At 54.6% G+C, this 57,671-nt stretch carries 45 protein-coding genes and 2 tRNA genes; 12 read left to right on the forward strand and 35 right to left on the reverse strand.

Features of this window, described 5'->3' with window-relative positions; genetic code table 11:
- Positions 1-697: 697 nt before the first annotated feature.
- The 8 genes from HPY71_08955 (at position 698) to HPY71_08990 (ending at position 16,946) form a co-directional block, all read left to right on the forward strand.
- Positions 698-2,290: a DUF262 domain-containing protein gene (locus tag HPY71_08955; protein ID NPV53640.1), complete on the forward strand. Its 1,593-nt coding sequence runs from the start codon at positions 698-700 to the stop codon at positions 2,288-2,290.
- A 66-nt stretch (positions 2,291-2,356) separates the two neighbouring features.
- On the forward strand, positions 2,357-3,289 hold the full coding sequence (locus HPY71_08960) for an ADP-ribosylglycohydrolase family protein (protein NPV53641.1): 933 nt from the start codon (positions 2,357-2,359) through the stop codon (positions 3,287-3,289).
- Positions 3,290-3,318: 29 nt separating this feature from the next.
- Complete coding sequence (locus HPY71_08965; protein NPV53642.1) at positions 3,319-6,657, forward strand: DUF3883 domain-containing protein; 3,339 nt, start codon at positions 3,319-3,321, stop codon at positions 6,655-6,657.
- Positions 6,658-9,345 carry a DUF1156 domain-containing protein gene (locus HPY71_08970; protein NPV53643.1) on the forward strand — a complete coding sequence of 896 codons (2,688 nt, stop codon included), beginning with the start codon at positions 6,658-6,660 and terminating at the stop codon, positions 9,343-9,345.
- Between the two features lie 27 nt (positions 9,346-9,372).
- Positions 9,373-12,066 carry an ATP-binding protein gene (locus HPY71_08975; protein ID NPV53644.1) on the forward strand — a complete coding sequence of 898 codons (2,694 nt, stop codon included), beginning with the start codon at positions 9,373-9,375 and terminating at the stop codon, positions 12,064-12,066.
- A 1,180-nt stretch (positions 12,067-13,246) separates the two neighbouring features.
- Positions 13,247-15,361, forward strand: coding sequence for a GNAT family N-acetyltransferase (locus HPY71_08980; GenBank protein NPV53645.1), 2,115 nt, complete (start codon positions 13,247-13,249; stop codon positions 15,359-15,361).
- 5 nt (positions 15,362-15,366) lie between these two features.
- On the forward strand, positions 15,367-15,840 hold the full coding sequence (locus HPY71_08985) for an ASCH domain-containing protein (protein ID NPV53646.1): 474 nt from the start codon (positions 15,367-15,369) through the stop codon (positions 15,838-15,840).
- A gap of 206 nt (positions 15,841-16,046) precedes the next feature.
- Positions 16,047-16,946, forward strand: a complete 900-nt coding sequence (locus HPY71_08990; protein NPV53647.1) for a hypothetical protein — start codon at positions 16,047-16,049, stop codon at positions 16,944-16,946.
- Between the two features lie 298 nt (positions 16,947-17,244).
- Here HPY71_08990 and HPY71_08995 read toward each other — a convergent pair whose 3' ends face one another.
- From HPY71_08995 to HPY71_09010, 4 genes are all read right to left on the reverse strand, one after another.
- Positions 17,245-17,529, reverse strand: coding sequence for a hypothetical protein (locus HPY71_08995; protein ID NPV53648.1), 285 nt, complete (start codon positions 17,527-17,529; stop codon positions 17,245-17,247).
- Between the two features lie 299 nt (positions 17,530-17,828).
- Positions 17,829-18,818 (reverse strand): site-specific integrase, encoded by a 990-nt coding sequence (locus HPY71_09000; GenBank protein ID NPV53649.1) that lies wholly within the window; start codon positions 18,816-18,818, stop codon positions 17,829-17,831.
- 244 nt (positions 18,819-19,062) lie between these two features.
- Positions 19,063-19,139 (reverse strand) — tRNA-Met (locus HPY71_09005).
- 5 nt (positions 19,140-19,144) lie between these two features.
- Positions 19,145-19,220 (reverse strand) — tRNA-Met (locus HPY71_09010).
- Positions 19,221-19,608: 388 nt separating this feature from the next.
- Here HPY71_09010 and HPY71_09015 point away from each other — a divergent pair.
- The 3 genes from HPY71_09015 to HPY71_09025 all read left to right on the forward strand — a co-directional run bounded on the left by HPY71_09015 (position 19,609) and on the right by HPY71_09025 (position 20,986).
- A complete protein-coding gene (locus tag HPY71_09015; protein ID NPV53650.1) occupies positions 19,609-19,800 on the forward strand; it encodes a hypothetical protein in 192 nt (63 codons plus the stop codon).
- 465 nt (positions 19,801-20,265) lie between these two features.
- Positions 20,266-20,565 (forward strand): hypothetical protein, encoded by a 300-nt coding sequence (locus HPY71_09020; GenBank protein ID NPV53651.1) that lies wholly within the window; start codon positions 20,266-20,268, stop codon positions 20,563-20,565.
- A 112-nt stretch (positions 20,566-20,677) separates the two neighbouring features.
- Complete coding sequence (locus HPY71_09025) at positions 20,678-20,986, forward strand: glycosyltransferase family 4 protein (GenBank protein NPV53652.1); 309 nt, start codon at positions 20,678-20,680, stop codon at positions 20,984-20,986.
- 350 nt (positions 20,987-21,336) lie between these two features.
- On the opposite strand, the gene pckA is transcribed toward HPY71_09025, so the two are convergent.
- A complete protein-coding gene (pckA, locus tag HPY71_09030) occupies positions 21,337-22,920 on the reverse strand; it encodes a phosphoenolpyruvate carboxykinase (ATP) (GenBank protein NPV53653.1) in 1,584 nt (527 codons plus the stop codon).
- A gap of 409 nt (positions 22,921-23,329) precedes the next feature.
- On the opposite strand from pckA, the gene HPY71_09035 reads away from it, so the two are divergent.
- Positions 23,330-24,235, forward strand: a complete 906-nt coding sequence (locus tag HPY71_09035) for a DUF89 family protein (protein ID NPV53654.1) — start codon at positions 23,330-23,332, stop codon at positions 24,233-24,235.
- A 188-nt stretch (positions 24,236-24,423) separates the two neighbouring features.
- Here HPY71_09035 and HPY71_09040 read toward each other — a convergent pair whose 3' ends face one another.
- The 30 genes from HPY71_09040 to fliM all read right to left on the reverse strand — a co-directional run bounded on the left by HPY71_09040 (position 24,424) and on the right by fliM (position 57,645).
- The gene (locus tag HPY71_09040; GenBank protein NPV53655.1) at positions 24,424-24,873 is read right to left on the reverse strand and encodes a DMT family transporter; all 450 of its coding nucleotides are present in this window, start codon (positions 24,871-24,873) and stop codon (positions 24,424-24,426) included.
- Positions 24,874-25,254: 381 nt separating this feature from the next.
- The gene (locus tag HPY71_09045; GenBank protein ID NPV53656.1) at positions 25,255-26,187 is read right to left on the reverse strand and encodes a biotin--[acetyl-CoA-carboxylase] ligase; all 933 of its coding nucleotides are present in this window, start codon (positions 26,185-26,187) and stop codon (positions 25,255-25,257) included.
- A complete protein-coding gene (gene folK, locus HPY71_09050) occupies positions 26,178-26,744 on the reverse strand; it encodes a 2-amino-4-hydroxy-6-hydroxymethyldihydropteridine diphosphokinase (GenBank protein ID NPV53657.1) in 567 nt (188 codons plus the stop codon). The genes HPY71_09045 and folK overlap by 10 nt, the downstream gene beginning before the upstream one ends.
- Positions 26,731-27,108, reverse strand: a complete 378-nt coding sequence (folB, locus tag HPY71_09055; protein ID NPV53658.1) for a dihydroneopterin aldolase — start codon at positions 27,106-27,108, stop codon at positions 26,731-26,733. The genes folK and folB overlap by 14 nt, the downstream gene beginning before the upstream one ends.
- Positions 27,098-28,387, reverse strand: a complete 1,290-nt coding sequence (folP, locus tag HPY71_09060) for a dihydropteroate synthase (protein ID NPV53659.1) — start codon at positions 28,385-28,387, stop codon at positions 27,098-27,100. The genes folB and folP overlap by 11 nt, the downstream gene beginning before the upstream one ends.
- Before the next feature lie 159 nt (positions 28,388-28,546).
- Complete coding sequence (locus tag HPY71_09065) at positions 28,547-29,047, reverse strand: ECF transporter S component (protein NPV53660.1); 501 nt, start codon at positions 29,045-29,047, stop codon at positions 28,547-28,549.
- 129 nt (positions 29,048-29,176) lie between these two features.
- Positions 29,177-30,109, reverse strand: a complete 933-nt coding sequence (gene ftcD / locus HPY71_09070; protein ID NPV53661.1) for a glutamate formimidoyltransferase — start codon at positions 30,107-30,109, stop codon at positions 29,177-29,179.
- A gap of 128 nt (positions 30,110-30,237) precedes the next feature.
- The gene (locus tag HPY71_09075) at positions 30,238-30,771 is read right to left on the reverse strand and encodes a transcription repressor NadR (protein ID NPV53662.1); all 534 of its coding nucleotides are present in this window, start codon (positions 30,769-30,771) and stop codon (positions 30,238-30,240) included.
- Positions 30,772-30,796: 25 nt separating this feature from the next.
- A complete protein-coding gene (locus tag HPY71_09080; protein ID NPV53663.1) occupies positions 30,797-33,064 on the reverse strand; it encodes an ATP-dependent metallopeptidase FtsH/Yme1/Tma family protein in 2,268 nt (755 codons plus the stop codon).
- Between the two features lie 9 nt (positions 33,065-33,073).
- Positions 33,074-34,549, reverse strand: coding sequence for a tRNA lysidine(34) synthetase TilS (gene tilS, locus HPY71_09085; GenBank protein NPV53664.1), 1,476 nt, complete (start codon positions 34,547-34,549; stop codon positions 33,074-33,076).
- 142 nt (positions 34,550-34,691) lie between these two features.
- On the reverse strand, positions 34,692-37,082 hold the full coding sequence (gene spoIIE / locus HPY71_09090) for a stage II sporulation protein E (GenBank protein ID NPV53665.1): 2,391 nt from the start codon (positions 37,080-37,082) through the stop codon (positions 34,692-34,694).
- 151 nt (positions 37,083-37,233) lie between these two features.
- Positions 37,234-38,436, reverse strand: a complete 1,203-nt coding sequence (locus tag HPY71_09095) for an FtsX-like permease family protein (protein NPV53666.1) — start codon at positions 38,434-38,436, stop codon at positions 37,234-37,236.
- A gap of 76 nt (positions 38,437-38,512) precedes the next feature.
- Positions 38,513-39,982 carry an efflux RND transporter periplasmic adaptor subunit gene (locus HPY71_09100; protein NPV53667.1) on the reverse strand — a complete coding sequence of 490 codons (1,470 nt, stop codon included), beginning with the start codon at positions 39,980-39,982 and terminating at the stop codon, positions 38,513-38,515.
- 208 nt (positions 39,983-40,190) lie between these two features.
- A complete protein-coding gene (locus HPY71_09105) occupies positions 40,191-41,774 on the reverse strand; it encodes a DUF3794 domain-containing protein (GenBank protein ID NPV53668.1) in 1,584 nt (527 codons plus the stop codon).
- A 159-nt stretch (positions 41,775-41,933) separates the two neighbouring features.
- Complete coding sequence (locus tag HPY71_09110; GenBank protein NPV53669.1) at positions 41,934-43,358, reverse strand: DUF3794 domain-containing protein; 1,425 nt, start codon at positions 43,356-43,358, stop codon at positions 41,934-41,936.
- 156 nt (positions 43,359-43,514) lie between these two features.
- Positions 43,515-45,107: a DUF3794 domain-containing protein gene (locus tag HPY71_09115; protein NPV53670.1), complete on the reverse strand. Its 1,593-nt coding sequence runs from the start codon at positions 45,105-45,107 to the stop codon at positions 43,515-43,517.
- Between the two features lie 91 nt (positions 45,108-45,198).
- Positions 45,199-46,278, reverse strand: coding sequence for an NDP-sugar synthase (locus HPY71_09120; protein ID NPV53671.1), 1,080 nt, complete (start codon positions 46,276-46,278; stop codon positions 45,199-45,201).
- A gap of 233 nt (positions 46,279-46,511) precedes the next feature.
- Complete coding sequence (locus tag HPY71_09125) at positions 46,512-46,901, reverse strand: hypothetical protein (protein NPV53672.1); 390 nt, start codon at positions 46,899-46,901, stop codon at positions 46,512-46,514.
- Between the two features lie 17 nt (positions 46,902-46,918).
- Positions 46,919-47,725, reverse strand: a complete 807-nt coding sequence (locus HPY71_09130; GenBank protein ID NPV53673.1) for a FliA/WhiG family RNA polymerase sigma factor — start codon at positions 47,723-47,725, stop codon at positions 46,919-46,921.
- 113 nt (positions 47,726-47,838) lie between these two features.
- Positions 47,839-48,519: a flagellar brake protein gene (locus HPY71_09135; protein ID NPV53674.1), complete on the reverse strand. Its 681-nt coding sequence runs from the start codon at positions 48,517-48,519 to the stop codon at positions 47,839-47,841.
- Positions 48,467-49,600: a MinD/ParA family protein gene (locus HPY71_09140; GenBank protein NPV53675.1), complete on the reverse strand. Its 1,134-nt coding sequence runs from the start codon at positions 49,598-49,600 to the stop codon at positions 48,467-48,469. The genes HPY71_09135 and HPY71_09140 overlap by 53 nt, the downstream gene beginning before the upstream one ends.
- Positions 49,597-50,805 carry a flagellar biosynthesis protein FlhF gene (gene flhF, locus HPY71_09145; GenBank protein ID NPV53676.1) on the reverse strand — a complete coding sequence of 403 codons (1,209 nt, stop codon included), beginning with the start codon at positions 50,803-50,805 and terminating at the stop codon, positions 49,597-49,599. The genes HPY71_09140 and flhF overlap by 4 nt, the downstream gene beginning before the upstream one ends.
- A complete protein-coding gene (gene flhA, locus HPY71_09150) occupies positions 50,795-52,894 on the reverse strand; it encodes a flagellar biosynthesis protein FlhA (GenBank protein NPV53677.1) in 2,100 nt (699 codons plus the stop codon). The genes flhF and flhA overlap by 11 nt, the downstream gene beginning before the upstream one ends.
- A gap of 38 nt (positions 52,895-52,932) precedes the next feature.
- On the reverse strand, positions 52,933-54,006 hold the full coding sequence (flhB, locus tag HPY71_09155; protein NPV53678.1) for a flagellar biosynthesis protein FlhB: 1,074 nt from the start codon (positions 54,004-54,006) through the stop codon (positions 52,933-52,935).
- Positions 54,007-54,022: 16 nt separating this feature from the next.
- Positions 54,023-54,856, reverse strand: coding sequence for a flagellar type III secretion system protein FliR (gene fliR / locus HPY71_09160; GenBank protein NPV53679.1), 834 nt, complete (start codon positions 54,854-54,856; stop codon positions 54,023-54,025).
- A gap of 69 nt (positions 54,857-54,925) precedes the next feature.
- Positions 54,926-55,195, reverse strand: a complete 270-nt coding sequence (gene fliQ, locus HPY71_09165; protein ID NPV53680.1) for a flagellar biosynthesis protein FliQ — start codon at positions 55,193-55,195, stop codon at positions 54,926-54,928.
- A gap of 44 nt (positions 55,196-55,239) precedes the next feature.
- The gene (gene fliP, locus HPY71_09170; protein NPV53681.1) at positions 55,240-55,923 is read right to left on the reverse strand and encodes a flagellar type III secretion system pore protein FliP; all 684 of its coding nucleotides are present in this window, start codon (positions 55,921-55,923) and stop codon (positions 55,240-55,242) included.
- Entirely contained in the window at positions 55,898-56,200 is a 303-nt protein-coding gene (locus tag HPY71_09175; protein ID NPV53682.1) for a FliO/MopB family protein, read from the reverse strand. The genes fliP and HPY71_09175 overlap by 26 nt, the downstream gene beginning before the upstream one ends.
- Positions 56,190-56,636: a flagellar motor switch protein FliN gene (gene fliN, locus HPY71_09180; GenBank protein NPV53683.1), complete on the reverse strand. Its 447-nt coding sequence runs from the start codon at positions 56,634-56,636 to the stop codon at positions 56,190-56,192. The genes HPY71_09175 and fliN overlap by 11 nt, the downstream gene beginning before the upstream one ends.
- Positions 56,527-57,645 (reverse strand): flagellar motor switch protein FliM, encoded by a 1,119-nt coding sequence (fliM, locus tag HPY71_09185; GenBank protein ID NPV53684.1) that lies wholly within the window; start codon positions 57,643-57,645, stop codon positions 56,527-56,529. Before fliM ends, fliN begins: the two co-directional genes overlap by 110 nt.
- Between the last annotated feature and the right edge of the window lie 26 nt (positions 57,646-57,671).

A 57,671-nucleotide genomic window follows, 5' to 3' on the forward strand; every position in this document is an offset into this window, starting at 1 on the left:
GCTATGCCTCAGGGGGTGGCCAGACCTGCCCCTGCCAACCTAAGGCCATTGTCTCAGGAAAGCCCCAAAACTTCAAGTCCTGGGCTGTGGATATGGCGCATCTGTGGACTTATGGATAACCCCTTCGAGGTTACCCACAGGGTCCACAGATGCTTGGACAACGCTACGCGTTGACCACATATCCACAGCCCCGGCGACGACTATTTATTCACAGGTATATTTCTTGGAGTCTATTGTGATCTCAGCTAAAGTATACGAGGGGGTATTACCCTCGCAAAATTTCCTCAGTTTCTGTTCTGCTGTTACTTTCCAATACTTTACATAGATAACTACAAAGGCTAAGTTGTGAAGGGACGAAGATGGAAAATCTTCTTGAAGTTTGAGGGATAGGCACCCGAAATCTATCGTCGTAACACTCAAGAAGTTAAGGTTTTGGCGAGATAATAGCATGGTTTTCCAAAATTTCATTTCCACTATGCAGGAAATCAACGAAATGAATCGAAAAAACACATTGGCATGAGCACTGATCATATTTCGTAGACTTTCTGCCGCCTGGTGGCTGGTAGAGCCAGCTAGAAAGGTGGAGAAGGCCCAATATGGTTCCTAATTCCATATTTGGTATCATATCTTTTGCGGGTCCTATTTACAAAACGCATCTGCCTGGCTCATGCACTCCATAGAATTGGAGGGTATCATAATGGCAAGGTTGGAGCGGACACAGAAACCCACCAGTCTATTAGTAGAAGAACTAAAGCAGGGGGGATTGGGGTTCCCCGAGATCCAGAGGGGTTATGTTTGGAATAGGTCTCAAGCCAGAGACCTGATAGATTCCCTTTACCGTGAATACCCGTCAGGTCTCATCCTCCTTTGGAGGCCTGAGGAACTGCCAGAATTACGAGAAGGTCCTGGGGGCTCGACGTTCCAGAGGAGACCAGATTACCTGATTATAGATGGGCAGCAACGTTTAACTTCCCTAAGCCGGGTGTTCGATGGCACAATCAATGTCTATTTCAATGTGGAAGACGAGGTTTTCCAGGTCTATAGCACAAAACTTAAATCCAATCCCTTTTGGGTATCTGTCAAAGATGTGCTCAACGGGGGAGCGATTACGGCCTTACTTAATCTACAGCGAAACTCTAACTTGGATGCGGAAAAACAGACTATCTACGGCCAAAGGTTAGAACGGCTTGCAAAAATCAAAGACTACCTCTATCCTGTGATGATAATTCACACCGATGATTATGAGGAAGTCGCAGAATCCTTCATAAGAATCAATTCAAGGGGAACACGTCTACGAGAGGCCGAATTGGCAATGGCCCGCCTCGCCTTTCACTGGCCGGGATCAATTGTAAGGGAATTTGAGAAGGCATTGGATGAATACGAACAAGCAAATTATGATTTTGAAGCTCGTTTCTTGATGCGGTGCTACGTTGCGGTAGCCACAAACCAAAGTAGGTTCCGTCATCTCGGTGCACTCTGGCAGAAAAGCCAGGGGGAACTAGAAGATATATGGAAAAGGACGAAAAAGGCAATTGATCACACAATCAATTTCCTGAAGAACAACGCGGGTATTGAATCACTGGACTGGATCCCGTCTATCAATGCCCTCGTGCCGCTCGTCGGGTGGTTTTCGAAGAAGGATCTACTTTCAGAAGCGGAAGCAAGGGGCCTTCTTTTCTGGTTCTTTGAAGCCACGATACATGGAAGGTTTACGGGGAGCCCTGAGGCAAGGATTGACCAGGATCTACGAGCTATAGATAGTACCACTCCTCTCGAGAACATGATATTAAATCTCAGGCGTGAAATCGGAAGCTTTGAGGTTACCTCGGAGATGCTAGAGGGCAAACATCAAAGGCATCCTTTTGTTCCCTTACTATTTGTCATTTTTCGCAAGAATGGGGCCACCGACTGGTTTACTGGGACAATATTGAGTTCGACAAATGTAGGGGCCCCGCACCAGCTGGAACTCCATCATGTCTTCCCCAAGGCGATACTAAAACAATCAGGCCTATATGATTCTGACAAGATCGATGACCTGGCCAATATTGTATTTCTGTCCCAACAAGCAAACCGAGCGATCCTCCAATCCTCGCCAGAAAAATACCTACCGGAAATTGAAAAGGAAAAGCTCCAATCACAGCTCGTTCCATTAGACGAACGTCTCTGGAGAGTTGAGAGGTTTACTGAGTTTCTGAAAGAAAGAAGAGATCTATTGGCGAAGGCCATTAATACCTATTTGGGTGAGCTTGGGAGAGACCATCTTTCTAGCGGGAGGACTGTCTCTAGTTGACTGTTCCAGATTAGGTATATCCTCGGAGACCCACATTTTAACTAGATTTGAAGGACGGGGCGGATAATGGAGCCGATTGAGCGTTATCGCGGGTGCCTTCTGGGCCTTGCAGTAGGCGATGCCCTCGGAACCACGTTAGAATTCAGTCAGCCAGGTTCATTTGAGCCAATCAATGACATGATTGGCGGTGGGCCTTTTGATCTCCCGCCTGGCCAGTGGACAGATGATACCTCCATGGCGTTGTGCCTGGCTGACAGTCTGATTGCCTGCGAAGGTTTCAATCCGGTGGATCAATTGGAAAAGTATTTGCGGTGGTATCACGAGGGCTATCTCAGCAGTACGGGCTATTGTTTCGACATCGGTAATACTGTCTATAAGGCACTCATGCGATTTGAAAGGACCCATGAGCCTTATTGCGGTTCCATTGATCCTTATACCGCCGGCAATGGTTCTATTATGCGTCTTGCCCCCGTGCCTATGTTCTATGCCCTAAGCCCTCTGGAGGCAATTGAGAAGGCCGGTGAGAGTTCGCGAACAACTCACCAGGCTCCCGCGGCAATTGACGCCTGTCGATATTTTGGAGGTCTGCTTGTGGGCGCACTTAATGGGGAATCCAAGGATAGGCTGCTTTCAGGACGCTATTCTCCTATCCCTGGGCTTTGGGAAGATAAGCCGCTTGTGCCTGAGGTCGATGAGATTGCTTCGGGATCTTTCAAGCACCGAAATCCTCCCAAGATACGCGGTACAGGTTATGTTGTGGAATCGCTCGAAGCGGCCCTTTGGGCCTTCTACAATAGCGATTCTTTCGAGGAAGGGTGCCTTCTAGCGGTCAACCTCGGTAACGACGCAGACACCACAGGTGCGGTCTATGGGCAACTCGCTGGGGCGTTTTATGGAGAACAAAACATTCCAGAATCATGGCGCATGAAGATCGCCCATCGGGATTTAATTGTTAACATGGCTGAGCAGCTTTTCGCCCTATCCAGAAAAGGACGATAAAATATGTCTGTCCCATGGAGTGAACGCAGATGCAGGAATGTAGTATAGAAGCGGGAATGGTGATAATGGGCCCGATGTTCCCTGAGCCGGTAAGGGTCCTTGCTGCCAGGTATATCGGCTCAAGCAGGGTCAAGATCGAGGCTGTCGGAGTCAATTCAAAGAAGTATTACGATCCAATTCTTGGCCTTGATGAACTATCTCGACTGACGACATCCCAAGGGGATACCCTCAACTTCACTGGTGACGGTGAACGGCTTTTTCTTTTCCTTGAGGCACACCGTATTCGCAATGCCTTTCAGTTTGACCCTTATTATGGTGTGAGCGTTTCCCAGGTAGATGCTCTGCCGCACCAGATCGAGGCGGTATATCACTATATTCTCAAGAACCCGAATATCCGGTTTCTATTGGCTGACGACCCAGGAGCGGGAAAGACCATTATGGCCGGGCTTGTTCTCAAGGAATTGAAATACCGGGGGCTGGTGAACCGCACGCTCATCATTGTTCCGGGGCATCTGAAAGGTCAGTGGCTCAGGGAAATGAGAGAACGATTTCAAGAGAACTTCATCATTGTTGACCGCGGTGTTATGAATGCCACCTGGGGGCAGAATGTTTGGACGGAACGCCACCAGGTCATCACTTCGCTGGATTTCGCGAAACAGGAGGACGTGATGTTCACCCTTAAGGATTCCTCCTGGGATCTGGTGATCGTGGATGAGGCTCACAAGATGTCTGCATATAAGTACGGTGACAAGATTGACAAGACCGTTCGGTATCAGTTTGGGGAATTGATCTCGGAAATTGCCAAGTACCTTCTCTTTCTGACTGCGACACCCCATCGTGGCGACCCAGAGAACTTCCGTCTCTTCTTGGATCTCCTGCAGCCAGGGTTTTTTGCCAACACCAAGATGCTTGCTGAGTCTATTAAAGATAAGGATAACCCCCTCTTCTTAAGGCGACTCAAGGAGGACCTCAAAGGATTTGATAATTCCCCTCTCTTCCCGCCCCGGCGGGTGGAGACGATAAAGTATCGGCTGAGCGAGCAAGAGAAGAAGCTTTATAACGCTGTCACGAAATATGTGGAACAGAACTTCAATAAGGCGCTACAAAAGGAAAAGCGGAATGTCACATTCGCCCTTACCATTCTGCAGAGGAGGCTTGCTTCTAGCATCAGGGCAGTACGCAAGTCTCTGGAGCGTCGCCGCAATAGGCTTGAAGAGCTGTACAGGAAGGGACAGATTCTCCAGGAGGCAGGATACTCTGAGAATTATTTAGAGGATCTCGAAGAAAGCCAGCGCTGGGAAAAAGAGGAGGAACTTCTCGAGAAGCTTACTTCAGCTGACTCTCTTGAGGAACTTCAGGATGAGATCAATAATCTGGATGAACTCGTAGGCTTGGCAAAAGAGGCTGAGAAGGGCGAAATTGAGACAAAGCTGGTACGAATCAAAGAGGTCTTGGATCAGGAGAGAATACGCGAGACGGGGACTAAGCTGCTTATTTTCACCGAATCAAAGGATACGATGGAGTATCTAGCGGAAAAACTGCGTCAATGGGGGTATATCGTTACTGTTATTCATGGCGGGATGAACATGGATGACCGCATCAGGGCTGAACATGAATTCAAGAATAGAGCACAGATCATGGTAGCCACTGAGGCGGCCGGCGAGGGTATCAACCTGCAATTCTGTTGGTTGATGGTGAACTACGATATCCCCTGGAACCCTAATCGCCTGGAGCAGAGGATGGGGCGCATTCACCGATATGGTCAGCGAAATGAAGTGCATATTTATAATCTGGTAGCAGTGGACACCCGCGAAGGAAGGATTTTGGAGAAGCTCTTTGAGAAGCTGGATCGTATGAAGGAACATCTGGGAAGCGACCGTGTGTTTGACGTAATTGGGGATGTATTGCCCGGAACAAGCCTGAAGGACCTTATACTCGATGCCATCTCTAGTCGGAGAACCATGGAGGATATCCTGGCCGAGATGGAGAGGATTCCAGATGAGGAAGCTATCCAGAAGGTCAAGGAGGCCACCATGGAAGCCCTGGCTACTCGGCATATAGACCTTTCTCGAATCCTGGGGGAACAGAGAACGGCCGTGGAAAACCGGCTGGTGCCAGAGTATATCGAAAGATTCTTTCTCCGTGCGGCGCAGATGATCGGCATAAGGGTGGAAAAGCGCCAAGACGGCTTTTGGCGGATTACAGCTATCCCATTCGAGGTGCGCAACCAGCCCTATGAGTTCAAGGTAAAATATGGCGAAGTACAGCGGGAATACCTGAAGGTAGCCTTCGATAAGGTTATAGCCTTTAAGGGGCAGGCTGAGTTCGTAACCATGGGGCATCCCCTAATGGAAGCTGTATTAGAAACCGTACTTAAGGGATACAGACAGGACGCAGATAAAGGAGCAGTATTTATCGACCCTGATGGCAAGCTCGATGGGCTACTATGGTTCATGACCGGGGAAGTCAAGGACGGGAAGGGCGATGTTGCAGGTCGTAGATTGCTTTGCGTCTATCAGACATCTGGTGGACAGCTCTTTCCTATCAACCCTTCGATTCTCTGGGATTTGAAGCCTGGGGAAGAAAATACCCCCCGTTGTTCACAGGCCGAAACCACGATATTTTCCAGGGAAGATGTCATAGATTTTGCTATCGAGCACCAGCTTACACCGTACAGGGACGAGCTCTTGGCACAAAGGCAGAGAGACGCCGAGATTAAAGCCAAATATGGTCTAAGATCTATTGACTCCATGATCCTGGAATCAGAGGCCAAATTGACCGAGTACGAAACGAGAAAGATCAAGGGTGAGAGCATTCCTGAAGTCGCTATTCTGCAGGAGCGACGAAGAAGGGAGGATCTCGAGGGAAAAAGGCAAAGGCTCCTTGATGATATCCGGGCTCATACAAATCTTTATCCTTCTGAGCCTAATGTGCTTTCCGTTATCCGTGTAATTCCGGGCGCACCCCGAGGAGATATGAATGGCGACGAGGACATAGAAAGGGTTGGTATGGAAGTCGCTATGGAATATGAGCGAAGTCAGGGTAGGACTCCCGAAGACGTATCCCTGCAGTCCCTTGGTTATGATGTTCGTTCAGCGGACATATGCGGAGATTATCGCTACATAGAGGTAAAGGCCCGCGCCAGGACAGGAGCTATCGCCTTAACCCCAAATGAGTGGCTGATGGCTAACCGCCTGGGTGATGAGTATTGGCTATATGTTGTAGAAAATGCGACCAGCACCCCAGTTCTATTCACCTTACAGAACCCGGCGGCCCAACTTAAACCTGAAGAAGAGGTAGGCATAGTTCGCTATATCGTAAAAGACTGGCGAGAGAAGGCCTGTGTTGTTGGAGAGGGGCAGTTATAAATGGCAAGGAGATCATTCATAGAAGCAAGTTTCCCAGTCCAAGCAGTAAGCGAGGAATCAGCAAAGGAGAAAAACATCCGCCATGGACATATCTCGACGCTCCATATTTGGTGGGCAAGAAAGCCATTAGCTTCATCGCGTGCCACCATTTATGCTGCTTTGATCCCAGAGCCAGAAGATGAACAGGAGAGGATAGCCAAGGCGAGCTTTATATCAAATCTATGTAAGTGGGAGAACTCGTCCAAGTCATATTACCTGGAACGAGCTAGGCGGGACATCCTGACATCATATGGCGGTAATTCCCCTAAGGTCTTAGACCCTTTCGCTGGGGGTGGCTCCATGCCTCTCGAGGCCTTGAGATTGGGTTGTGAGACCTATGCCAGCGATCTTAACCCCGTAGCCGTGCTAATTGAAAAGGCAACTCTAGAGTTTCCGCAGCGATATGGCAAGGCGCAGAGAAGAAAAGAGAAAACCCCCATGGGGGAAATAGACAAGGAAGTCAATCCGCTCCTGGAAGACGTCAAGTATTGGGGAAATTGGGTTCTGGAAGAGGCTAGGCGAGAGCTTGAATGTTTCTATCCTGATGAACCTGATGGAAGTATCCCTGTGGGTTACTATTGGATGCATACTGTGCATTGTCAAAACCCGGCATGTGGTTGCGAGATACCTTTAACAGCCAATTGGTGGCTAGCGAAGAAAGATAATAAGAGGGTAGCTCTACGCGTAGTGCCAAGAGGTAACAAAATCGGCTTTGAGATTGTCGAGGGGGGAAAAATCGACTTTGATCCCGAGGAAGGAACCGTCGCGAGGGCCAAAGTGATATGCCCCTGCTGTGGCAGCGGCCTTTCGGACAAAGAGGTGCGTAGGCAATTCCAGGAGGGGAAAGCAAGCCAACGAATGGTAGCCGTGGTACTCCATCATCCCCACAGACAGGGCAAAACCTACCGGCTTGCAAACGAGCAAGACCTGGCCGTCTTTCAGGAAGCGGAAAGATATCTAGAAAAGAAGAGAGAGGAGCTATGGGATAAGTGGGGGATTGACCCGGTGCCAGATGAACCACTTGGACGAGTTCCTGTTACCTTCGGAGTAATCAATGTATGGGTCTATGGAATGAATAGTTGGGGCGACCTTTTCAATTTTCGACAGAAGCTGGCTCTCATCACCTTTGAGGAGAAGGTGCGGCAGGCGCACGAGAAGATGCTGGCTGAGGGGTACGAGGAGGAATACGCCAGGGCGGTGGCGACGTACTTGGCGTTTGGCGTGGATCGGCTAGCTTCACATCTAGCGGTGCTGGTAAGATGGCGGCCTGACGCTCTTTCTTTTGAAAGAGTATTTGATAGGCAGGCTTTGCCTATGGTTTGGGATTACGGTGAAGTCAACTCGTTTAGTGATGCAAGGGGACAATGGGATTTAGAACCAATACTGGAAGTGGTCAACTCTCTTTCGGTGGTTTCTGCTCCCGCCACTGTTACCCAGGCCTCCGCTATCTCATTGCCCCACCCTGACGACTACTTTGACGCCGTGGTCACCGACCCGCCGTACTACGATAATGTACCCTACTCCTACCTTTCCGACTTTTTCTACATCTGGCTTAAACGAACGATAGGGCATTTATACCCTGACCTTCTTGCTACTCCTCTTACCCCTAAATCTGAGGAAATCGTAGCTTATTCGCATGGTGAAGACGGCTTTGGAGGAGGCAAGAGGTTCTTTGAAGATATGATCACCAAGGCCTTCCGGGAGATCTATCGTGTTCTAAAGCCTGAAGGTATCGCCGTAATTGTTTTTGCCCATAAGACTACTGATGCCTGGGAAACTATCATAAATGCCTTATTAGAGTCTGGACTCTATCTTACTGCCTCCTGGCCATTAAATACCGAAATGAAAGCGCGCCTTAGAGCTAAAGAATCTGCAGCTTTGGCTTCTTCCATTTACATGGTCTGTCGCAAAAGGACAACGAAAGAGACAGCTTACTTCAACGAAATCAAGCCTCAGGTAGAAAAGAGGATTCGTGAAAAGCTCGACCAGTTTTGGAATGAAGGGATCAGCGGCAGCGACTTCTTCATTGCAGCCATCGGCCCCGCCTTGGAGGTATTCGGCCGGTATGAGAAGGTGGAGACTTATTCCGGGGAACCAATATCGGCAGAGAACCTGCTCGAGTTGATCCGCAGGACGGTTAGTGAATATGCTTTGGCCAGGATTCTCAAGGGTAGTCACCTGGGTGGAATCGATGCGGAAACCCGTTTCTACTTACTCTGGCGCTGGACATATAACGGTGCTAAGGTCCTCTTCGATGAGGCCCGTAAACTCGCTAATGCTGTGGGAATTGAGCTTACAGAGCACTGGAATAACGGCTTTATTAGGAAGGATAAGGAATTCATTAGTGTACTGGGTCCCAAGGAACGGGACAGGAAGTTTCTGGAGAAGGAAAGGCTCAATAGCATGGTGGATGTCCTTCATGCCTGCCTTCTTCTATGGGAGAAAAATGAGCGGAAGCGCATTACGGAAGTCCTCGAAGATACAGGGTATCTTTATAACAATGCCTTCTGGCAAGTGGCCCAGTCTATCTCTGAAGTGCTGCCGCCAGGGGAAAAGGAAAGGCAAATGCTACAGGGTTTCCTTTATGGCAGGGAGACTTATCAGAAGACCCAAGATGGCAATAGTGAAAAACAAGGTCGCCTGTTTTAAGGTCGCATTTATCGGGAGGTGTAAGTTGTGAGCTTACCAGCATGGTGGCAGGTGGTGACGCCTCATAAAGATATCCGGGAAAAGTCCTTCAGTGAAGCAGTCTTTGCTGCCGACCTTGGTGACGTCTTAAGTGGAACCGCTCCGCAGGAGTATGGTGATCCTCGCCTCTTCTTTGAAAAAACCTATATTACCGCAGGGCTGGCGAACCTTGTCCGTAATGTCCTGTCGCGGCTGACTACTGGCCAAGGAGATCCTGTAATTCAATTGCAGACCCCTTTTGGTGGGGGTAAGACTCACTCTCTCTTAACCCTTTATCACCTAGTTAATTCCTTTGACCATGTCAGCCACCTGAGTCAAGTTCAGGAGATGGTAGCAGGCCGCAGGCTTCTTGGTACGCGTGTGGCAGCTTTCGTAGGCACATCAGCAGACCCTGTAAAAGGAAGAACACCCTGGGGCGAGATTGCCTATCAATTTGGCTGTTATGAGATCGTTAAGGAACACGATGAACGTCGGGTGGCCCCAGGCAAGGAACGCATAAAAGAGATCCTCCAAAAAAGTGGGCCAACCCTTATCCTCATCGACGAATTGCTGCAATATGTAGTCAAGGCCAATCGGGTGGAGAAGGTAGATAAGATTACACAAGGGCAGACTTTGGCTTTCCTGCAGGAACTGTCAGAAGCAGTAGCCACGTCAGATAGGTCAGTCCTGGTCCTGACGCTGCCAGCTAGCATTTTGGAACAATACGATGAAGAGGCGGAAAAAGCCTTGTCTCAGATGCAAAAAGTGTCAGGCCGACTGGAAAGCATCTATGTACCTGTGGATGGAATGGAGCTCTATGAGGTAATCCGCAAACGCCTGTTCGAAGACTATGGGGATTCCAGGCTACATCGTCAAGTGGCAGAATGGTACTTCAAATCTTATCAAGGACTAGGCAGCGACGTGCCGAGTGAGGTAAAGGAGGTAGCTTACAGAGATAAGATAGAGCGAGCCTATCCCTTTCATCCTGAATTCATTGATGTCCTGTATGAACGTTGGGGGTCCTTCCCCACATTTCAGCGCACCCGTGGGGTTCTTAGGCTCCTGGCCCAAGTTGTCGGCGATTTGTACGAGCGCAAGGTTTCTGGACCTCTAATCCATTCATCAATGGTAGATTTGTCTCACCCGGCAGTGAGAAGGGAGTTTATCAAGCATATCGGCAATGAATATGACAGCATTATTGCAGCCGATATTGCAGGTAAAGCACGGCGGATCGACCGAGAAATGGGTAGCGAATACGAGAAGTATAGTATCGCCAACGGACTGGCCACATCTATCTTCCTGCATTCCTTTAGCGGCGGGGAGCGCAGAGGGGCGACTCTCCCCTGGCTGAGGGTTTCGTTACTACGAGAGGGAATTCCGTCTACTATAGTGGGAGATGCCGTAAGTAAGCTCGAAGATTCTCTTTGGTATTTCCATAAAGAGAAACGCTCTTACAGTTTCAAGAATCAGCCAAATCTAAACCGGATTATAGTGGATAAGGAAGACGCTATCGAGCCCGAACAGGTCCAGAATACTCTTCGTGAGTATCTAAGTAAGTTATCAAAGGGTGCCCCTTTTGATGCATATCTATGGCCAAAGGCCTCAGGGGATGTGCCTGACCACAGGCGACTTAAATTAGTGCTCCTAGGACTCGATCTCAAGCATGGGCAAAACGAGACGGATCGGCTTGCTAAGGAGCTAATAGACAATGCGGGCTCCTCTTTCCGCATTTACAGGAATACGATCTTTATTATGGCTCTGGACCCCGGTGCTTATATTAACCTAGAAAAGCAATTGAGACGTTTCCTTGCCCTGAAGGAAATTTCTGGTGATACGAGTATCATTTTAACTCCCGATGCCAGGGGGGAACTCCAAACCAGGCTTAAGCAATTGGAAGACGACCTCCCATTCCAAGTCGTCGCTACATATCGGCACGTAGCGTGGTACAGTACTGGTGGGCTCGTTTGGCATGATATGGGATTACCTACTGTAGGAGAGTCGTCGTCTATCGCTAAACGAGTATTCCAGTATCTGAAAGATGAGGAAAGGATTTTGGCTTCCCTTACGCCAAAGTTGATTCTTGATAAGGCTTTTGGCGATGGTGAAATAGAAAAGAGCCTGCAAGAAATCTACGACATCTTCCTAAAAACACCTGGGCTACCTTGCCTGGAAAATGAGACGGTGCTCATAGAGGCTGCCAAGCAGGGAACAAGATCAGGACTCTTGGGACTGCGTATTGACGGTACCCTCTATTTTGAAGAGTCTCCGCCTGACCCACCTATGGAGGCTCTCCTGCTGCCACCTGCAAGGGCAGCAGAAGAGAAAAAGGCTAGTTGGGAGGCTAGCTATGCCCCAGGAGACACTACCTCTGCCAGTAGTTACAAAGGTATTGTTCCAATAAGACCGGGCAATGTGATGGATGGGGCCGAAGATAAGAAAGTGACTGTTGAGGGGGAGCCCCTACAGCCTGCCCAATCCCGAGTCAAACGAGTTGCCATCAAGGCCGCCATTCCTTGGGACAAACTCTCGCAGATAGTTACTGGTGTCATTCGCCCACTGAAGGCTCTTGGGTCTGATCCGGAGATCGTTATCGAGATCAAAGCGGAGGCCGAAAATGGTTTTGATCGCACAACACTGGATAGTAAAGTAAGGGAGACTTTACTACAGTTGGGTTCGAACATAGTGGAATGGAAGGAAAACTGAGGTGGGCAACGTTGGTAGTCATTAGCACGAAGGTCTCACTATAGATTCCCATCGTAAGCAGGTCCTCGAGTGCCATAGATATCTAGTTTTCCATAGGGTTACTCGGGAAGGGGTTGGCCCGTATGTCTATGGGTTACCTGCACTCTGTATTGACATTAGTCTTCATAAGCATAACAGTTTTCATAACGATAGTTATCGGAGTTAGATTTGGCTTTCGCCTCAAGGGGCAAAGGCTTTGGCTCATGCTGTCGTTCCTCTGTTCCGTATCATCTGTCTCGAGTTCCGTCATACATTATACCGTTCAGTGGGAATTAATAATCGACGTGGTTCAGCTTGCTAGTCTAGCAACAGTTTTCTCGGCAATTGCTGCATTCGGGGTGATTGTCGAACTAGCTCGATGCCCTCTTGTGTACACCAGCATCTGTTCTACCGAGATTACAGATCCACTAGGTATTGTTGTTTATCCAGGTCATGATGTAAAGGTCAATCTGTATGTGCATAATTGTTCAAAAATTACTGCAAATGATGTTGTAATACAAGCATTATTACCACCACCAGTGACGGTGTTAAGTATTGATACCCCGACCGTCAGTAACATTACACAAGACGGCCATTGCGCGGAGGTCCATTTTGACAGTGATCGAAGTTACAACCCAGTACATCCTTTTACCTATTCCTCTTTCTCCATGACAATTCGCAGTGAAAACCTGTCCTTTCCCATTCCGATAATAGTCTATGCGATGGCAAAAGACATGCCTAGAATAGGGCATACCTTCTTTCTGACCATAGAACCCCTTGATTTGCATAGACGACAGCTATGGAAGATTCTTAAGCGAACTCACTTACCTCTGGTTAGAACAAGGGAACTGTATTTTCTCTATCAGAGATTGCTTTCGTTGGCATTGTTTATCTTGGCTATACTTCCTTGGTTATTGTGATTGTGACTATCATAGTCTTCTCGTGGCTTGGCTATCAGTGGTGAGACTATGTGATTTTAAAGGCACTCGGGGGCGATTATGGCAACGGGTCAAAGTAATAGTATCTCAGAGATTACCTCACGCCCCCAACACCATAACGTATGAATCCCTCTCAAAACCCATGAGGCACGGTGGCGTTATAAGCTACTTTTCTGCGGATCGTGTTCATAGTCAATCCGATTGGTAAATATGAATACTGAAGGATGAATGTCGAAATGCACACTCGTATTGAAGTTATTGGTAAGGAATCTCCCCACTTGGCCACCGTAGAGGCCCTTTGGAGAGCCAATGCCTCGACTCTTGGTTTCCTTCCAGAGGGAGCATTTATCGAGTACGCCACCCGAGGGAATATAATTGGTGCTTTGGATGATGATGGGAAGTGCATTGGCTATTTGATGTTTCGAAAAACGCACGGCCGGGTCACCATTGTTCATCTCTGCGTTGACAGGTTATATCGTCGCAAGGGAGTAGCGCGTGAACTTGTCAATCATCTTATCTGTCTCACCCAAGATTCCCTAGGGATCGGTCTGACATGTCGCCGGGACTTTGAAGCAAGCAGGCTTTGGCCTGAGTTAGGCTTTGTTGCTCTATACGATAAGATTGGCAAAAACCGACAAGGTATTAACCTTACTTTCTGGTGGCTCGATCACGGGCATCCAACCCTGTTCACTTTGCCTCAAACAGAACAACCGCTATCCAAGTTTCGTGTTGTTATTGACATGAACATCTTTCTCGACTTACAGGACCATGCCAATCCCGGCGCCGAGGAGTCCAAATCATTACAAGCCGATTGGTTACAAGAGAGTCTTGAACTGTGCATGACCGAGGAAGTGTTCAATGAGATAGACCGAATTAAAGATCCCGAGGAAAGGAACCGACGACGGGCAATGGCGCACATGTTTACCATTGTTAGGTGCAACAGCCAGGCTTTTGAATCTGCATTGCAGTCAACGCGTAGATTCTTTCCCGAAGTCATGAGCGAGAGTGACAAGTCTGACCATCGTCACCTGGCAAGAACCGTAGCATCTGGAGAGCAGTTCTTTGTAACCCGCGATGAAGACCTATTGCGAATCGCAGATGACTTGTATGAGGCTGTTGGTATTTCGGTGGTTTCTCCGTCTGAGGTGGTTATTAGACTAGATGAATTGCTCAGGGAGGCTGAGTATCACCCTGCTCGGCTAGCCGGTACAGCTTTTCATATAGGCCGTGTTTGCAGCGGGCAAGAAAGGGCAATGTTGGATGTCTTCCGCTGTGCGAATAAAAGGGAAAGGAAGTCTGATTTTTCCCAGCAGATGCGTCGTTTTCTTGCTTATCCGCAGAGATTTACCTGCCTTATTGTTTCCAATGAACAGCGGGAACCGGTCGCGTTGGTTGTATATGATAAAGGAAACGAACATGTGTTAGAAATTCCGATAATTCGAATCCGACCGGGGCCTTTAGAGGGAACCATAGCGCGACACTTAATCTCCCGAGCGGTGACGCTCTCATCGAGGGAAAGGCGGGTTTTGACAAAAATTAGTGACCACTATAGCAGCGATGTCATAATAGCCGCCCTTCGTGAAGGCGGTTTTATTCAGGCTAATGAGGAATGGATAAAAGTGAATCTGGCAGTTGCGGAGCCTGCTGCGCGACTCTCTGAACGTCTAGCCAGTCTGATTCAAATACACGGACTCGAGCATGAATGCTTCACTCGTCTTATGAGTACTCTTGGCATACATGAAGCAACCATGGACCCTCAAATTGCTGCACAGATCGAACATTTATTGTGGCCTGCAAAGATTATTGATGCAAATATACCCACGTTTGTCATCCCTATTAAACCCAAATGGGCGCAACATCTATTCGACGAAAACTTGGCTAGACAAACATTATTTGGGGCCATACCAGAAATCGCGCTGAACCAAGAGGCTGTGTATTATCGTGCGGTTCGTCCGTCTGGCGGGCTAGTGGCGCCTGGGCGGATTTTATGGTACGTTAGCTATGATAGACGTTACCCTGGGTCTGGGCAAGTACGGGCGTGTTCTCGCCTTGATGAGATTGTAATTGATCTCCCGCAGGTTCTATACCGGCGGTTTCGTCGGTTAGGTGTATATACGTGGCGGGATGTTCTCAGGGGGGTACATGGACGCCCCGACAGTGTCATGATGGCTATTCGGTTTAGCAATACAGAATTATTTGCTAATCCCATTCCATGGCAAGTACTTCAGGATATCCTACAAGCGGAGGGCCATAAGTCCCAGATTCAATCGCCGCTGCGTATCCCAAACCGTATCTTTGAGAAACTATACGTCTTAGGCACACGAGTTAACGAGGGGTGAGGTATATGCAAGAAAAATCGATACTACTCCTGTCAATCCGTTCTCAGTATGCAGAAAGAATTTTCAATGGGGCGAAGACGGTTGAACTTCGGCGGGTACGCCCGAGGGTCCGGGAAGGCGATTGGGTCCTAGTCTATGTTCCATCTCCCGTTAAGGCCATAATGGGTGGATTTAGAGTCAGGAGCGTTGTGGAGGCGGCACCCTGTGACCTTTGGTACAGAGTTAAGCATTTTGCATGTGTGTCCCGCCAGAAGTTCGATACCTATTATGCTGGAGCATCTATAGGCTTCGGTATCTTCCTATACAATCCCAGGCTCCTTAAATATCCAATAAGCCTTGGATATCTGAGACAATTCTGGCCTGGCTTCCGAGCGCCTCAAGGATATCGCTATGTGCCAATCAATGCTATTAGCTTTCTTGGAATCACTGACCAATTGCTGACCGTCACCGGGATGGAACAACTTGAGATGGTTCTATGAAGATAAGAGGTCGGTTTGATGCTCAGTCATATTCCATGGGGTCTATTGTAATTCCAGCCCAGATATGCAGGCCAGAGTATACGAGGGGAGATAGTATGAAGCAAGGCAGTTATACTATTGCGTTTATGCCATGGGCATTTCTAGGCAGCGAACTTCTTGTTGGCAATTACCGAATATGGAATTTTTGGGCTCTATGAGACAAGTATGTGACTGATCCCTTAGTAAGGACTACGCTTGAAAAATACTTCTCCCGCTATCTCTACACAAAGCTACGACCTGGATTCCAGGAGGTCGTCTGCGAGAGTCTGTCAGTAATATCACCGGGGCAAGGGTTAAATGTAGACGATATCGAAAACGTTCTAAGAGTAGCGCGGGCAGTAGCTTTCTCAGCGATTATGGATGACCCGTGGGAAAGGGTTTCAACAGATACTTGGGCCGTCTATTTCCAAAATTATTCTCCCGGCCATTCAGGCATCACTATTGGAGATTCATACTTTTCGTCGGTAGACCTGGTGAAGTTCCTCAGGCCATACTCTGCTTATGAACCACTTGTTCCGTTTTGCGGTAACAAATTTTTGTCTGGATTGGGAGAAATAGTCGGCAGTAAAGGGGAAGAAATCCAAAGGATTTTCACTGCGCTTGAATGGTTCTGTCGCGCGTGGACCCGAAATGAGATGGTCAGTGATTGGTCAAGAATTGTGTGTTTGGTGATAGCCTTTGAGTCTCTGTTTGATTTTGACAACAAGTTTGAATTCATGAGTAAGGTGAAGGAGATTGTCCGAGACCCAGCGCCAATCAATGAGACGCGCAAGATTCCAAACCAGGACTGCAGGGAAAAGACGGAAAGAGAAATGACTCGAAGCCTTGTTGAGTGGTGGGCTTACGACCTTTACAATCTTCGAAACGCTATCGTCCATGGAAGGACTCCGGACCCAAGCAGGCTCACCTACAAGGGAAACAAGTCACATCTTATAATTGCAAAGAGAGTTTTTGAGAAAGCTATCAAACGGTGCCTAGTTGAGCTAAATCTATATCCCATGAGCGAAATAGAGGAAATCTTCGAGTCTGAGCCTATAGATCAATGGCTTTCACAGGCAGATGAATAGGGTGGACTCTTGGGCTTGACCCATAGGGGGAATTCCCGCCCAATTCCCTTAAATGGGGCAAAGGCCAAAAAGGAAAAGACTCCCTGGTAATTTGGGTTCTCTTTTGTCCGTCAGATGTAATATTTAATATTCAATAATAACCGGGAATGAACGGGAATTGATGCATGAACGGGCCAGATATCTCGGCGGCTGCGGCAACCCCACCTAGGACGCCTGGTAGTAAAGATATATAGTGGTGCGTTCCCATGGTATAGCCGGAATCCCACAATGTAATCGTGGACAATGTTCAGAAACCTATTTAAGGCAGCTCTTCAACGAAGGACTCCTCGCCTCCGAACTCGGCGAGTCGTGCCACACCGAGAGTGGCCCGTAGCTTGATGTCTTCTGGGCACTCGTCGAGGTAAGTTTCTGTGCAGAGGATTGGGGGCCCGTCATGGTTGTCAAGGTAGCCGATCACGGGCTGGTACTGACGGACGTATGGACCTTCCACCTCGAGCGCGCACTCGCCCTCTCGTCCCTCGGGTCCATACCATATGGCATAGTCGCCCGGGCCTGACACGTCGGGCTCACGCCAAGGCTTCATAGACAACTCTCCCTTCTCTTCGAATCGTTTTGATGCAGGCTCTCTCATGCCGCACGGGGCAAGACATAAACTGTGACAAGATTGAGGCCCATGTAGCTTCCTATATACAAGGGGTGGGGCTCCGAAAGAATTCTGGGAATAAGGTTGGATTACGTAGGGCCCCGGAGAAAAAACCTGCTATTCTGTAGGGTATTAAGCGCAATCCCGCATCACATCTGAGTGTTAATGTCCGTTCATAGAGAAAAAGGACTTACTCCATAAGGGCCCCTAGATCCAGCTCTAGGGGCCTTTTGGGTTACCTATGACTGGGAGTTTCTTCTTTTGATCTTTGTAAGCCTTTCGCGGTTCTGGTCAGCCAGGATTTTCATGACCGGAGATGCGGTTTTATGTTCCCGCTGTATATCCTCGGCAAGGAGTCTTGCATAACGTTCTGTCATCGCAAATGTAGTATGTCCGAGCATCCTCTTGAGGGCAAGGAGTTCTCCCCCATTTCTCAGGAACATGATAGCAAACGTGTGGCGAAGGTCATAGCTTCTTGTTTCCTTTGAGAGTTTTGCCTTTGTGGTATATTTCTTAAAATCATGCTCCCACGAGGTTTCTAGGCGTTTCTTTCCATCCCATGAACAGAAAATGGGCTTGTCCTCCCCCCAGGTACTTGGTCTCACCCTCAGGAGCGATCTAAGCTCCAATGAAGTCTTGGTAGATATGGGAACGACGCGGTCCCTGCGCGTTTTGGAAATGCTGGCAGGTATGTATATTGTGCAGTCAGTGGGATTGAAATGACGGGGAAGTATACTTAAGGCTTCGCTGGGGCGGATGCCGCAATCGAGCATAACCAGCATTATGACATAATCCCGAAAACCTGAGTATTCGCGTTTGTTGGGCGCTTTGAGGAGCTCACGAATCTGATCCTCTGAAAGATAGTGTATTTCGTCCTCGAGTTTCCTATTTTTAACACCATTCAGCGGGTTGGTTTCGAGCACCTCTTCCTGAATGAGCCAGTTAAAGAAGGCCTTCAAGTAGGTTTTTCGGAGGTTGAAGGTGTAGGAGTTATCGAACGCGCTGAGATATTCGAGGGCTTTTTCTTTGAGGTCATTGCTGTCGTTATGATTTGCGCCAGTCCTGCTGAAGAACTGGGTGATGGTCTTTTTATAATCCAGGAGTGTCTTTGGGGCAGAGCCACATGTCTGCTTGAAGAAGAGGAATTTCTCAAGCACCTCCTTCCACGACTCGAATTTGTTGGTGGCAACTTTCGGTCCCTTTGGTCTGGGGCCGCCCCATTTAACCATAACAAAACCCTCCAAAAGATGTAATATTTGGAGGGCCAAGTCATCTGTCGCAAAAATCTTTGTTTGGTGTATCATCACTACTCTGCTTCTGATCAGCGACAAGGGACTGTGGGGTCATTATGTACCTTTTTGCCACCCGATTATGGCTTCTAGCAGGGGTTTTACATATTCTAGTCGGCCTGGGATTAAGAGTCAGCTGCTCTACCAACTGAGCTAATGGCGCACGCAAACTGAAATAAAATTATGGTAGCGGCGACTGGATTCGAACCAGTGACGCCACGGGTATGAACCGTGTGCTCTGACCAGCTGAGCTACGCCGCCACATATGGTAGCGGGGGCTGGACTTGAACCAGCGACCTCCGGGTTATGAGCCCGACGAGCTACCAACTGCTCTACCCCGCGTCGTTTCTATCGTTTTTGGTGAAGATCGCGATCACCAGCTATTATTATAGCAGATGGAACGCTCTAGTCAAGGGGTATAGGCGAAGTTGTTCGAGACCCATCCCGGTCCCTATACCCACCCGATACCGGTAACCTGTTCGTATAATGACTCATATCATACTCATGAGCCAACAAGAGCTCCCGATGAAGCAACGGAGTCTTGAAACGACCGTCCCGCAAATCAAATTTCGCAGGTCAAATCGCTTAAATTGGCCGTTTCGCAGGAGGTGAGGTCCATGCCTTCTTTTACCTTTACGTCAGATGCTTCCAATACCGGTAACCAGGTGCTTACCGCGACGGTGAGCGTTGCTATATCGCCGGAAAGGCAATATTAGCATCGCCCGCCCTTTTGCCCGGAGCCTCGGTTGTAGGCACGGTAGCTGTATCCAATGCGGGTGATGTGAGCTGCCTGTATTTTGTATCCGCGGACTGGGCCGCGGTTTCGCCGACCACCGCGAGCATGGCACAGATCCTGGCAAGCTCGCTTAACGCGAGTGTGGTGGCGAGCCCCCTGTCAGCACGATTTACACGGGCGCATTAAGTGGCCTCATAGATCAGCCAGCTGCGGGCCAATCCTTGCCGCTGGGATCGGTGCAGGAGGTAACCTTCACGGTAGCCTTACAGCCTGATGCTGGGAATCTCGTCCAAAACCGCGATCTAGCGGTCGACTTTATATTTGTGGCACAGCAGGCTTAGTTTCTATGGCACGGCAGGTATGATGCAGCAGACCTAATTGATCCATAACTCGGCTACAACTCGATGATCCCATTTCGACGACCCTGTAAGATCCTGTAAAGATGGTCCTATGAAATACGATCATTGTCAAGGCAAGAGTAAGGTATAAGATCGACAAGAGTGGCGAGGGGACTCGCTCTTGCGGGCTCGCCTCGCCTTTAAAAGCTCCATAGCGCGCATAAGCCCAGGGATGGAGACGCTATTTCAATCCAGGACACCACGCCTTGGGAATGAGTGGGCATCTTATGCACGCTATGGAAAACTCTAGAAAATGGGAAGGAGTTGTAGAAGCAGGGGGAATCAGGCTAATGTCGAAAACATCTCCAGGGATATCACCCAATATGAGTGCCAGTGGCGAGAATTCGGTCGTAGATCGCGCCCTGAGCCTGAGTGTGAAGAAAAGGCTTCAAAATCCGCAAAGCCTCAAGACAGTAAACTCAGACTTCAAGGCAATAAGCTCACCGCTATGATGGTGGTGAGAAATGAGGCGGGTAGGTTTCTTGTCCAAGTCCTCGACGATCTTACTCAATGGGTTGACGAGATCGTGATCCTGGATGATGCGTCTTTGTAGGCCGGTCTCACGATGATGTCCTCGAAAAACACATGATCCGGTGGGCGTCGATGAACGACCAGATTTTTTATTACTGGCGCCCCCCTGGATGATACCCTGGACCTATCAAAACATGGATGTAGCGCTCATCCCCTCCAAGGCGACTGAAGGGACATCCCTCTCCTGCCTGGAGGCTATGGGGGTAGGCTGCGCCGTGATCGCCTCCTATGTTGGTGGCTTGTCGGACCTGATAATCGAGGGCTACAACGGCCGCCTCATAAAGCCGACTGTTGAGAACCTGGTGTCTACCCTGGTCGAACTCATCGAGGACTCTGAAAAGCGCGCCTATCTATGGAGAAATGCCAGGGAGACCTCCCTGAGCTTCACCCTTGATATGTGGAGACTGCGATGGGCGAGGGTCATAGGTGAAGTATTCCGATAAGGTATTTCGATGAATCTTGCTGTGAGCATTCCTAGAATGCAAGGGAAGGGATAAATCCGGGTGGAATAGGAGAAAAGGCCCCCGGAATAGGCCTCCCCACCCTCCTTTAGGATGGAAAGCCCGGCTCCAAACGCAGACGCACCAAATATACAGGGCACACAGGGCATGAGCATGCGGGGTACGACCATGAGATCCACCCCGCATCATCAAGGCCCTGTATCATCGTCTATCATCATCAAGGTCAAGCGGTCAAGGTTAAAACGGCTAGAAGAGACGCTATTCTGAAGAGACTATTCGGGTGTCATTCATACTCATATCCATAATAGATGCTGCTCGGCCTTGACTGGATGTTACTCGGCCCTGGGGCCTGCCGCGACAACGCTCTCCGGCACGCCCGAAAATTTCTCGAAGTTCTTTGCGAAGCGCCTGGCCAGCTCGCGGGCTTGCTTATCATATGCCTCCTTGTCAGCCCATGTATTCACGGGCCTGAGTATCTCGCCTGGCACATCGGGGCAGCTCTCCGGCACGAGCACTCCGAAAATGGGGTCAGGGGTGAATTTGACGCCCTCAAGCTCGCCATTCAGCGCAGCGCTCACCATTCTCCGGGTATATTTGAGGTTTATCCTCTTCCCAACCCCGTATGGCCCTCCGGACCAGCCGGTGTTGATCAAGTAGACCTGCGCTTTATGCTTCCTGAGCTTCTCCCCGAGCAGGTTTGAATAAACCACGGGGCGCAACGGGAGGAATGGAGCCCCGAAACAGGTAGAGAAGGTTGCCTCCGGCTCTATGATTCCCCGCTCGGTCCCGGCCAGCTTGCTGGTGTAGCCCGAGAGGAAGTGGTACATCGCCTGGTCCTCAGTGAGCCTGGCGATAGGGGGCAGGACGCCGAACGCATCGGCGGTGAGGAAGACCACGGTCTTCGGGTGGCCTGCCACGCCCGGGACGACCGCACCGGGGATATGATCGATTGGGTAACCCGAGCGCGTATTTTCCGTGATGGCGTTGCTATCGAAGTCTATATCGCGAGTCTCCTCGTCGACCACCACATTCTCCACGACGGCGCCAAAGCGGATCGCGTCCCATATCTGGGGCTCGGTCTCGGGTGACAGGTGAATACACTTGGCATAGCAACCGCCCTCGAAGTTGAACACCCCGTCGTCGGACCAGCCATGTTCATCGTCGCCGATCAGGCGCCGGTCCGGGTCCGCCGAAAGCGTGGTCTTCCCGGTGCCGGAGAGCCCAAAGAAGAGGGCCACATCCCCGTTCTTGCCGACATTTGCTGAGCAGTGCATCGGGAAAACGCCCTTATGAGGCAGTATGTAATTCATGACGGTGAATACGGACTTCTTCATTTCGCCAGCATATCTCGCAGCACCTATAATCACGACGTTCTTTTCATAGTTGATGATGACGAAAGCCTCGGACCTCGTGGCATCGATCTCGGGAACCGCATTGAAGCCCGGCGCGCATATGACGGTGAATTCGGGCTTGTGCTCTTTGAGTTCCTCTGCTGAGGGGCGCAGGAAGAGTTGGTGCGCGAAGAGATTCTGCCACGCAAGCTCGTTGACGACGCGGACCGGCAGGCGATACCTGGGGTCTGCGCCGACGAAACCATCGAAGATGAAAAGCTCGCGGTTCTGCAAGTAAGCCGTAAGCCGCTTGTAAAGCCGCTCGAATGCGTCGGGGGCAAATGGTTTGTTAGGACCGCCCCATAGTATCTCCTCGTGAGCCGTCCCGGAATCAACGAAAAACCGGTCATTGGGTGAGCGCCCGGTGTATTTTCCCGTCCTTACGCTCAGGGCACCCTTGGTGGTGAGCATTCCTTCTCCGCGCGCGAGGGCGCGCTCCACCAGTGAAGGCACCGAGAGATTGCGGTGGACCTTCCCGGGGTTAATGATGCCGAGCGATTCAAGGTTGTAAGTTTCAGTGTTCATAGTTGCGATCACCTCTTAAATTATGTTCTGCCTTTCCCCTGTTTTAATTCTTGTTTTCTTTTCCCTCAGCCGGGGCTGGGGCAGGGATCGCTGGCCAGAAAGATATTACACCTACTATACCATATGGCTTATCAGGAGTCAATGGCGTTTGACGCGGTTTATCCTGAAGAGCCTCAGTTATGGCGCTCATCTGCAAGTATAATCCCTCAGACACGGTTTCAGGAGGACACGCACCTGTTATGCATATTTATGCATAAATATGCAAACCCCAGAATGCCCTGACACCTCCCGGGCAAGCCGGTCAGTCGCGGGGTCGCAGGGCTACTGGTCACAGGGCTGACCAGGGGATAAAAGAGGATTTCCGCCCGGGGCGTCGAAATAGCTTGAGGTAACGGATGGGGTGATTTATGTGAAGGCGAGACCCGAATGTATTACATGTATCATGGATGATGTTATCGGCGCGGCAAAAACCATCCCCTTGGACGATAGTTCAATGTTTCAACTGATCCGTGAAGCGCTTTCGGCTCTATCCACATCCTATAACGCAGATACGTTTCCCTCATACTATATAACCAAGGTCCATAGGATCCTGAAACACCTGGCCCGGAAATCCATCCTCTTTGAGGAACAGCGGGCGGCAGCAAACGAGGTCGGCATGCGCGTGCGGGAGAGGCTCCGGCAGCGCGCGCAAGGCCTCAGCGGTGCTGAGAGATTTTATCTCCTGGCCAGGTGGGCGATAGCCGGAAACAGCCTTGATTTCAGGACTGTCGGGACGGGCTACGATCTATCACTCGATGCCATCGAAGCGATGCTTGATAGCTACGCCTCGAGGCCGCTCGTGCGCGATGATCTGCAGGGGATACTCGCGGCGGTCAGATCCGCGCGACGAATTCTATATGTCCTCGACAATGTTGGCGAGATCGCCCTGGACTGCCTCCTCATAGAGGAGATTAAAAACCAGGCACCTTGTGCGCCCCACGTGACTGCGGCTGTAAAGAGCGGGGCTATAACGAGCGACGCCATCTATGAAGATGCTTCCCGCGTCGGCCTTCCCGGGGTTGCCGATAGCATCGTAACCTCTGGGTCCGACACGCTCGGCATAAGCTATGACGAGATGTCAGGCGAGCTCAGGGAGGAGCTTGCCGCGGCCGATCTCATCATCTCAAAAGGCCAGGCGAATTTCTACGTCCTCTCGGAGCCAGTTGACATAATCCACGCGCAGATAGCTTGCCTCTTCACCACGAAGTGTTTACATGCTGCAAGGGCCGCGGGCATGGAGGTCCTCGGACCGTCGGCCGTGCTGCTTCGCGCTTGAGCAGTTCGTGCCCGATTCATCCGCTCCTGACCCGGGTCACCTGTGCTTGAGGGTGCTTGAGGCGTTTCAAGCCGCCCGGACCTATCGTGCCTAAATAGCCCTCTCTAAGCAACTCGTATTTGTCTCGTATTTGTATTGATAAATTTTATGCACGCCAAGCACGCCAACTTAATTTAACATACACTAACTCAATTCAACAATAGCTTGGCCCCGGCGGCTAGCAGCACCAGCCCGAGGCCCTTGAGCCATGTGAAGGGAACGCGCTGGAGGCCGAACAGCCCGTAGTGGTCTATTATCAAGGCGGTCATAACCTGGCCAACGATGATCAAAGTCGTTGCCACTGCGACGCCGAGCCTGGGGATGCTTACAACAACGCCGTAGACAATCAGCACCCCGAGCAGGCCGCCGGTGAGCGTATACCAGGGAGCGCCCGGGAGCCGTCCGATATCGCCCTTGCCGAGGCCCAGGACGAACAGGATTATGGCGATGGTGATAAGCCCAACTACGTGGACAACCAGGGTGGCCTCCCAGAGGCCTATGACCTTTCCGAGGCGCGAGTTCAGCGAGCCCTGGACGGCCATGAAGACGCCGGAGAAAACAGCTACAACAAGGGCGACGAGCTTAAATGAAAACGGCATAGACACACCCCGCGGCCCCTCCTGCCCGGGAGAATACTGACGCAAATCCCGCCGGGAGATAGATACTGCCCGGGATAATAGATACTACCTAGAAAATAGACATTACCCCAGCTAAGGCCATTTTCATTCCCTGCTGGTGCCGTCCAAGGCGGCATGGGCGTCTGCTAGGAAATACTCTTGCTCCTGGAGAGGGGCTTTTATCTTCACTCCTATTTTAGCCCCCCGGAGAGTCATACATTCACCTACTTAAATTTTATTCGCTCATTACCTATATGCATCATTATCTACTCAATTATCTACTCACCCAATCCGGTCGAACTCATCCGATCCGGCAGCGAACCCAATAGCCATCCGGCGGCTATTATACCCTCGCCCAGCCAGCTATCTTGTCCCCTGCGTGCCTCCTGCAACCTGCCCGATAATCTCACCAGCCGATATCGTAATGGAGCCCTCGCTGGTTTCGATCACAAGGGAGCCATCAGCGCTCAATGCCCGGGCCACGCCCCTGACCTGCCGGTTGCCGCTGGCCACCGTCACATAGGAACCCAACGTGCAGCAGAGAAGCTCCAGCTCACGCAGGATATCGGCGAAGCCCGAGGCCAGGTAACGGTCGTAAAGCGCCTCGAATTCGCGCAATATGTGGTCAAGCACGTTATCGGGGTCCAGCTCAGGCTGCTGCTCCAACTCAGCCTGCGAATCCGGCTCCGACGCCAATCTCGGCTCGATCTCTGCCAATATCGACGTGGCCCGCCCCTGCAATTCCTCCGGGAATTCGTCCCTCCTGATGCGGATATTCAAACCCATTCCGAGCACAATATACTCAATCCTATCCCCGGCGATCCTGGCCTCCGCCAAAACCCCACAAAGCTTGCGCCCCTCGACGACTACATCATTGGGCCACTTCACCCTCGCATCGATCTCCGCAATTCTCCGCAAGACCCTGGCAACCGCAAGCGCCCCGATGAGCCCCACCTGCCCTGCAGACCCCGCCACGACCCCCGGGCGCAGGATCATCGAAAACCACAGGCCGCCGCCAGGCGAAAACCATACGCGCTTCATGCGACCGCGACCAGCAGTCTGCCGCTCTGCAACCACGCATGTCCCCTCGGGCTCCCCCTCCTCGGCCAGCTTCCGGGCGAAAATATTTGTCGAATCGACCTCGTCAAGTCGAATAATCCTCCGACCAATGCCCCCCCGACCTACAACCTTATGATCTACAACCTTCTGACCCATATCTATTCGAGCCATAGCCATCCTGTCTAAACCCATGCCCAGGCCCATGTCCATGTCCATATCCACGTCACCTAAACCCATGCCCAGGCCCTTTTGTATAGCCTTACGCCCCCTTTTGAACCTAAATCCTCCAAATGCTCTTTAGTGAGCAGATCACGCAGGCTCAGGCCCCGTCCCCCCGTTCCCGGAGTGATGGTGATATTAGTGATATCCGTATATGGATTCAAGTCCGCCAGCGGCACTAAAACAAAGCCCCGCTGCCACATGCGGGGGTGGGGTATTTCTAGATCCTTATCCCTGATGGTCCGATTACCGTAAAGAAGGATATCGATATCGACCGTCCGGGGCCCCCAGCGAACCGGCCTTACCCTCCCGAGTGCGTCCTCCACATGGAGGGCCCGTGCCAGCAGCTGGTGCGGATCGAGGGTCGTCTCAATCTCCACCACGGCATTCAGGAACGGGCCCTGTTCCGTGTAGCCAACCGGGTCGGTTTCATAGAGGGGCGAGACCTTCAAGAGGGTTACTCCCGGCCCCTCGACAAGCAACTGTAAGGCCCGCCTCAGGTTTGCCTCGCGGTCCCCGAGGTTGGAGCCAAGGCCGAGATAAGCTATGATAGGATTAATTTTATTCCAAATCATGGCCTGCCTTCCCGCGGGTGATCTCCACCTCAACGTAATCCAGGACCCCACCGACCGCGGCGTGGGGCTTGCGAACCCTGACCGTTATCTTCCTGAGATCATACGCCGACAGTATTTCCTGGGCAATAGCCTCCGCCATGGCCTCAATCAGGCTAAACTCGCGCTCCTCGACGATATCCTTTACGATCGTATAAACATCCACATAATTGATGCTGAGTTCAAGATCGTCCGCCTGGGCTGCTGCCGAGAGGTCTGTGAACATCTCAACATCCACTTCAAACTTCTGCCCGAGTTCCTTTTCGGCTGCAAAGGCGCCATGATAACCGTACAACACCATGCCTTTAAGAGATAGTTTATCGCTCATCTCTTTCCTCCTCTCTAAGTATGGCATCAGCCATACGAGCAACCCGTGTCATCTCCCGGACATCATGAACCCGCACAATATCAGCTCCCCTGGCGATAGCCAGGGCCACCGTGGCCGCTGTCCCCTCGACCCTCTGATCGACCGGGAGCCCGAGTACGTTGCCGATGAAGGATTTCCGCGACGTGCCAACGAGAATCGGCTGCCCGAGGCCCTTGAATTCGTCGAGCCGGCGCAGGATCTCGAGATTATGCGCTGTGGTCTTCCCGAAACCGATTCCCGGGTCGATAATTATGTTCTCACATTTCACTCCGAACTCGAGCGCCTTTGCGATGCGTTCACGGAAAAAAGCATATATTTCCGATATCACATCATCATAATGAGGATTCGCCTGCATGTATTTGGGCATACCCTGCATGTGCATCAGGACGACCGGGACATCATACTTCGCCACAAGCCTGCCGAGCTCGGGGTCAAATCTCAAGGCACTGATATCATTTATTATATGCGCACCTGCCTCCAGAGCGCGCCTGGCAACCCCGGCCTTGCAGGTGTCAACGGATACTGGCACCGGGACCTCCCTCACAAGCCTCTCGACTACAGGGATGACCCTCGCGATCTCTTCCTCTTCGGGAACGGGGTCGGAGCCGGGACGAGTGGATTCGCCACCCACATCGATAATATCCGCCCCATCTTCCACCAGCTCCCTGGCGCGGGCCACCGCCCGGTCCGCGTCGAGCCACCTCCCACCATCGGAGAAGGAATCCGGCGTGACATTCAGGATCCCCATAATATGGGTCTTCGCCCCAAAACGCAGCGTATACCTACCACCCCTCAATTCGGCTGGTTCGCACCTCGAGCTGCAGGTCGAGGCCTCCAGCGCTTCCTCAATTTCATCCGCGATGGAAGGGAGGCCGAAAGGTTGGCTCCTCAGGGTGTCCAGGACGAGCTGGTACTGGCGCAGCGTGCCCATGAGAAGCACGTCAGTCGTGTGGACATTCAAGCACGCCACATCCCACGACACCGCAGCCTCCCCGCCCTTCGCAAGCATCTCCTGCTTGAGCAGGATGGCAGCCTTCAGGGGAACCCCCGTGAGCTTCACTATCCGGTGAACACCCTTCGGGGCCATAATACCAACGCCATCAGGCGAAACCCCCATCTTCCTCATCTCGCCCGCCAGGGAGCGCTGGTCATCAAGCCTGAGGATTCGTGCGATGACCCTTCCCTTATCGTTCACCTTATTGCTATTGTCTACGCCGGTTATTCCACTAATCTCTCTCATGCTACGGACCTTTTCCATAACGACGCATAAAAAAGGAATTGCCGTGCCTGGCAATTCCATTATATTCGAACCATACCCCGACTGCAAGCCAAAAGTCGAAGGGAATCGCGGGCATACGCCACGCAGATACGCTAAGTCAGTCCACGCAAGTGCGCTGAGTCAGTGAGCATAGGCTCTGCCATTGCGCCGCATGGCTATACCTGCGGCCTTCGCTATCGCAAGCGCTATCAGGCCGTCAGCGATGTGGTGCAGGGCAGTGCCCAGGCCCACGACGATCCCGGCCTTTGCAAGGGTAAACCCGAACAGCAGAACGATGAGCGCCTCCGCTGTAGCATGTACCGGCAGGGTGAGCAAGAGGGCTTGCCAGAAAGACATGCCTCGCCTTATCGCAACCGCCCCGACGAGGCCAAATACCGCATGCATGGCTGCCCGGGCCGCGATCACGGGGCCGAGCTTAACTAGGAATCCGAAAGCCGAACCCAGCCCGACCATCACTGCAACCCAGGGACCGAAGAGCATCGAAATCATGACTGGTACATGCGAAGTAAGGGTGGCCGAGAAAGGCGGGATGACGATGCCCAACACACCCCCGAATGTGAGAGGAATCAAGAGAGATAGTGCAGTCAAGATCGCGCCCCACACGAGTTCCCTGGTCCTCATACTCCCCTATACCTTCCTTCCTGTTATCACCATTAATGTTCATCATTCCAGCTCCAGTTCAACCCCTTATTCAACCCCTTAGGAGTAGTATATGACCGAATGTAATGTCTTGTCAAGTGTCTTGACTGCTTATATATCCCACAATCGGGCCTCGAGAACGCGATCCCTCACTGAACCCCTGTGACCCTCAAGGCCTTCAAGCCCCAGATAACGGGACGCAACATCCAGGAGGGCGTCAAGCGGCACGAGCCCGATTATCTCGCTCCCGATTACAGGAATGCCGTAGCGCTCCGCCTCGGCCTTGACGAGGTTGAAAACCTCATGTATTGAAGTCTCGCGGAAGTTCAGCAGGTTCATGGTGACCTGGGCGACCTGGCGGTCGTGGAGCATGATACCCAGGGCCCTCACATGCCTGAGCCCACCATCTTTCTCCCTGATCCTCTTCGCTATCTTTTTCGCAATAGACACGTCACTCGTGCCGAGATTTACATTGTAGGCGATGAGGAAATCACGCGCCCCTACAGCCGTAGCCCCCGCCGTCGGGTGAAGCCTCGGCGGGCCAAAGTCCGGCCACCGCTCAGGACTGGCGATGGACTCCTTGAGGCCCTCGTACTGGCCTCTCCGGATGTTCGCGAGGTTCCGCCGCTCCGGCCGGACCGCGGCCTCCCCATAAAGATATACAGGTATGCCGAGCTCACCCGCGATCCTCTGCCCGAGCCTCCGCGCCATTTCAACGCATGCCTGCATAGTTGTCCCCCGGAGGGGCACGAGCGGCACCACATCAGCGGCGCCTATCCGCGGGTGCTCGCCTGTGTGATCCTCCATGTTTATAAGGCGCGCCGCAGCAGCAACGGCGCGAAACGCTGCCTCGCAAACGGCGCCGGCACCCCCGGCAAAAGTGAGAACGGAACGGTTATGATCGGCATCCATGGAGCAATCAAGCAACTTCACGCCATCCACCGAATCTACGGCGGCGACTATCTGCTCCACGATAGCCCTTCGCCGCCCCTCGCTAAAATTCGGAACGCACTCCACCAGGCCGCCCGGTATACCGTCCGGCATGTCGCCCGCCGGCCCCATTAATGATCCCATCCTCCATCCCCGCTATCTTCGTATTTGTAGATATCAATATCTTTATAGATATCAATATCTTCGTGAACTTGAAGAAATCTATTCTGAGTGCCCCAGGTTCAGGTTTTCTCGAAGAGGTAACCCTTCGCCCCAAGGGCGCGCTCGATGTTATCGAGGGCCGCTTCGCTTGCTGCCTGGATCGTGTGAAGGTGAATACCCTCGGTTAGCACTGAAAGGGGCTTCGCCTCCTTTTCGGAAAGCGTGCGTACAAACCCCTCCACATCGTCTGCCGATTCTATCATGAGCATGCCGCGTAGCTCACCGTAGAGGGGATGCTCCACGACCACGTCGACTACCCTCCCGCCGAGCCCGACAATGGTGAGGAGCTCATCTCTGAGCTCCTCTACTCCACTATGCCTGCACGCCATAACGCGAGTAGGAATGCGACCGGCCGCGGCCTCAGCCAGTATATACCCCCGCGGAGTCGCGACCAGGTCCACGCCTTCCGCCCTCAGGATGGCAATATCCTGCACTATGACCTGCCTGCTCACTGAGAGCATCCCAGCGAGCTCGCTGCCGGTGACCGGCGCCCTGCGCTTTCTCAGTACCTCTAGCAGCTCCTTACGCCGCCTCTCCCCTGTTAGTGGGACCATCGAGAGACCACCCCATGTTAAATGGTCAAGCGGTACCTGGATTCTGAGCAAGGAGCGAAGGCCTCCGCTCGCCCTTGCCCGTTGCCCCGGTGGCTTGCTGGCCGGGGTGCTGCGCATCCTTCGCCGTCTCGACTTCCGATGCGGCCGCGCGCCCAGCCTCCTTTGAGCTGGCCGCCACGCCCTTGGCATCACCGGCAAGGGCAGCCATCTCATTTAACAACGCCTCGAGCTCCTCTCCTTCTATCGTTTCCTTCTCTTTCAAGACCCTGGCGATATGCTCAAGCTTATCTCTATTCGCCGTGAGAATACTCTTCGCAGTCTCGTAGCACCTGGTTACAATGGAATGGATCTCCTCGTCGATCTCGGCTGCGACCTCCTCGCTATAATTCCTTTCCCTTGCGATATCGCGGCCGAGGAAGATGGTATCTTCGTGCCTCCCGCCGAGCGTAAGAGGGCCAAGCCTCTCGCTCATCCCGTATTCGGTGATCATCTTGCGGACCAGCTTTGTTGCCTTCTCGAGGTCGTTCTGGGCCCCTGTGCTTATCTCGCCCAGGACTATCTCCTCGGCAACCCGGCCCGCCATAAGCACGGTAACCTCGTCAAGCAGCTCCGAACGCGTCAGGAAGTAGCGGTCCTCCTCGGGCAACATCAATGTATAGCCGCCGGCCCGCCCCCTGGGGATTATGGATACCTTGTGGACAGGGTTTGCATGGGGCATGAGCTTGCCTACAAGGGCATGGCCGCTTTCGTGATAGGCCACTATATTCCTTTCCCGCTCGCTCATCACCCTGCTCTTCCGCTCAGGGCCGGCTATCACCCGGTCGATGGCCTCCTCGCACTCGATCATCATTACCTTCTTCTTGCCGCGACGCGCAGCAAGGAGCGCTGCCTCGTTTAGCAGGTTCTCGAGATCCGCCCCTGTGAAGCCCGGCGTCCTGCGCGCTAGCACCTTGAGGTCAACATCGGGACCGAGGGGCTTCCCCCTGGCATGCACCCTCAAAATGGCCTCACGCCCCACCAGGTCCGGCATATCTACCACAATCTGCCGGTCGAAACGTCCCGGCCTGAGAAGCGCGGGATCCAGCACATCCGGGCGGTTAGTGGCGGCCAGGATGATTATGCCCGTATTGGGCTCGAAACCATCCATCTCTACGAGCAGCTGGTTTAGCGTCTGCTCCCTTTCGTCATGACCACCGCCGAGGCCGGCACCGCGCTGCCTGCCGACAGCATCGATTTCGTCTATGAAGACGATACAGGGGGCGTTCTTCTTGGCCTGGTCGAAGAGATCCCTGACGCGCGCGGCGCCTACGCCTACGAACATCTCGACAAAATCAGAGCCGCTGATGATAAAGAAAGGCACACCGGCCTCTCCGGCTACCGCCCTTCCCAGCAGCGTCTTGCCCGTGCCAGGCGGACCCACCAGCAATATGCCTTTAGGGATCTTCGCCCCGACCTCCGCGAACTTCTTCGGGTGTTTCAGGAACTCAACTACCTCCGCGAGCTCTTCTTTGGCCTCATCCACGCCCGCTACGTCGGCGAAGGTCGTCTTGCCCTTATCCTCGACGTGAAGCCTCGCCTTGCTCTTCCCGAAGGACATGGCACGGCTTCCCCCGCCCTGCATCTGGTTAAGCACAAAGAGCCAGAGCCCCACGAGGAAGAGGGTAAATATCAACTGTGGCAGGATGGACATCCACCAGGGCGGCGTCGGCGCAGGCTCGGCTGTAACCTGAATCTGGCGCGCCACCCCGGGTTGTTCCTTGAGCTTATCAGTTATCAGGGTTATATCCGGCGCATACGTTTGAAAGCTCGTGCCATCCTTAAGCGTCCCGGTCACGATGTGCTCGCCGATTATATGAATCTCCTTTACCCTGCCGGCCTCCCAGTATTCCATGAATTGGCTCAGGCTCATCTTCTCAGGCTCATGCCTGGGCCCGTAGAAATTACTCGCTATAGAAACAGTAATGAGGCCCAGTAAAAGCCAGAGCCCTAGCGTCTTCAAAGCTCTATTCAAAAAGAATTCCTCCTTTAGATCCCACACTAGAGACCCTACATCAGGCTCCAAGTTAGGTCCCGAGTAGGCAAGCGATCTTGCGCAAGCAAGATATTCTAAGCAAATAGCCCCACCTGTGCTATTATATACAATCCTCCAGCGTACGTAATTATAGCATACCACCCTGGTGAATACAACCAAGCTGAAGCCAGATAAAGCCAGACAGACAGATGCCAGACGGAAGCCAGGAAGCCAGGCTGGCGCCTGCCCCAGGGCTCGCTCGTCTGGCCTTAATAGCTGCATTCCATGCCTTTATGCCTTTGCCGCCTCGTCGCTATATCGCGCCACCAGGTGAAGAACCTTCCTAGTGGCCCCAGTAACCTTAAAACGCTCGCCAATTCGGTAACCGATAACCCAGATTATCTCATCACCCGCCACAATAAGGGGGATGCGATCCCGGCGCCCCCTCGGGATCTTGAGGTCTATGAAAAACTCCTTCAACTTCTTGGTCCCATCCATGCCCAGCGGCCTGAACCTGTCGCCGTGGCGGCGGGTCCTTACGACCAGGGGACCGGGAATCGCGTCGGAATCGAGGAATTCCTCGAGACAGACTCGATAACCTCTGGCGCGCTTCCTCCCCTCCCGCGGCAGGGGCATTTCCCCGATATCCAGCACCCTCGCCTCGATCTCGCAGCTTAGCTCGGGGATACGGGTGACCCCGGGGATCACAAGGACGCGCTCGGGCACAACAGGGCGTTCCGGCAGGGGCGCGGCCCCCCTGGTCTCAATACGGAGCCTCAGCTTACCGTATTCATATTCAGCCATGATGCCACCAGGCATGTCGAGGCTCGCCCCGGAAACGCCCCGTCTCGCCATGGCAAGGACCGAATGAATGTGCTCGGACTCTATATCCTTCACCTCGCCGCCCCTGAGCCTAGCTACGGCCTGACGGATGATCCTTCCCTGAATGGCCCCGTGCTGCCGAAACAACGCACCACAATCCAGGATCACACTATCCTCCGTCCAATCAAAGAGCGCATCCTGGAAGGCCGCGGCGGCCATTCCCTCGATATAATCCGAGTCCAGGCGCAGGATATCGGCCGTCCTTAGGAGGGCCTCGCGAATGCGGCTGTTATATTCTCGCTCCAGCAGTGGTATCAGCTCAAGCCTTATCTTGTTCCGGAGATACTTGGGTTTCACATTTGAGGCATCGAGCCTGGTGGCAAGGTTATTCGCCTCACAATATGCCGCGATCTCCGAGCGACTGGCCCTGATGAGCGGCCTGATGTAGGTTATATCGCCCTCGGCCCTGACGGGCGGTATAGCCGTCAGGCCCGTAAGCCCCGAACCTCTGAAGAGCCGCATCAGGATGGTTTCAACCTGGTCATCCGCATTATGACCAAGCGCAACCTTATTCGCCCCTACATCCCGGGCGACACGCCTGTAGAAGTCATAGCGGACCTCTCGCGCGCCCTCCTGGGGTGAGCGTCCCGTCCTCCTGAGATAGGCCGGAACGTCATATGACTCGACAATGCAGGGAAGCCCCAGGCTATCGGCGAATTCCTTGACGAACCTGGCATCCTCCTCCGCCTCATTCCCCCTGAACATGTGGTTCAGGTGGGCGACATGCAGAATCAGCCTGTACTCTCCGGCAAAGCTATATAGAATATGCAGGAGAGCCACAGAGTCGGGCCCTCCCGATAGGCCAACGACGACGCGATCGTTCTGTTCGAGCATCCGGTAGTCTTCTATAACCACTCTGATCGTATCAACATCAATCATAATCAATCATAAACCCGTCCCCGGGGTCCCGGTGCCGGAACCCCGGCGCTGACCCTTTCTCCCATCCTCTCTCTAACATCCTCGTATTATCATAACAGACAGGACCCCCTATCCGCAACTCAATTGTTCGATTAATTATGCAATATTATTAGATCGCGCCCGCTTTCAGCCGTGCACCCGTTTTAGAGCTTGCAGCATGAGGCATAGAACTCCTGCCACGCCCTTGCCTGTCCACCCTGGCGACAATAACCGTCATGTCATCAAACAACCTGCCGCCAGTATTCTCCCTCGCCTTCTCCACGATTACTCGCGCGATATAATGAGGATCGTCACTATCGATCCGCTTGAGCATCCGGACAAACCATTCATCCTTCCCCCCTGGATCCACCCTGGAATCAATAACCCCGTCGCTTACCATTATGAGAATATCCCCATCAACAAGGCGTTTCCGAGATCCCTCGACATCTATGGCGCTGAAGATGCCCGCAGGCAGGGACGATGACCGCACTGTTATGATCTCCTCGCCGCGCTTCACAAAGCTTGGCGAGGATCCTATCTTTATAAATTCCGTATCCCCCGTAAAGAGATCGAGAACAGCAAGGTCGACGGTGGCGAATGTCTCGCCGGGGGACCGCAAGAGCAGGATAGAATTTACAGTCTTGACTGAAAACTCATGATCAAAACCGGCCTCAATCAGGCGTTCTAACATAGAGACCGCCGTGGTGCTTTCGGCAGCCGCCTGAGGTCCGACACCCATCCCATCGCTTAAAACGATAGCAAACCTGCCGTCGCTGAGCTCCCTCGTGGAGTATGCATCCCCTGAAACGCCGCCATGATCCCTTGCCACCCTGGTCACAGCGACGGTAACACGGAGGTTTCTGGCCGGTGTCAGGTGAAATTCACACACAGGCCGGCCCTTTCTGGCGTCACAGTTGGCCCCCCATACGATAAGCGGCTGTCCGACCATCGCCGATACAATAGGAGCCATCGCCCTCCTGCATTCTTCCGCACTACCGCACGCATGCTTGGATATAATGATATCCAGATATTTCCTCTCCTTCGACCGTATCACGCTCACCTCATCCGCCGGCAAGCCCACTTCCGCAAGGCGCCTTGCAATCAAATCCTCCATGCCTACATCGAATTCGATACTGGCGGCGAGCTCCGCTGCAAGGCCTCGCATCATATCGGAGATTCCCCTCAATTGCCCCGATACCATCAGCCTGCTTTCGGCGAGCTTCCTCATCCAGTGGCGGTCCACCGAGTAGTTTTGCAGGAGTTTGTTGACCGTCTCCACAAGCCGACTCGTCTGAATGCACCATTTCCCAATCCGGCCGGAAAGGTCATCGATGCCTACATCCCCCTTCAATTCAGCGAGCGCTACCAGGTCCAGGAGATCCCTGTAAGTCTTGTAGAAATTCTTGGCCCAGCAGTTATAGTAAGAAATGCAGTTACTACAGCAAAGAGACATTATCATATGGATGAGCGTGATGGCCTCGGCCCTGTCCCTGGCGGGGTTCGCCTGTGGCATGTGATCGAGATTTGAAGCCAGCTCCTCAAATATTCTCGAAAAATCTCCCAGCTTCTTCGATATCTGCTTCTGGAGCCTCCTGGCGCAGGCCACATCGCGGTTCCGTACCGGCCGCGCTACCGGCACCATATTCTTTATGGAGGGAAGCGCCCCTCCTGGCATGATCAGGAAGAGGAGCGAGGCCAGGAAATTCTCCGCTATAAAGACCGGAACGGCAGGCCCGCTTATTACCTGAAAAGCGAGCATCGCCCCTCCAAGTGCAAATCCCGCCGCAACCCCGGCCTTCCCATAATCCCGGCACAGCCCGGCGATGAGACCCCCGAATGCATAGGCGCCAGCGAGAGGAAGCATCCTCCCCTGCGACATGGACATGGCACATACAAGACCTATCATTGCGCCACCTGCCGCACCGGGTCCTGCCCCGCCCAGGAGCGCGAGCCCGGCCACGCAGGCCCCACCTATGATATTACCAACAGAGAATCTCCCTACCTGGATGCCGGCAAGACCAGCCACCAGGCCTGCAAGAAGCAACACCAGGGCTTCCGGCCTCCCAGCCGCATGCCTGTCGACATAGACGCTGCGGCCCTGAAATAGGCCAGAGGCGATGATGCCAGCAAGGCCAGCCTCGAAGGCCACCAGGATCATGCCTTTCTCCCCAGGTCTCAGGCCAGCACGGGCGATAAGCCCGGCTGCGATAGTCGCCCCACCGACAGCGGCGCCCACGCTCCACCGGGACGTTACAGCCCTGGTATAAAGCCAATGCGATATAAGATAGACGAGGACCAGGATAACGAGGTAACCGAGCGCACCTGGATCGAACCATCTGAAAGTGGGCTTCCGGCTCAGGACTCCGATCATCACGCCGAAGAGCGACCAGATCGCAAGAGCCCCCTGCGCCGCACCAACAGCCCCGACGTATGCGATCCCAAACGGCGATATGGAGTTAAATAAGAAAGCCCTACCCAGGATAGCCCCTATGAGAATGATTGCAAGCCTGTTGCGGCTCACCCGATACACTCCCCCCTGCCTCCATCCTTTCCCTGGTATTATAGCATAGAGGCATGGAAGGAACTTGTTGCTTTTTGTAGGGCCGGCCTGGGAATCAGCTGACAGGTGACCAGAAAAAACGCGAAAAGATACCATGGATCAGAACGCAGTATCATTCATACCGCAGCGCCTCAACTGGCCTGAGGCTTGCCGCCCGCCAGGCAGGATACGTCCCGAAAACTAGCCCGACCAGCGATGAGGAGAGCAGCGCAACAATGATGGAAGAGGCGGATATGAGAGCCGGCCACCCCCCAATAGCTGCCACGGCGTGCGCTATGGCGCTCCCCAGGATCACACCGGCCAGGCCACCAGCAATGCACATTGCCGCCGCCTCAATGATAAACTGACGAAGTATGTCGCGCCTCTTTGCCCCGACCGCTTTGCGTATACCTATCTCACGAGTCCTTTCGCTTACCGTGGCAAGCATTATGTTCATAACCCCGACCCCTCCTACCAGGAGGGAGATGCCCCCAATCCCGCCCAAGATCGCTGTAAATATAGAGAATGTGGCCCGGGCGGCCCTGACCATAGCCTCGATATTCTGGACCCGGTACTTGAATGATGCCCCGTAACGGCGCCTCAGGAGCGCTTCCACCTCCCTGCATGCCTGGCCCACGGTATCCGGCCGGGTGGACTGGGCAAGGATCGTAGAGACAGCACTGGATCCAGTCATCCGCTCCGCCAGAGAAACAGGCAGGTAGATGACCATACCGCCAGCGCTATCACTGGCGAGACCAACACCCCTGTTGACCTCGGCTATAATACCGATTACAATAAACCCCTGCCCATTCAGCCTGATTTTCCGTCCCAGGGGATTCCGGCCAGGAAAGAGCCTTTCCACGAGACCCGCATCGAGGACTACAACCGGGCGCCGTCTAGCGATGTCGAGCTCGCTCAAAAATCGCCCGGCCTTCAAACGGTTACCACCTATCCTGGCGGCGTCGTGCGTTGTATATATCGTGGCAACCTCCTCGTGCCTGCCCCCGCATCTTACCAGGCCCTTGCTCACGATCTCCGGCGTCACGCTGCTCACGAGCGAGCACAAGTCCTCGATTGCACGCGCGTCATCAAGCGTCAGGGGTTTGAAATCACCCCGCTTGACGTCCTCATCAAGGGGATCCGGCTTGACCAGGATCAGGTTGGCCCCGAGGTTGCCCCACTCCCCTGAGACCTCATGGCGCGCACCCTCGCCAATGGATATCATCGCGAGCACCGCGGCAACGCCGATGATAACGCCCAGGAGCGTGAGACCGGATCGCATTCTGTTGGCTTTGATGCTCGATAGGGCGAGGTTTAAGCAGTCCATAAATCCCATGCACATAGCACCTCGAGATTGCTTAATGGATGATGAGATAGGATGAGGATGCAATTAATGAAATATAGAGTAGAGGTCATTCTATTTTAAACTCTATGAAGCTCCCGGCCCCTTCCCGCCTGATTGAAACAGCATCCCCGTCGTTCAAGGTTTCCAGGGCCTCATACGGCCCAACGATCACCTCGTCGCCAGCCTCCAGTCCCCCGGCAACTTCGACATCTGAAATAGTCTCGAGCCCGCATATCACCGGGACCTCCTTAACCCTGCCGCCAGCCGCAACAAGGACAACCTTTCGCCCATTTCGTATGGTGATCGCCTGAGCCGGCACCACCAGCACCCTGGGCCTGCGCGCCGTGATCACCTCGACGTCCGCGGACATCCCCGGCCTGAGCACCCCATTAGTCGCACGCGTACCAGTCGCCCCCATGTCAACCCTTATGTTAAACCTGGATATCCCCGGTTCGGGGACAGCCCCGGGTGCTATATGTGCGACCGTGCCGTAAAACTCCCGCCCCGGACATGCATCGAAAGAAATCTTCGCCCTCTGCCCGATCTCTATGCGGGCGATATCCACCTCATCGACCCCCGCCTCGACGAAAAGGCGACCGGGGTCTATAACCTCCGCCACAAGCATCCCAGCGCCGACGGGCTCCCCCGACGATGCCTTCAGCGATGCCAGGATTCCCCCCGTATGCGTCCTGATCCTGGTAGCATGCATCTGTTTCCCAAGGAACTCCAAATTGGCCCTGAGATGGGAAACTCGCTCCATGGCGGCCCGCTTCGCCGTCTCGCGAGATCGGGCCTGCGCCACAGCAAGCGCGAGACCGGCCTCAGCCCCCCTGAGCTGGGCAAAGGCTGCATCGACATCAGTTTTCCTGGGGCCATAAGCTACGGCCCCATATTCCTTCTTTGCCATCTCATATTGGGACCGACGGGTCTTGAGTTGCACCATTGCCTCATCCATGGTCTTTCGTGGAATTGCGCCCGCCACATACAGCTCCTTCATCAAGCCCGCCTCCCTCTCCGCTTCTTTCCAGGCCATCTCTGCCTGGCCGAGCGCATTCTCCGCCCGGTCCACTTCCACGCCCGCGGGGCCCTGGCGGGCCTCCTCAAATCTGGCGCGCGCAAGGTCGAGCCTGGCCTGCGCCTGGATGACCTCGAGGTCCTGCCCCGGTCCGGCCGACATATCCCCCAGCCGGGCCAGGTCCGCCTCCGCCGATGCGAGCTCTGCCATGACCCGGGCGTATTCGAGGGCGAGCCCGGCCTGGTCGAGCTCGAGAATCACCTGACCGGGAAGCACTACCTCGCCTTCTTTTACATTGACCCGGACCACTCTCCCACTTAGCTCGGAGCGGATCTCGTCCCTGGCCGCTGACCTGACGATGCCGCTCGCCGTCACCGTCGCAACCAGTTCCCGCCTGGTTACCTTATGGGTCTCAACAGGGATAACCTCAGCCCTAGAGCCATGCCCCCTGAATGCCAGGACCAACACCGCGCTCATAACTAGGAGTCCGCTCAAGATAAGAACCGCTTTCCTACCCTGCAAGCTTCCTCACCCCCACAGCAGGATGCGCCCAATGGTATGCGGCTTGTCCCCATCCCGTACAGATATCATCTCGCACAGATATAATGTATCACCTCGCGGACGAACTCAACAATCGCCCATTCGGGTGATATTCAGGGTGATTTTAGGGACGTCGCGCCGCCCAGCCAACGTATAAACGCAAGCTGGCCGGCGCGCCGCGCCCCAGGTCTCACGCCTCCGGTATCGTGATGGCATCCCCCACCTCAATCCGCTCCGGATCCCTGATACTATTCGCCCGCATAATCGCCTCGACCGAGACCCCGTAAGTCTGCGCGATCACCCAGAGGCTCTCCCCGGGCTTCACAATGTGCACCCTCCCAGCGACCGGCGGCACCAGCGCCACGCCTGGCTGGGCCACCACAGCCTCCCGCTCCGTGACTATAATGGGAATCGTCCTGATCTCCGTTACGAGAGCCCACGTCTTCAGGACGACCCGCACATCGAAGGCCCTGGGGCCTATGGGCTCTGCAGAGGCTTTGAGAACATCAACATCCGCCACCGCGAACATCCCGGGCATAGCCCCTGGAATATGCACAAACGTCAAGAACGATATCGTGTCCTGAGCCGCGAAGACCGGCTGGTCGGGGAGAGCCCCCACATACAGGATGGTAATGCTCAACAGGCCATCTACTATGACCTTATCCTGAATGACCTTGACCTCTTTGACCTTGGCCCTGGCCGTAACCGCGATGACCCTCGATATACTGGGATTGCCAGGGGGCACGCCCACAGTGGCCTTGACCACGGATGTCTGTTCGGCCTGCCCCACGATCTCCTCGGCGAGAAACTCCCTTGTGACCAGCGGCGGCGGGGCAGGAATCTCCAGCCTGGATATGAACTCTATCTCCTTCCGGAGGGTCACGATCACCTTTATTTTGACAATCGCTCGAACCCTTATCTTGCGGGAGTCGATGACCTCCGCCCTGATGTCCTCCACATGGGATATTGCAAATGCAAACATGCCTGGATCGACGCCGGGCAGGCTTACGAACCCGCTGAAATCGATGGAGCCCTCCACAGCAAAGACCGGCTGCTGCGGCAGGGCAGCGACGTAAAGCACCTGGACATCAACGCGGCCATCCACAATGACCTTCCCGTAGATCACATCCGCCTCTACAACCCTGGAAACCCCGTCAACGTGGACAACGCTTGCAGCAGGTGGGCTTCCCGCCGGTATGGTTATTGTACCGGTAGCTACGGTCTCCGCCTCCCCCTGCATCACGGCCTCCTCCAGGGTGATCTTCCTGCGCTCAACCGGCGGGGCGGGAATGGGGATCACCTTGACGGGGAGATCGACCACAACTTCGACGATCTCCTCCCTGATCACGCGCACCTTGAACTCCAGTATTACATTCGCCTCAACCGTTCTCGGGTCAATAACGGTATATCTGCCAAACTGGGCCGTGACGAAGACCTCAGCTATCATCCCGGGATATATCCCCGGGATATTGACAAAATGGGTGAAGGGGACCCTGGCTTCGAAGAAGTGAACGGGCTGTGAAGGTAGAGCTGCGACGTACATGATATTGAGAGTCAGCATGCCCTCGATTATGACTGTGCCGGGTATTATCGTAACCCTGGTGATCACAGGTTCCTCCCGGGCGCTCAGGACAGAGGCCACATCGGGCTTACCCGCCGGCACGGTAAGCGTCTCGCGAACGACCATGCTGGATGATACTTCGGCAACAACAAACTCCGTCTTCACCCTTTTCCTCCTGAAATCCAGGCTCAAATCTGAAACGCTTTCGGTCATTATTCTCCCCCCTCGAACAAATGGGCGACGGCCAGCGTATCAAGCATGGCCTGTCGCCCCTCTAGTTTGCGCAGCGGCTATTTGCGCAGCGGCTCTCCGTTCCCGATCTGTCGATCCGGTCGACCTGTCGACCCGTCGGCAATAGGCAACCAGCACTGGCTAGGCTGGATCCCAATCACGCCAGTCCGGCGGTGTGGTGACGTTCGTTACAACGTTTATCTGCACCATCTTGGTTACCTTCACGAGGACCTCGAGAATCACATCGATCAGAAGCTGCGTTGTGCCCCCATATGGTAGCTCGGGCATGGGGACCATCTGGACATTGGAGAATTCAACCTGCGGCCGCACCTGGACCTCCATGCCGACCAGCGCGCCCGGCACATCGATGAAGTCGGTGAACTCTATAACGCTCTGAACTTCATGCACGGGCTGGTCTGGAAGCGCGGCGACATAGACGATCTGAACCGTAACCCTGCCCTGGATCACGACCTTGCCGTCAAGAATCTCAGCGCTTGTGATCTCAACCTTCGTATTAAATATGCCGAGAAGCTTCCCCACAGGTGGCTTCACCGCGGGCACAGTCACCTGGCGCCTTATATTTATCTGTTTCGTGACCTCATTTACAACCTCACTCATTTTGACCAGGTGAGTTTCGAGTTTAATCGGCACCTTGTCGGACCGGACGTCGGTTACGACCCTCATCTGGGTTATCTCCGTGACCCTCGCTGTGATCTTGAGTATGACCTCCTGGAGAACAGTGGTGCCCGTCACCAACCGCGCCTGGGCGAATTCCACCGACGGCGTAACCTCGACCATCATGCCTGGGCGAGCCCCGGGGATATCCACATATGTAAAGAAGCTCGTCGTGAGGTGGGCATGATGCACCGGCTGGTCCCCTGTGGGCGTCTCCGCGACGTATATGATCTGGGTGGTCAACGTCCCCTGGACCACCACCTTATCTGGAATGACCCGGACCTCGGTGAAAGTTACCTCCCACCCTACTATATTGAGAATCTTCTGGGCCGGCGGCTTCTCAGGAGGGATCGTCAGGGTATCCCTCAGATTGACCTGGGCCACGTTCTCCCCGAGCACCTCTTCGACCTTTACAAGCTCCTTCTTGACCCTCGCCGGTATGCTCTTGAACTGGACATCGGTTACAACGTCGAGCTCCACCAGTTGGGTCACCTTGACGAAGAACTCGATTATAACCTCTATTTCAACAGTATCAGGGGAGCGCATGATTACATTGGAATAATCCACCCTGGATCGTATAAATACATTCATCCCGGGAGCGGCGCCTGGCACATCCACATACTGGAGGAAGGTCAGTGTGTGATGCATATGATGGACGGGCTGTTCCGGCATGGCTGCGACATACAGGGTCTGGGTCGTCACGGTCCCCTGAATGATGACCTTATTAGGAATGGCTGTCCCGGTGGCCGAGACGGTCACATTTACAACTCCGAGGACCTTTTCGATATTGGGCTTCCCTTCGGGAACGCCCTGGACGCCCCTCACGACGGCCCTCGCGGCCTTCTCGTTGACCACCTCAAATACTTTCAGCCGTTCCTTCTTGAGAACCATTTCACCTTTCCCTCCTTTTCCTGCACGCTTTGGGGCCCCAACCTCATATCACGAATTCATATACAGGAAGACCACGGGATGCCCGTCCTGCCCGTGATCTCCTGCACGGCTCCAGGTGAACCCGCAGCTCCCGCTGGTCTTCCTGGTGGGCCCTTTCTATCCCTTGGGCGGCGGGCAAACCGGAATCTGGAGAACCTGCCCGACCTGGATCATATTAGGATCGGCTATGTTGTTGGCTTTAACGATTGCCTCTACCGTCGTGTTATACTTGCGAGCTAGAGCCCACAGCGTATCGCCTTTTTGCACAGTTACAAAGGTCATGGTCGGCGTCGGGCATGGCACCTCAGGCGGTGTCACAACGACCACATCGATCACGACATTGAGTTGCAGCGGCTCCGTAACCTTGACAGCGATCACCACGAGGACCCTGACCTGGAAGGTCCTATCGTCAACTATTTCAAATTCGACGTGCTCCACATCGGCGCGGACATCAGCCACCATCTCGGGCTCGGCGCCCTTGATCTCAACGACCTGCGTGAACTTGAGGCTGTGCTCCATGTGGTGGACCGGCTGGTCTCCCTCCATGGTTTGAGCCACATAGAGAGTCTGGAGATCCAGGGTTCCATCCACTATCACCTTGTCCTTCAATATCTTGGTTTCTTCTACATTGACCGTTGAATCAACCCGCAGGATCCTCTCGAGGTTCGGCTTCTCCCGCGGGACCTTCAACGTCTCCTTGACTATTATCTGGGTTACATCCTCACCGATTACATCCTGGACCTTCAGGAGCCTCTTGGCGACATCCAGGACGACGGTGGCGGAAGTCACCTCTGTAACAATCTCCAGCTGCTTTGTTATAGTGACCTTGGCGACGAATTTGAGCACGGCGTCGATGCTCACGGTCCTGGCGTCGACGAGATCCGAGTCAACCGCCTCCTCTTCGAAGGTGACCTGGACGTGCATGCCCGGGGCAGCTCCCTTGACCTCGACAACGTGGGTAAACCTTATCTGAGCCTCCATGAAGTGGACCGGCAGCCTGGTCAGGTAGGGGTCGTGGACGTCTGCCGCGTACATGATGTCGACATCAATCATGCCCTCGATGACAACCTGGTCATCCATGATCTGCACGTCGGTAAGCCGCGCCTTGGCCTGGACGCTGATGATAGACTGGATATCAGGCTTCTCCTCAGGCACCGTGACCCTGTCGGTTATAACCGCCTGGGAAACCTGCTCCCCAACGACCTCCTCCACCTTGAGCAATTCCTTGGAAACCTTAATGCCCTCGGGCCCCGCTACATCGGTAACCACCTCGAGTTGCTCGGTCCGGGTGACCTTGGCAAACCCATGGAGGACGATCTGGACCTCAACAGTCTGGGAGTTGAGAAGGTCGAATCCGACCTGCTGGGCCTTTACTGAGATCTGGACCGTCATGCCCGGCTGTGTGCCTGGGATCTCTACAACTACATCATACGCAATATCCTCTTCCAGGAGTTGCACAGGTTGAGTGCCGGCCGCCGTCCTGCCGACGTAGAGGACCTTCACACCGAGGGTGCCTTCGATGAGGACCTTATCCTTTATAATCTCAAAGCTTGATGTCTTGACTTCTACATCCACGCTTACAACTTTCTCAGCAGTAGGTCCGCCAGCCGGTATGGCGATCTTCTCCCGCATGGCCTTTCGAACACTGGCCTCGCCGACGACCTGTTCGACCTTGAGCAGCTCCTGCTTCAGCTCCACACCCACAGCCATCTTTTTTCCCCCTTTCCTCTCCAACTACGAAACGGACAGCCGCTTTTCATTTATACTATATGCGCGGTCCCCAAAAACGTGCATAAATTTCTCATACGAGCATAGATAGACCCGGATCAACCAAACTCCCGCGACCTATCGTGCTATTCGCCGCCATGATAATGAATTCAAGCTGGCTCTCCTCTCCTATCTGGCAACCGCTTTCCACAACACACCGGCGCACTCTGGAACGCCTGCCGATAAAGCTGTGGGAGTGAATCACAGACTCTACGACAACTGCGTTTTCCCCGACGCATACCTCATCGCCGACAACAACCCAGGGCCCTACCTCGGCCCCCGGCCGGATGGTCACCCTGTCGCCGAGGATGACCGGGCCGACAAGCCGCGCCGATCTATGTATCCTCGCGTCCCTTCCCATGCGGACGCCCCGCGAGAATTTCCGCCCTGGCAGCATAAGATCAAGTCTAGCATTCAAGATATCGAAATGGCACTGGAAATACCGCTGGAGCGTCCCGATATCAAGCCAGTAGCCGTCGGCAACATACCCGTAGATATCCCCTCCCTCCCTGACGATCTGGGGGAATATATGGCGCTCGAGCGATACTTCCCGGCCCCTTTCTATGCGCCCTAGAATCTCTGGCTCAAAAACGCAAACGCCCGCGTTGATTGTATTCGTCGTCACCTCTTCCCAGCCTGGCTTCTCAATGAAGCCGGTTACCCTCCCCTCATGGTTTGTCTCGACGACGCCGTAGACGGTTGGATCCTCAACCCTTACAAGGGTCAATGTCGCTTCCCCGCATTTCGCCCTGTGGTATTCGAGCACATCCGAAATTTTTATATCAGTAAGAACATCACCGTTTAACACGATGAAGGTCTGGCCATCTAATAAAACCTCGCAGTTCTTCACCGCGCCCGCTGTCCCCAGGGGTACATCTTCGATCGCGTACGATATGGACACCCCCCACCTCGCCCCATCCCCGAAGTACTTCCGGAAATCAGCGGCCCTGTAGCTCAGGCTGAGGATTACATCATTGATCCCGTTAGCCATCATCAGCTCGAGCTGGTATTCCAAAAACGGCCTGTTTACGACGGGCACGAGGCCCTTGGGCCTGGAGAATGTAAGCGGCCTGAGGCGGGTGCCCTTGCCCCCTGCGAGTATAATTCCTTTCATGCGTCATGCACCCCCTTTGTCAGCCACCTCCTATCGCACCTGGATTTGCGGGCTTACCTCAACAAGAATTTACGGGTATCCCTCAACAAGTGAGCTTACCTTAATAATATGTAAGGTCCTCCGCGATGTGCGAAGGACCTCGATCGTCGCTCGATCGTTGACCTCGACCGTTGACTGCTCATTGACTGTTGAACCCGCCCGGGGTGAAACTGCCCGGGGCGAGCCTGCCTGGATCAAACCTCAATATCAAGCTTCGAACCCCTCACCACAACCCCATCCACGACCCCGCTTTCGATATCCCCGGGGTTCTTGCGCCCCCCGACACCCCGACCTCCCGCTTCACTCTCACCTTTATCCCCAGCTTTACCGCTGGCTTTGCCGCTACCCTTGCCGCCCTTACCATTATCCTTGCTGCCACCCTTCTGACGCCGCTCCTCGATCTTACCCCCCCTGGCCTCGGGCGCTGATGTAACCTGCTGGGACCTCTCGTCGGCCTTGTGCTGCAATTCCGAGGCAAAAGCCTGCTGCTGGAGCTTTGCCCCCTCGTCCTGAACCCTCTGAATCCTCTCGACCTCTTGAGCTTTGGAAATGACGTTTTGCAGATCAAGGGGTCTGATGGACACGACAATCCCCTCCTCGCTCACGCTTCGATAAGGCCCTCGGAGGTCAGCTTCCCATGCAGCCTCAGGATGGCCTGGGTATGGAGCTGAGAAACTCTGGATTCAGAGACCCCGAGGACCTTTGCGATCTCCCGGACGGTCAATTCCTCGTAGTAGTATAATGAAATGACCAGTTTCTCCTTATCGGGAAGCTCGTCTATGGCCTGCCCGAGACGCCTCACGAGCTCCGCTTTTTCGATCACCCTGATGGGATCCGGGCTGTCAGGATCCCTCATGACGTCCACGATGGCCACCGTCCCCCCATCCTCATCGGCCTGGAGGAGCTCATCGAGGGAGACTATGCCGCCACGATTTATATCGGCAACCATGGAATCCAGGAAGGCCCTGTCGATTCCAAGGGCCTTAGCCACCTCCTCGTTCGTGGCAGGGCGACCCAGCTCCTGTTCAAGGGATGTGTAGGTCTGCTCGAGCTTTTTGGCCTTCGCCCTGATGGAACGCGGCACCCAGTCGAGGTTTCGTATCCCATCCATTATGGCGCCGCGGATCCGGATCTGCGCATAGGTCTCGAACTTCACGCCGCGCGAAACTTCAAACTTGCTGGCGGCATCGAGCAGGCCGATGATGCCATATTCCACAAGGTCATCATACTCAATGTTCAACGGGAGGTTAATGGCCACCCTCCCGGCAATATAGCCGACCAGGGGGAGGTACTTGAGGACGAGTTCCTCCCTGGCTCTCTCCGGACTTTTTTGCCTGTAAGTCGCCCAGAACTCTTCATCCCCGCTTGTCCCGCTTTTCCCGTGGTTCCCTGCATGCACACCAGCCATCCCGGTTGTTGAAGCCACATGCGCCTGCCGCACTGCCATAAAACCTTCTCCTTCCTCCGAACCTAGGGTCCCGGACCCACCAGGACGCCTTCCTCCTGTAGCGCGTCTTTTCGTTATAGCACGCCTTTTAGCCTCAATTCGCGCTGGCGCTCGACTATATACCTTATAATATCCTCGTAATCGCGCTCCTCGACCCTGGTAAAGGAAATAGCCATCTTATACAAGCTCCCGAACTCCGTATCTCCTTCCTTCCATACACGTATCGCCCTGCCCCCCAGCCTCACCGGGAGGTCGCGCCCCGGGAGGTAGAGCTCGAGCTCCAGGTCGCTGTCGTCACCCGGTATTGGTGTGCGGCTGGAGGCCGAAAACACGGCAAGGAGTCCCCCGCCGCTTATATCCACTGTCTCTGCGGGATCCATCAGCTTTTTATGTGCCATCGGATCACTGAGATTCCGGTAGTAAACGGGCAGCTTCGCCGGCACCCGCACGTGCTCGCGCCGCTGCGATCTTTCAGCCGCCGACGATACCCTCAACTCAACCAGGGGAACCGGCTTCAGGGTCCGGCTGACCACCTGAGCGTCAAAGGAGTAGACGGCATCCCGGGCCGCAACGCTCACCTGTACCAAGCTCCCGGGTCGAAGAGGCACCAGTCTGCGGTTGAAGAGGGGCATGGCTACGATGAGCGCGTCATCTCGGATGTCCTCGATCCGGCTATTGTACGTCTCTGAGTACTCCCCCGAGCTAACTTTGATCTGTATCAGCTGGTTTATCCTCAGAAAACGCCCTGGGATCACTGCCTCCCCCTCCCTGTGACACTTGAAATGCCTGAAATACCTGGAACCTTGCCTCGAGCATGCGCCATAGGAGGCCGGCCAGCCCAGAGTAGGGCCGCGCTGCCCCAGCCCTAGTCGCTGCCCCGGTCCCGGTCGCAGTTACCCGGGTTGCCCCGGCTGTGTTACCAGCCCGGGCTGCTGGGGACGCCATCGCCGCCGCGGCCGCTGGCGCTACCTGCGCCGCTCCCGGCCCGATTGCGGCACGAGTGACACCCCGAGGAAGCGGCTCCAGGGAGCGGGCTATGGCCCGGATGCACCGCGCCGCGGCGGACTGCGGGTAAGCCGTGATGAATGGCTCCTGGCGCATCACGGCCCTTCTCACGAGGATATCGTTGGGAACGTATCCGGCGAAGGTTGGTCTGCGGCCTATGAAGCGCTGGGTTACAAGGCCCAGTTTCTCTGCGACATGCCTGCCTTCACCGGCATCCCTCACCATGTTGACCACGAGCCCAATCTCCGCCCCCGGGTTCTCGCTATAGATGGCCTTTATCATAGCGTAGGCATCGGTGATCGACGTCGGCTCAGGGGTCACTATGACAATGATATCGCGCACCGCCTTCAGGAATCCCATGACGCCCGGCCCCAGGCCCGCCCCGGTATCAAGCATGAAGATATCTGTCTGGCTTTCCAGCTGGGTCAGGGAGGCCATTATCTTTGTAAGTTCATCCTCTGAAAGCCTGGCAAGCTCCGGGATCCCCGATCCGCCCGGGATCACCCTTATGCCACCCGGACCGGTTATCACAACCTCATCCAGGCCGACATCCCCCCTGATGAGGTCCAGGAGATTATACCGGGGAGTAGCGCCCAGAAGGGTATCTATATTCCCAAGCCCGAGATCGGCGTCGAGGATCGCAACCCTCACCCCGGAGAGGCCCAGGGATATGGCCGCATTCAGCGTAAAATTGGACTTGCCGACGCCGCCCTTGCCGCTCGTAACAGCGACGATCCGGGGCCCCCCGGCCCCGGCCTGGGGATCATCGCGGGGATCACCGTCCCGTGAATCCCCCATGAGCATCCTGAGCTTTTCCGCCTGCCCGCTCATGAAGCATCACCGATAATCAGGCTCGCAAGCTTTTCTGCATCGGCGGCCTCAATATCATCCGGCACATCCTGGCCCGCAGTCACATAAGATATCGGTTTCTGGGCCCTTGCTGCGACGTTCAAGATGCCCCCGTAGCATGATGTCTCATCTAGCTTGGTGAAGATGATCCGGTCGAACGATATAAGCTCGAAATTGCGGAGGGCATCCAGAAGATCCACCGATTTCGTGGCGACGCTCAGGACGATATGGGTTTCATCCGGCCTCGCCGCATCAACAAAGGCCCGCAATTCCGAGAGTCTTACCCTATCCTTCGGGCTCCGCCCGGAGGTATCTATGAAAACTAGATCAAAGTCCCTGTATCGCTCCATCGCCGTTCGCATTTCCGATGGCGTATGCACAACATCAAACGGGACACCCAGGATCTCGGCGTATGTCCTCAGCTGCTCGACAGCAGCCACACGATATGTATCGGCAGTAACAAAGGCGACCTTCCTGTGATCGACGAGGGCGCACCTGGCGGCCAGCTTCGCCAGGGTTGTGGTCTTGCCAACCCCCGTGGGCCCTATAACGGCGACCCTCCTGCAACTCCCGCCACCGGCGGAATCCGGCTCTGAATCCGGCCCTGCCACGGGGAGCATCTTCCTGATAGCCAGCGCGACGCTTCTCTCGAGCATCTTCGGATGCACATGGGCGCGAGCCCTCCCGCCGGCCCTCCTGCTCTGCGGGCTCTCGAATTCATCTCTTGCGGCGTTTACCAGCGATAGAGCTATATCCCCATCCACACCCTGGTCAAGGAGCCTGCGGTATATCTCGTCATACCTGGGATCGCTCCAGGCAGCCTTCGTATTATTCACCGCAAGCTGCGCGATTGCGGCCTTGATCTCCTTCAATTCCCGCGCGACAGGGTCGGCCGGCGCATCCCTTGCAACCGGATCTCCCGTCGGTTTCATTGCAGTCGTAGCAGCCGCAGCCATCTCTCTCTCACCCGGGCTTATACCCGGGGCGCCCGGCTGGCGGGCGAAGGCAGGGGCCGGCCTCCCGTCGAGAGCTGCCACAACCTCAGCCCGCTCTCTTATGAAGTGCTTGAGGAATCCGGGCCACGGGAGCTTGCGGGCATTCAGGATCACCGCATCAGGCCCGAGCTCAGCCTTGACCCTTTTTAAAGCGTCTTGCACGTTCCACGCTACATATCTCTTAATTTGCATTGTCAATACTCACCATCCCTACCGTCCGGACTTTCTGGTCGGGGACGATCTCGTTGTAGGAAAGGACAACAAGGTTGGGCAGGAGGCGCTCCGTCAGCCGCCTGACGTATGGCCTCACGCTCGCCCGGCAAAGAACGACCGGCTGGTTGCCGGATTCCACCATCTTCTCCGCCTGCTTCGCCAGCGCCGCAGTAAAGCGGTGGACCACGGCGGGCTCAAGGGCCAGGGTCGACCCGGCCTCGGAATGCTGTATTGCCTGGGCTATGATGTCCTCAACTCCCGGGTCGATGGTGGCCGCAACAAGCTCGCCCGCCGCATTCTTGTACTGCCTGCAGATGTTGCGGGCAAGGGCCGCCCGGGCATATTCAGTAAGGGCGTCAATGTCCCTCGTAACGCGCGCATAATCCCCGAGGGCCTCGAGGATCGTGGCCATGTCGCGTATGGAGATCCGCTCGCGCAGGAGATTCTGCAACACCTTCTGGACCTCGCCGATGGTCAGGAGGCTGGGTACAACCTCTTCGACAACCGCTGGCTGCGATTGTTTCAGGTTGTCAAGGAGGTTGGATACGTCCTGGCGTCCCAGGATCTCGGCCGCGTGCGCCTTTATGACCTCAGCGAGGTGGGTGACAATGACTGAGCTCGGATCGACAACTGTGTAGCCGGCCGCCTCCGCATTCTCCTTCACATCCTCCGTCACCCAGATCGCGGGCAATCCAAACGCAGGCTCGCGGACCTCTATCCCAGGGACCGGCTCGGTGGCAAGGCCGGGGTTCATCGCAAGGTAGCGCCCCATCAATATCTCTCCCCGGGCGAGCTCAACGCCCTTGATCCTGATGGCGTATTCCCCGGGCCTCAGCTGGATGTTGTCACGTATCCTGATATGAGGCAGGACGAGGCCGAGCTCGAGGGCAACCTGGCGCCTCACCATGGTTACCCTGTTGAGAAGATCCCCTCCTTCAGCCTCATCGGTAAGGGGGATGAGCCCATACCCGATCTCCAGCTCGAGGGGGTCGATGGCCAGGAGGTTCATGAAATTCTCAGGCGCCCTGGGCTGGTCGGCGGGTTTGGGTGCGGCCTCCTCTGTCGCGGCCTCGCCGGCGCTATAGAGGGCGTACGCCAGCGCCCCTGCTGCTATGGCGATCATAAAGAAGGGGGCCTTGGGCAGGCCCGGAACCATGCCGAAGAGAAGCAGCATCCCAGCACCTATGGCGACGGCCCTCGGCTGGGCAAGCACCTGGCGGGCGAGGTCCTCACCGAGGTTTGACTCGGACGCCGCGCGGGTTACTATAATCCCTGTGGCGGTGGAGATCAAGAGCGCAGGTATCTGGCTCACGAGCCCGTCGCCGACGGTCAAAAGGGCGTAGCGCTGGAGAGCCTCCATCACGGGCATCTTCAGTTGAATCACGCCGATCACGATCCCGCCGAGTATATTGATGCAGGTGATAATGATGCCGGCTATGGCGTCGCCCCTCACGAACTTGCTCGCGCCGTCCATGGCGCCATAGAAATCCGCCTCCTGCTCGATGGCTCGCCTGCGCGCCCGGGCCTCCTGCTCGGTGATGAGGCCGGCGTTCAGATCTGCATCTATGCTCATCTGCTTGCCGGGCATTGCATCGAGGGTGAAACGCGCCGCCACCTCCGCAACCCTGCCCGCTCCGTTTGTAATCACGATGAACTGGATAACGACCAGGATAAGGAAGACAACCATCCCAACGACATAATTCCCGCCGACTACGAAGTTTCCAAAACTCTCTATGACCCTGCCGGCGTAAGCGTGGAGCAGGATGAGCCTCGTGGATGAGACGTTGAGCGCAAGCCTGAAGAGCGTCGCGATCAATAAGAGAGAAGGAAAGGCAGAGAAATCAAGGGGCTCGAGGGCATACAGGGTTACAAGCAATATCACCAGGGCGCCGGTGATATTCAGCGTAAGAAGCACATCAAGAACCATCGTCGGCATCGGGATGATCATCATAACGAGGATGGCGACTATCGCCACGGCAACAAGGATGTCGCTATACTTCGCGAGATTGTTGACTGGTATACGCCTCGCGATTCCTAGGTTGGCGGTTCGTAGATTCCCGACTGCCATTCTGCATCAACCTTTCACCAGTAACATGCCCGTCTTGTTCAGCTTGTTGTGGCACGCTTGTTCAGCTTGTTCAAATAAAACACATATGCCAGGATCTCTGCAACGGCCTTGTAGAGATGGGGCGGTATCTCCTTCCCTATATCCACGGCCTTGTAAAGCGCCTGGGCGAGCGGGGGGTTCTCAACGACCGGGATGTTGTGCTCCCTTGCAATCGCCTTGATCCTCTCCGCAATGAGCCTCGCCCCCCTGGCCACCACCCTGGGCGCGTTCATGGTCTTCGAATCATACTTCAATGCAACTGCGAGATGAACAGGGTTTGTGACGACCACATCAGCCTTGGGGACGTCCTGCATCATCCGGTGCATCGCGATCTGACGCTGTCTGGCCCGGATTCTCGATCGGAGAACCGGATCCCCTTCCATCTGCCTGAATTCCTCCTTGACCTCCTGCTTGGTCATCCGGAGGTTTGCCTCGAATTCGCGCCGCTGAAATATATAATCGGCGGCCGCCAGGACGGCCAGGGCCGGGAGCATGCGGAAGCCTAACCTGAATGAGAGCCCCCGGATAAGCGCTACTATGCTCGCATTATCCATGCCCGATGCCATAACCAGCCTCGGGAGCTCCTGCCGGAGTGTAGAGTAGCCTATATACCCCACGATCGCGACCTTGGCGACCGATTTTACCAGCTCCATCCCGGCCCTTGGCGAGAAGAGGCGGGAGAGCCCGTTCGCCGGGTTGAGGCGGTCGAGGCGCGGGATGAGCGGCTCCAGGGTGAGGAGGAACCCGAGCTGTGCAAAATTGCTTAAGAGCCCGGCCAGGGCGCACGCCAGGATCACGGGGCCCGCGACGCGGGCGACCTCGACCAGGACGGCCCAAGAGATCGAGCTCAGCTGCGATTCATTGAGCTCTATGGCTGCGCTCCGGGCCAGGATACCCCGGGTAAAGGTAAAGAGCTGGGAGAAGCTCGACATCCCCCATGCGCTGAGGGCCACGAGGCCGGCGAACAAGATCATGGCTGTATTCACTTCTATGCTCCTGACCACCTGCCCTCGCCTGCGCGCCTCCTGGCGCCTGCGGGGTGTGGCGGCCTCGGTCTTGTCTTCGCGAGGCAATCCTGGATCTCACCTCCTACGCTCCGTGCAGCAGGAGCAGCAGCTCGCTCTCGAGCCCCGAAAAAATCTCCCGGAGTATCGCCACGAAGACCGGCAACGACACGATCATAATGATAAATCCAACAGCGATCTTGAGCGGGAAGCCTATAATAAAGACATTCATCTGAGGCACGGTCCTCGCGACAACCCCCATGGCTATATCCGCCAGCAGCAGCGTCACTGTGATGGGCGCGGCGATCTTGAATCCAATCGCCGTGATATCGCAAAACAACCTCACCAGGCCCGGCTGGATTATCCCGACCGGGAATATCTGGCCCACCGCGAGCTGGCCGCTGGCTGCACCGGCCGCACCGACTCCGCCTGCGAGCGGCACCACATTATAGCTCTTCACCACCGCCGAGATCAGCCAGTGGTGACCATTCAAGACGAGGAACAGCAGCATCGCCAGGAGGTATTCGAATTGCCCGATCACCGTGATCTGCCGGTTCGCCATGGGATCGACGATATTCACAAAGGCGAACCCCATCTGGAGATCGATGAAGCTTCCCGCAAACTGGACAGCCACCAGGAACAACGACGCAGCATACCCCATTGCGAGCCCCACCAGAATCTCTCTTATGACGATAAGGCTATAAGCAATGATATCCGCTGGGTACCCCCCGGCCGCCGCTACCCCCGCGCCGACGACCGGCAGCGCTATCAGGCTTATTGCAAAACACAGCGCCGCCTTCACCTGGACCGGGATATTATACCCGCTGAAGACGGGCGCAAAGGCGAAGACGCCACCTACCCGCGCGACGATAAGGAGAAAGGTCTGCAGTTGCGCCAGGGTCCAGCCCGTAAGGTACATGCCCCACCCCACCTCGAGTAGCCTGATCCACCTTGATTCACCTGCGGCCCGGCTCACTTCATACCAGGCTTACCTTATGTAATTCGGCAGGTTCGTATAGAGCTGCATGGTGAATGCCGTGAGCACCTTTATCATCCACGGGCCGAATATCATCAGCGCCGCGATGACCGCGATTATCTTGGGAACGAGCGCGAGCGTCATCTCCTGGATCTGCGTCACGGCCTGGAGCACGCTCACGATTATCCCGACGACCAGCGCAAATATGAGCGCGGGCGCGGAGAGTTTCAGGATAGTCCAGATGGCCTGCTGGCCCAGGCCGATCACGAACTCTTCATTCACGTTAGCACCACCGCCTATCCCGGACGTCTCGAGGGCAAATATCCCTAATGAAAACTCCTGACCAGCGACCCTATCACGAGATTCCAGCCATCGACCATGACAAAGAGCAGTATCTTAAATGGGAGCGAGATCATAACCGGCGGCAGCATGAGCATGCCCATGGACATCAGGATGCTCGCCACGACCATGTCGATCACCAGAAACGGTATATATATGACAAACCCTATCTCAAAGGCCGTCTTGATCTCACTTATCACAAAGGCCGGTATAAGCACGTAGGTCGGGACATCGCCGGGATTCTTCGGCCTCGGCGCCTTCGCGAGCTTCACAAACAGGGCGAGGTCCTTCTCCCGGGTCTGCCTGAACATGAACTCCCTAAGCGGGCGAACGGCCCTCTCAAGGGCAACCTCCTGGGTTATCTGGCCCTTCAGATATGGCTGGAGGGCCTGTTCATTTACCTTGTTTAGGGTTGGGGCCATAACAAAAAATGTAAGAAATAATGCCAGTCCGATCAGGACTTGATTGGGCGGCACCTGCTGGGACCCAAGAGCATTACGAATGAAAGATAAGACTATGACTATCCTCGTGAAAGACGTGAGCATTATGAGGATAGCCGGCGCCAGGGTTAAGATCGTGAGCAAGATCAGTATCTGGAGCGACATCGCGACGTCCTGAGGCGCCGCAGCCTGGCCCATGCCGATTTCAAACCTGGGAATTGGAATCCCCATACCCCTCAACCTTTCCAATAAGCGCAAGCCCCGCGTTGCTCGTCCCTATCAACATGACTTCCTTTCCGACCCTCACAAGGTGCAACGCCTTCCCGGGCTCGAGGGCGAGCGATTCTATGACCATCATGGAGCGGGCACGCCCCGCCAGGAGCTTTCCCTGGCCCCTCGCCGCGAAATAGCGCAGGATATAAATGGTGAAATATATGAGGCCTATAACCAGGCCGAGAGATGCTATCGTCCTCAGGACAAGAAGGAGACCGCTCATGTTAATCGTCACCGGCCACCCTCTCGCCGGGCTCGACTATGTCCACGACCCGCACCCCGAAATTCTCATCGATCACGACCACCTCGCCCTTGGCGATGAGCTTCCCGTTGGCGAGGATGTCAACAGGCTCCCCCGCGATCCTGTCCAGCTCCACCACGGAGCCGGGCGCAAGGTTCAAGATGTCCTTGATAAGCATCGTAGTCCGCCCCAGCTCAACGCTTATCGGCAGCGACAGGTCTAAAACCCTCCCTATATTCCCCACGGCCTGGTGCTGAGACTCACCTGCGAGGGGCTTCAGCTCCATGGGAGCAGGCGTGATATTCCCTCCATTGCTGGCATTATTGGGCATCTGATCTGGCACCCGGATCACCCTCTCCATCATTATCATTATCATTCCTGTTATTGTCGCCGTTGTTGATGCCCCTTCCATCGCCCGGGACGCTGCCATTTAGCCTGCCATTATTGATTCCTTCCGCAGCGCCCGTAAAGGCTGTAATCTCCACGGCAACCCGCCTTCCCACGAGCCCGGCCCTTCCCAGGAACTTGGCACCCGACCCGACGAAGACCCTGAAATCGCTCGGGGCGTGCCTGTCCAGTTTGATGATATCCCCTGGCTCCAGCCCGAGTAGTTCCCTTACAGTGATGGCCGCCCTGCCGACTTCGACGGATATGGGCAGCTTTACGCGCTCGATCTCCTTGCGCAGGGCGAGTCTCTTAGAATCCTGGATGCCCCTTCTACCCTCCGCGAACCATTGCTGGGCGCCGAGCCTCGGGATGATCGGCTGCAACGTGAGGTAGGGCAGGCAGAGGCTCATGGTGCCGGACATATTCTCAGCGCTGATCTCAAAGGCGAGCACGCTTACGGAATCATTGGGCGACATGGCCTGTACGAACTGAGGGTTCGTCTCCATGTTCTCGAGGCTCGGCTCGAGCTGGATGAGGTTCGACCACACCCCGGCCATATCGTCAACGACTCTGGCCATGAGCTTCTTCATGAGCATCTGTTCGAGATCGGTCAACTCCCGGGGCTCACCCTCGAATCTACCGGCTCCCCCCAGCAACCTGTCGATCATCGAAAAGGCAACCGCCGGATTTATCTCGAGGACTGCCTTCCCGTCGAGCGGGGACATGTCGATCGATGCGATGACGGTCAGGGCCGGAAGGGACGATATGAACTCGTCAAACGTAAGCTGTTCGACAAGGGTGAGCGTCACCTTGATAGGGGTCCTCAAGTGGGTCGAAAGGGTCGTCGAGAGGTGCCTCGCAAAGGTGTCGTGCAGCATCTCCAGCGTCCGCAGTTGAACCTTCGAGAATTTATCAGGCCGCCGGAAATCGTAGGGCTTCACGTCTTTCGGGCCTGCCGGCGCGGGAGCACCTGCCGCTTCTTCGGACGCCTGGTCCTCCATGAGAGATGAAAGAAGCGCATTGATCTCCTCTTGTGAAAGTATATCCGACAACCATGATCCCCCCTCGCTATAACCTG

It is taken from the genome of Bacillota bacterium (assembly GCA_013178125.1).
Lineage (GTDB): Bacteria > Bacillota > SHA-98 > Ch115 > JABLXJ01 > JABLXL01.

Coding starts and splice junctions, on each gene's coding strand:
- flhF (NPV53676.1), bottom strand. CDS start 50,805: ATGCAAATTAAGAGATATGTAGCGTGGAACGTGCAAGACGCTTTAAAA.
- HPY71_09020 (NPV53651.1), top strand. CDS start 20,266: ATGGGAAGGAGTTGTAGAAGCAGGGGGAATCAGGCTAATGTCGAAAAC.
- folK (NPV53657.1), bottom strand. CDS start 26,744: ATGATTTGGAATAAAATTAATCCTATCATAGCTTATCTCGGCCTTGGC.
- HPY71_09120 (NPV53671.1), bottom strand. CDS start 46,278: ATGAAAGGAATTATACTCGCAGGGGGCAAGGGCACCCGCCTCAGGCCG.
- HPY71_08985 (NPV53646.1), top strand. CDS start 15,367: ATGCAAGAAAAATCGATACTACTCCTGTCAATCCGTTCTCAGTATGCA.
- HPY71_09065 (NPV53660.1), bottom strand. CDS start 29,047: ATGAGGACCAGGGAACTCGTGTGGGGCGCGATCTTGACTGCACTATCT.
- HPY71_08955 (NPV53640.1), top strand. CDS start 698: ATGGCAAGGTTGGAGCGGACACAGAAACCCACCAGTCTATTAGTAGAA.
- flhA (NPV53677.1), bottom strand. CDS start 52,894: ATGGCAGTCGGGAATCTACGAACCGCCAACCTAGGAATCGCGAGGCGT.
- HPY71_09140 (NPV53675.1), bottom strand. CDS start 49,600: ATGAGCGGGCAGGCGGAAAAGCTCAGGATGCTCATGGGGGATTCACGG.
- HPY71_09105 (NPV53668.1), bottom strand. CDS start 41,774: ATGACCGAAAGCGTTTCAGATTTGAGCCTGGATTTCAGGAGGAAAAGG.
- HPY71_09080 (NPV53663.1), bottom strand. CDS start 33,064: ATGCAGCTATTAAGGCCAGACGAGCGAGCCCTGGGGCAGGCGCCAGCC.
- HPY71_09000 (NPV53649.1), bottom strand. CDS start 18,818: ATGGTTAAATGGGGCGGCCCCAGACCAAAGGGACCGAAAGTTGCCACC.
- HPY71_08965 (NPV53642.1), top strand. CDS start 3,319: ATGCAGGAATGTAGTATAGAAGCGGGAATGGTGATAATGGGCCCGATG.
- HPY71_09045 (NPV53656.1), bottom strand. CDS start 26,187: ATGGGTTTAGGTGACGTGGATATGGACATGGACATGGGCCTGGGCATG.
- HPY71_08960 (NPV53641.1), top strand. CDS start 2,357: ATGGAGCCGATTGAGCGTTATCGCGGGTGCCTTCTGGGCCTTGCAGTA.
- fliN (NPV53683.1), bottom strand. CDS start 56,636: ATGGCAGCGTCCCGGGCGATGGAAGGGGCATCAACAACGGCGACAATA.
- HPY71_08980 (NPV53645.1), top strand. CDS start 13,247: ATGAATGTCGAAATGCACACTCGTATTGAAGTTATTGGTAAGGAATCT.
- pckA (NPV53653.1), bottom strand. CDS start 22,920: ATGAACACTGAAACTTACAACCTTGAATCGCTCGGCATCATTAACCCC.
- HPY71_09095 (NPV53666.1), bottom strand. CDS start 38,436: ATGGGATTTATGGACTGCTTAAACCTCGCCCTATCGAGCATCAAAGCC.
- HPY71_08995 (NPV53648.1), bottom strand. CDS start 17,529: ATGAAGCCTTGGCGTGAGCCCGACGTGTCAGGCCCGGGCGACTATGCC.
- ftcD (NPV53661.1), bottom strand. CDS start 30,109: ATGCCGGACGGTATACCGGGCGGCCTGGTGGAGTGCGTTCCGAATTTT.
- fliR (NPV53679.1), bottom strand. CDS start 54,856: ATGTACCTTACGGGCTGGACCCTGGCGCAACTGCAGACCTTTCTCCTT.
- HPY71_09110 (NPV53669.1), bottom strand. CDS start 43,358: ATGGTTCTCAAGAAGGAACGGCTGAAAGTATTTGAGGTGGTCAACGAG.
- HPY71_09075 (NPV53662.1), bottom strand. CDS start 30,771: ATGGTCCCACTAACAGGGGAGAGGCGGCGTAAGGAGCTGCTAGAGGTA.
- HPY71_09025 (NPV53652.1), top strand. CDS start 20,678: ATGGATGTAGCGCTCATCCCCTCCAAGGCGACTGAAGGGACATCCCTC.
- HPY71_09115 (NPV53670.1), bottom strand. CDS start 45,107: ATGGCTGTGGGTGTGGAGCTGAAGCAGGAGCTGCTCAAGGTCGAACAG.
- HPY71_08970 (NPV53643.1), top strand. CDS start 6,658: ATGGCAAGGAGATCATTCATAGAAGCAAGTTTCCCAGTCCAAGCAGTA.
- folP (NPV53659.1), bottom strand. CDS start 28,387: ATGAGAGAGATTAGTGGAATAACCGGCGTAGACAATAGCAATAAGGTG.
- HPY71_09130 (NPV53673.1), bottom strand. CDS start 47,725: ATGGCTGGTGTGCATGCAGGGAACCACGGGAAAAGCGGGACAAGCGGG.
- folB (NPV53658.1), bottom strand. CDS start 27,108: ATGAGCGATAAACTATCTCTTAAAGGCATGGTGTTGTACGGTTATCAT.
- HPY71_09040 (NPV53655.1), bottom strand. CDS start 24,873: ATGCCGTTTTCATTTAAGCTCGTCGCCCTTGTTGTAGCTGTTTTCTCC.
- fliP (NPV53681.1), bottom strand. CDS start 55,923: ATGGGGATTCCAATTCCCAGGTTTGAAATCGGCATGGGCCAGGCTGCG.